61 protein-coding genes (1 of these 61 running past the window's edge) are annotated in these 57,047 nt (G+C 40.7%); 36 read left to right on the top strand and 25 right to left on the bottom strand.

Annotated features, from left to right (window positions below; translation table 11 throughout):
• On the bottom strand, positions 1-65 hold the 5' portion of the coding sequence (locus IQ236_RS10740; protein WP_072718712.1) for a rubredoxin. Its footprint begins 265 nt before the window's first position; only the first 65 of its 330 coding nucleotides appear in the window; its start codon is at positions 63-65; the stop codon falls past the left edge of the window.
• 315 nt (positions 66-380) lie between these two features.
• On the opposite strand from IQ236_RS10740, the gene ndhC reads away from it, so the two are divergent.
• Genes ndhC through IQ236_RS10725 form a run of 3 tightly spaced genes read left to right on the top strand, consistent with a single transcriptional unit; the run spans position 381 to position 1,976 of the window.
• Entirely contained in the window at positions 381-743 is a 363-nt protein-coding gene (gene ndhC, locus IQ236_RS10735; RefSeq protein WP_072718243.1) for a photosynthetic/respiratory NAD(P)H-quinone oxidoreductase subunit C, read from the top strand.
• 14 nt (positions 744-757) lie between these two features.
• Positions 758-1,480, top strand: coding sequence for a photosynthetic/respiratory NAD(P)H-quinone oxidoreductase subunit K (gene ndhK / locus IQ236_RS10730; protein ID WP_193869248.1), 723 nt, complete (start codon positions 758-760; stop codon positions 1,478-1,480).
• Positions 1,473-1,976 (top strand): NAD(P)H-quinone oxidoreductase subunit J, encoded by a 504-nt coding sequence (locus IQ236_RS10725; protein ID WP_190515283.1) that lies wholly within the window; start codon positions 1,473-1,475, stop codon positions 1,974-1,976. The genes ndhK and IQ236_RS10725 overlap by 8 nt, the downstream gene beginning before the upstream one ends.
• Here IQ236_RS10725 and IQ236_RS10720 read toward each other — a convergent pair.
• Positions 1,970-2,158 (bottom strand): hypothetical protein, encoded by a 189-nt coding sequence (locus IQ236_RS10720; protein ID WP_193869247.1) that lies wholly within the window; start codon positions 2,156-2,158, stop codon positions 1,970-1,972. The genes IQ236_RS10725 and IQ236_RS10720 overlap by 7 nt on opposite strands.
• Positions 2,159-2,265: 107 nt before the next feature.
• Here IQ236_RS10720 and IQ236_RS28180 point away from each other — a divergent pair, with 107 nt between their 5' ends.
• Both IQ236_RS28180 and IQ236_RS10710 read left to right on the top strand, forming a co-directional pair.
• A complete protein-coding gene (locus IQ236_RS28180; RefSeq protein WP_193869246.1) occupies positions 2,266-3,825 on the top strand; it encodes an SdrD B-like domain-containing protein in 1,560 nt (519 codons plus the stop codon).
• Between the two features lie 220 nt (positions 3,826-4,045).
• The gene (locus tag IQ236_RS10710) at positions 4,046-5,308 is read left to right on the top strand and encodes a M16 family metallopeptidase (RefSeq protein WP_193869245.1); all 1,263 of its coding nucleotides are present in this window, start codon (positions 4,046-4,048) and stop codon (positions 5,306-5,308) included.
• A gap of 179 nt (positions 5,309-5,487) precedes the next feature.
• Here the strand turns inward: IQ236_RS10710 and IQ236_RS10705 are convergent, their stop codons facing one another.
• A complete protein-coding gene (locus IQ236_RS10705; protein WP_190515288.1) occupies positions 5,488-5,823 on the bottom strand; it encodes a ribbon-helix-helix domain-containing protein in 336 nt (111 codons plus the stop codon).
• Positions 5,824-6,269: 446 nt separating this feature from the next.
• Here IQ236_RS10705 and IQ236_RS10700 point away from each other — a divergent pair, with 446 nt between their 5' ends.
• Both IQ236_RS10700 and IQ236_RS10695 read left to right on the top strand, forming a co-directional pair.
• Entirely contained in the window at positions 6,270-6,776 is a 507-nt protein-coding gene (locus IQ236_RS10700) for an HNH endonuclease (protein ID WP_190515290.1), read from the top strand.
• Between the two features lie 70 nt (positions 6,777-6,846).
• Positions 6,847-7,236 (top strand): alr0857 family protein, encoded by a 390-nt coding sequence (locus tag IQ236_RS10695; RefSeq protein WP_190515291.1) that lies wholly within the window; start codon positions 6,847-6,849, stop codon positions 7,234-7,236.
• A 70-nt stretch (positions 7,237-7,306) separates the two neighbouring features.
• Here the strand turns inward: IQ236_RS10695 and gloA2 are convergent, their stop codons facing one another.
• Complete coding sequence (gloA2, locus tag IQ236_RS10690) at positions 7,307-7,702, bottom strand: SMU1112c/YaeR family gloxylase I-like metalloprotein (RefSeq protein ID WP_193869274.1); 396 nt, start codon at positions 7,700-7,702, stop codon at positions 7,307-7,309.
• Between the two features lie 198 nt (positions 7,703-7,900).
• Between gloA2 and IQ236_RS10685 the strand changes: the two genes are divergently transcribed.
• From IQ236_RS10685 to IQ236_RS10670, 4 genes are all read left to right on the top strand, one after another.
• Complete coding sequence (locus IQ236_RS10685) at positions 7,901-8,584, top strand: hypothetical protein (RefSeq protein WP_228041545.1); 684 nt, start codon at positions 7,901-7,903, stop codon at positions 8,582-8,584.
• A 640-nt stretch (positions 8,585-9,224) separates the two neighbouring features.
• Positions 9,225-9,575: a hypothetical protein gene (locus tag IQ236_RS10680; protein ID WP_190515294.1), complete on the top strand. Its 351-nt coding sequence runs from the start codon at positions 9,225-9,227 to the stop codon at positions 9,573-9,575.
• A 109-nt stretch (positions 9,576-9,684) separates the two neighbouring features.
• Positions 9,685-10,434 carry a pentapeptide repeat-containing protein gene (locus IQ236_RS10675; RefSeq protein ID WP_193869244.1) on the top strand — a complete coding sequence of 250 codons (750 nt, stop codon included), beginning with the start codon at positions 9,685-9,687 and terminating at the stop codon, positions 10,432-10,434.
• Positions 10,435-10,635: 201 nt separating this feature from the next.
• A complete protein-coding gene (locus IQ236_RS10670; protein WP_193869243.1) occupies positions 10,636-11,061 on the top strand; it encodes a DUF1824 family protein in 426 nt (141 codons plus the stop codon).
• A 107-nt stretch (positions 11,062-11,168) separates the two neighbouring features.
• Here the strand turns inward: IQ236_RS10670 and glgA are convergent, their stop codons facing one another.
• Positions 11,169-12,614: a glycogen synthase GlgA gene (gene glgA, locus IQ236_RS10665; RefSeq protein WP_072718063.1), complete on the bottom strand. Its 1,446-nt coding sequence runs from the start codon at positions 12,612-12,614 to the stop codon at positions 11,169-11,171.
• Between the two features lie 234 nt (positions 12,615-12,848).
• Here glgA and IQ236_RS10660 point away from each other — a divergent pair, with 234 nt between their 5' ends.
• Entirely contained in the window at positions 12,849-13,406 is a 558-nt protein-coding gene (locus IQ236_RS10660; protein ID WP_193869242.1) for a hypothetical protein, read from the top strand.
• A gap of 55 nt (positions 13,407-13,461) precedes the next feature.
• On the opposite strand, the gene IQ236_RS10655 is transcribed toward IQ236_RS10660, so the two are convergent.
• Together IQ236_RS10655 and hemC are read right to left on the bottom strand one after the other, a co-directional pair.
• Complete coding sequence (locus IQ236_RS10655; RefSeq protein WP_193869241.1) at positions 13,462-14,139, bottom strand: glycoside hydrolase family 108 protein; 678 nt, start codon at positions 14,137-14,139, stop codon at positions 13,462-13,464.
• Between the two features lie 75 nt (positions 14,140-14,214).
• On the bottom strand, positions 14,215-15,177 hold the full coding sequence (hemC, locus tag IQ236_RS10650) for a hydroxymethylbilane synthase (RefSeq protein ID WP_193869240.1): 963 nt from the start codon (positions 15,175-15,177) through the stop codon (positions 14,215-14,217).
• A 196-nt stretch (positions 15,178-15,373) separates the two neighbouring features.
• On the opposite strand from hemC, the gene IQ236_RS10645 reads away from it, so the two are divergent.
• Positions 15,374-15,619, top strand: a complete 246-nt coding sequence (locus IQ236_RS10645; RefSeq protein WP_193869239.1) for a type II toxin-antitoxin system HicA family toxin — start codon at positions 15,374-15,376, stop codon at positions 15,617-15,619.
• A 156-nt stretch (positions 15,620-15,775) separates the two neighbouring features.
• Positions 15,776-16,021, top strand: coding sequence for a type II toxin-antitoxin system HicB family antitoxin (locus IQ236_RS10640; RefSeq protein WP_193869238.1), 246 nt, complete (start codon positions 15,776-15,778; stop codon positions 16,019-16,021).
• Positions 16,022-16,224: 203 nt separating this feature from the next.
• Here IQ236_RS10640 and IQ236_RS10635 read toward each other — a convergent pair whose 3' ends face one another.
• A complete protein-coding gene (locus IQ236_RS10635) occupies positions 16,225-16,581 on the bottom strand; it encodes a zinc ribbon domain-containing protein (RefSeq protein WP_193869237.1) in 357 nt (118 codons plus the stop codon).
• Positions 16,582-16,715: 134 nt separating this feature from the next.
• Between IQ236_RS10635 and IQ236_RS10630 the strand changes: the two genes are divergently transcribed.
• Positions 16,716-17,042 carry a phasin family protein gene (locus IQ236_RS10630; RefSeq protein WP_193869236.1) on the top strand — a complete coding sequence of 109 codons (327 nt, stop codon included), beginning with the start codon at positions 16,716-16,718 and terminating at the stop codon, positions 17,040-17,042.
• Positions 17,043-17,132: 90 nt separating this feature from the next.
• Entirely contained in the window at positions 17,133-17,714 is a 582-nt protein-coding gene (locus tag IQ236_RS10625) for an FKBP-type peptidyl-prolyl cis-trans isomerase (RefSeq protein WP_193869235.1), read from the top strand.
• Positions 17,715-17,808: 94 nt separating this feature from the next.
• On the opposite strand, the gene IQ236_RS10620 is transcribed toward IQ236_RS10625, so the two are convergent.
• Both IQ236_RS10620 and dnaB read right to left on the bottom strand, forming a co-directional pair.
• Positions 17,809-18,132: a DMT family transporter gene (locus IQ236_RS10620; RefSeq protein WP_228041543.1), complete on the bottom strand. Its 324-nt coding sequence runs from the start codon at positions 18,130-18,132 to the stop codon at positions 17,809-17,811.
• 82 nt (positions 18,133-18,214) lie between these two features.
• Positions 18,215-19,564, bottom strand: a complete 1,350-nt coding sequence (gene dnaB / locus IQ236_RS10615; protein WP_193869234.1) for a replicative DNA helicase — start codon at positions 19,562-19,564, stop codon at positions 18,215-18,217.
• A gap of 135 nt (positions 19,565-19,699) precedes the next feature.
• Here dnaB and IQ236_RS10610 point away from each other — a divergent pair, with 135 nt between their 5' ends.
• A complete protein-coding gene (locus IQ236_RS10610) occupies positions 19,700-21,265 on the top strand; it encodes an AAA family ATPase (protein WP_193869233.1) in 1,566 nt (521 codons plus the stop codon).
• The gene (locus IQ236_RS10605; protein WP_193869232.1) at positions 21,266-22,393 is read left to right on the top strand and encodes a hypothetical protein; all 1,128 of its coding nucleotides are present in this window, start codon (positions 21,266-21,268) and stop codon (positions 22,391-22,393) included.
• Between the two features lie 93 nt (positions 22,394-22,486).
• On the opposite strand, the gene rplI is transcribed toward IQ236_RS10605, so the two are convergent.
• Positions 22,487-22,945 (bottom strand): 50S ribosomal protein L9, encoded by a 459-nt coding sequence (gene rplI, locus IQ236_RS10600; protein ID WP_193869231.1) that lies wholly within the window; start codon positions 22,943-22,945, stop codon positions 22,487-22,489.
• A gap of 157 nt (positions 22,946-23,102) precedes the next feature.
• On the opposite strand from rplI, the gene IQ236_RS10595 reads away from it, so the two are divergent.
• The gene (locus IQ236_RS10595) at positions 23,103-23,342 is read left to right on the top strand and encodes a hypothetical protein (RefSeq protein ID WP_193869230.1); all 240 of its coding nucleotides are present in this window, start codon (positions 23,103-23,105) and stop codon (positions 23,340-23,342) included.
• The gene (locus IQ236_RS28310; RefSeq protein ID WP_407676150.1) at positions 23,332-23,550 is read left to right on the top strand and encodes a PIN domain-containing protein; all 219 of its coding nucleotides are present in this window, start codon (positions 23,332-23,334) and stop codon (positions 23,548-23,550) included. Before IQ236_RS10595 ends, IQ236_RS28310 begins: the two co-directional genes overlap by 11 nt.
• A 7-nt stretch (positions 23,551-23,557) precedes the next feature.
• Here the strand turns inward: IQ236_RS28310 and gloB are convergent, their stop codons facing one another.
• A complete protein-coding gene (gloB, locus tag IQ236_RS10590) occupies positions 23,558-24,331 on the bottom strand; it encodes a hydroxyacylglutathione hydrolase (protein WP_193869229.1) in 774 nt (257 codons plus the stop codon).
• Between the two features lie 131 nt (positions 24,332-24,462).
• On the opposite strand from gloB, the gene IQ236_RS10585 reads away from it, so the two are divergent.
• The gene (locus IQ236_RS10585) at positions 24,463-24,672 is read left to right on the top strand and encodes a hypothetical protein (protein ID WP_072718048.1); all 210 of its coding nucleotides are present in this window, start codon (positions 24,463-24,465) and stop codon (positions 24,670-24,672) included.
• A gap of 141 nt (positions 24,673-24,813) precedes the next feature.
• Positions 24,814-26,019 (top strand): glycosyltransferase, encoded by a 1,206-nt coding sequence (locus IQ236_RS10580; protein ID WP_193869228.1) that lies wholly within the window; start codon positions 24,814-24,816, stop codon positions 26,017-26,019.
• A gap of 335 nt (positions 26,020-26,354) precedes the next feature.
• Here the strand turns inward: IQ236_RS10580 and IQ236_RS10575 are convergent, their stop codons facing one another.
• Entirely contained in the window at positions 26,355-28,049 is a 1,695-nt protein-coding gene (locus tag IQ236_RS10575; protein WP_193869227.1) for a glycosyltransferase family 39 protein, read from the bottom strand.
• 31 nt (positions 28,050-28,080) lie between these two features.
• Here IQ236_RS10575 and IQ236_RS10570 point away from each other — a divergent pair, with 31 nt between their 5' ends.
• The 6 genes from IQ236_RS10570 to IQ236_RS10545 all read left to right on the top strand — a co-directional run bounded on the left by IQ236_RS10570 (position 28,081) and on the right by IQ236_RS10545 (position 35,620).
• Positions 28,081-29,256 carry a glycosyltransferase family 4 protein gene (locus tag IQ236_RS10570; RefSeq protein ID WP_193869226.1) on the top strand — a complete coding sequence of 392 codons (1,176 nt, stop codon included), beginning with the start codon at positions 28,081-28,083 and terminating at the stop codon, positions 29,254-29,256.
• 77 nt (positions 29,257-29,333) lie between these two features.
• Positions 29,334-31,343 carry an ABC transporter ATP-binding protein gene (locus IQ236_RS10565; protein WP_193869225.1) on the top strand — a complete coding sequence of 670 codons (2,010 nt, stop codon included), beginning with the start codon at positions 29,334-29,336 and terminating at the stop codon, positions 31,341-31,343.
• A 31-nt stretch (positions 31,344-31,374) separates the two neighbouring features.
• Complete coding sequence (locus IQ236_RS10560) at positions 31,375-32,583, top strand: glycosyltransferase (protein WP_193869224.1); 1,209 nt, start codon at positions 31,375-31,377, stop codon at positions 32,581-32,583.
• Positions 32,584-32,604: 21 nt separating this feature from the next.
• Positions 32,605-33,570, top strand: coding sequence for a glycosyltransferase family 10 domain-containing protein (locus IQ236_RS10555; protein ID WP_193869223.1), 966 nt, complete (start codon positions 32,605-32,607; stop codon positions 33,568-33,570).
• 69 nt (positions 33,571-33,639) lie between these two features.
• Complete coding sequence (locus IQ236_RS10550; RefSeq protein ID WP_193869222.1) at positions 33,640-34,611, top strand: Npun_R2821/Npun_R2822 family protein; 972 nt, start codon at positions 33,640-33,642, stop codon at positions 34,609-34,611.
• 91 nt (positions 34,612-34,702) lie between these two features.
• Positions 34,703-35,620, top strand: coding sequence for an Npun_R2821/Npun_R2822 family protein (locus IQ236_RS10545; protein ID WP_193869221.1), 918 nt, complete (start codon positions 34,703-34,705; stop codon positions 35,618-35,620).
• On the opposite strand, the gene IQ236_RS10540 is transcribed toward IQ236_RS10545, so the two are convergent.
• The 6 genes from IQ236_RS10540 to tig all read right to left on the bottom strand — a co-directional run bounded on the left by IQ236_RS10540 (position 35,609) and on the right by tig (position 41,971).
• A complete protein-coding gene (locus IQ236_RS10540; RefSeq protein ID WP_322744112.1) occupies positions 35,609-36,244 on the bottom strand; it encodes a YqiA/YcfP family alpha/beta fold hydrolase in 636 nt (211 codons plus the stop codon). The genes IQ236_RS10545 and IQ236_RS10540 overlap by 12 nt on opposite strands.
• 72 nt (positions 36,245-36,316) lie before the next feature.
• Positions 36,317-36,730: a Spy/CpxP family protein refolding chaperone gene (locus tag IQ236_RS10535; protein WP_190515339.1), complete on the bottom strand. Its 414-nt coding sequence runs from the start codon at positions 36,728-36,730 to the stop codon at positions 36,317-36,319.
• Between the two features lie 172 nt (positions 36,731-36,902).
• On the bottom strand, positions 36,903-38,174 hold the full coding sequence (locus tag IQ236_RS10530) for a GH39 family glycosyl hydrolase (protein WP_228041541.1): 1,272 nt from the start codon (positions 38,172-38,174) through the stop codon (positions 36,903-36,905).
• A gap of 158 nt (positions 38,175-38,332) precedes the next feature.
• Positions 38,333-39,679 carry an ATP-dependent protease ATP-binding subunit ClpX gene (gene clpX / locus IQ236_RS10525; RefSeq protein ID WP_193869218.1) on the bottom strand — a complete coding sequence of 449 codons (1,347 nt, stop codon included), beginning with the start codon at positions 39,677-39,679 and terminating at the stop codon, positions 38,333-38,335.
• Positions 39,680-39,691: 12 nt separating this feature from the next.
• On the bottom strand, positions 39,692-40,402 hold the full coding sequence (gene clpP, locus IQ236_RS10520) for an ATP-dependent Clp endopeptidase proteolytic subunit ClpP (protein ID WP_193869217.1): 711 nt from the start codon (positions 40,400-40,402) through the stop codon (positions 39,692-39,694).
• 165 nt (positions 40,403-40,567) lie between these two features.
• A complete protein-coding gene (tig, locus tag IQ236_RS10515) occupies positions 40,568-41,971 on the bottom strand; it encodes a trigger factor (protein ID WP_193869216.1) in 1,404 nt (467 codons plus the stop codon).
• A gap of 511 nt (positions 41,972-42,482) precedes the next feature.
• Here tig and IQ236_RS10510 point away from each other — a divergent pair.
• From IQ236_RS10510 to IQ236_RS10495, 4 genes are all read left to right on the top strand, one after another.
• Positions 42,483-43,520, top strand: a complete 1,038-nt coding sequence (locus IQ236_RS10510; RefSeq protein ID WP_193869215.1) for an aspartate-semialdehyde dehydrogenase — start codon at positions 42,483-42,485, stop codon at positions 43,518-43,520.
• A gap of 226 nt (positions 43,521-43,746) precedes the next feature.
• Positions 43,747-44,631, top strand: coding sequence for a 4-hydroxy-tetrahydrodipicolinate synthase (gene dapA, locus IQ236_RS10505; RefSeq protein WP_193869214.1), 885 nt, complete (start codon positions 43,747-43,749; stop codon positions 44,629-44,631).
• A gap of 564 nt (positions 44,632-45,195) precedes the next feature.
• Positions 45,196-46,986 carry a ribonuclease J gene (locus tag IQ236_RS10500; protein WP_228041539.1) on the top strand — a complete coding sequence of 597 codons (1,791 nt, stop codon included), beginning with the start codon at positions 45,196-45,198 and terminating at the stop codon, positions 46,984-46,986.
• 212 nt (positions 46,987-47,198) lie between these two features.
• Positions 47,199-47,747, top strand: coding sequence for a hypothetical protein (locus tag IQ236_RS10495; protein WP_193869212.1), 549 nt, complete (start codon positions 47,199-47,201; stop codon positions 47,745-47,747).
• Positions 47,748-47,833: 86 nt separating this feature from the next.
• Here IQ236_RS10495 and IQ236_RS10490 read toward each other — a convergent pair whose 3' ends face one another.
• Positions 47,834-48,109: a MoaD/ThiS family protein gene (locus tag IQ236_RS10490; protein ID WP_193869211.1), complete on the bottom strand. Its 276-nt coding sequence runs from the start codon at positions 48,107-48,109 to the stop codon at positions 47,834-47,836.
• 108 nt (positions 48,110-48,217) lie between these two features.
• Positions 48,218-49,522: a threonine synthase gene (thrC, locus tag IQ236_RS10485; protein ID WP_190515356.1), complete on the bottom strand. Its 1,305-nt coding sequence runs from the start codon at positions 49,520-49,522 to the stop codon at positions 48,218-48,220.
• 362 nt (positions 49,523-49,884) lie between these two features.
• Between thrC and murC the strand changes: the two genes are divergently transcribed.
• The 4 genes from murC to IQ236_RS10465 all read left to right on the top strand — a co-directional run bounded on the left by murC (position 49,885) and on the right by IQ236_RS10465 (position 53,643).
• Entirely contained in the window at positions 49,885-51,489 is a 1,605-nt protein-coding gene (gene murC, locus IQ236_RS10480) for a UDP-N-acetylmuramate--L-alanine ligase (RefSeq protein WP_193869210.1), read from the top strand.
• A gap of 52 nt (positions 51,490-51,541) precedes the next feature.
• Positions 51,542-52,504, top strand: coding sequence for a UDP-N-acetylmuramate dehydrogenase (gene murB / locus IQ236_RS10475; protein ID WP_193869209.1), 963 nt, complete (start codon positions 51,542-51,544; stop codon positions 52,502-52,504).
• A gap of 141 nt (positions 52,505-52,645) precedes the next feature.
• Positions 52,646-52,993, top strand: a complete 348-nt coding sequence (locus IQ236_RS10470; RefSeq protein ID WP_193869208.1) for a YbaB/EbfC family nucleoid-associated protein — start codon at positions 52,646-52,648, stop codon at positions 52,991-52,993.
• 155 nt (positions 52,994-53,148) lie between these two features.
• On the top strand, positions 53,149-53,643 hold the full coding sequence (locus IQ236_RS10465; RefSeq protein ID WP_193869207.1) for a low molecular weight protein-tyrosine-phosphatase: 495 nt from the start codon (positions 53,149-53,151) through the stop codon (positions 53,641-53,643).
• Between the two features lie 68 nt (positions 53,644-53,711).
• On the opposite strand, the gene IQ236_RS10460 is transcribed toward IQ236_RS10465, so the two are convergent.
• From IQ236_RS10460 to IQ236_RS10445, 4 genes are all read right to left on the bottom strand, one after another.
• The gene (locus tag IQ236_RS10460; RefSeq protein ID WP_190515365.1) at positions 53,712-53,927 is read right to left on the bottom strand and encodes a FeoA family protein; all 216 of its coding nucleotides are present in this window, start codon (positions 53,925-53,927) and stop codon (positions 53,712-53,714) included.
• Entirely contained in the window at positions 53,928-55,391 is a 1,464-nt protein-coding gene (locus IQ236_RS10455; protein WP_193869206.1) for a ferrous iron transporter B, read from the bottom strand. It lies immediately after the preceding gene.
• Positions 55,321-55,983: a FeoB small GTPase domain-containing protein gene (locus IQ236_RS10450; RefSeq protein WP_193869205.1), complete on the bottom strand. Its 663-nt coding sequence runs from the start codon at positions 55,981-55,983 to the stop codon at positions 55,321-55,323. Before IQ236_RS10450 ends, IQ236_RS10455 begins: the two co-directional genes overlap by 71 nt.
• Before the next feature lie 365 nt (positions 55,984-56,348).
• On the bottom strand, positions 56,349-57,017 hold the full coding sequence (locus IQ236_RS10445; protein ID WP_190515370.1) for a response regulator transcription factor: 669 nt from the start codon (positions 57,015-57,017) through the stop codon (positions 56,349-56,351).
• Positions 57,018-57,047: the final 30 nt, after the last annotated feature.

Genomic DNA, 57,047 nt, shown 5'->3' with positions numbered 1-57,047 from the left:
ACATAGCCACAAGCTTTACACTCATGGCGATCAAGGGCTGTCACTTCAGTGGCTGGTTCACTCATTTGAACAGGGATGAGTTGAGAATTATTAGAATAACTATTAAATAATATTACAAAATTTGAGCAAATCACAACAGACCTTCCCACATCAGGATTAACAACAGATGTACATTTAGACTGTATCCCCCCTACCCTAAAATACAGAAAGCGGACTTTCGTTAAATAGGTACGACCCTGAACGGTAGAAGAATGACGATCAAGCCCTAAAATTTTACAGAGTTGTAAATTTAAGAATTCCCGGTTAGATCGAAGATTAACGGGGGATTATGTCAAAATGTAAAAAATCAGTTACAAACCTAGCGCGATCTGTGATTTATTGTGTTTGTTCTTAGTGGCTACGAATATTTTTTAGGCTTCTTAATCATTTGCAGCCTAGTTCCTATCCTGGCTTTGGGCGCGTCCAAAGTCCTACGACCCAAAAGCCGGAGTGGTGTCCGTCGCACCACCTACGAATCGGGGAACGAACCCATCGGAGGGGCATGGATTCAATTCAACATCCGATACTATATGTTCGCCTTGGTGTTTGTCGTCTTCGACGTTGAAACCGTGTTTCTCTACCCTTGGGCCGTTGCCTTCCACAATTTGGGACTGTTGGCCTTTATTGAAGCCCTGATATTTATTGCAATTCTTGTCATTGCACTGGTTTACGCTTGGCGTAAAGGTGCCTTGGAATGGTCATAAAAGGTGATAAAACCATGACTCAAAGCATTTCACCCGAAATGGAAAAAATTATCAATCCGGTTGGACGTCCCCAAGTCACTCAGGAACTCTCGGAAAACGTGATTCTGACAACGGTGGATGACCTTTACAATTGGGCAAGGCTGTCTAGCTTATGGCCTTTGTTGTACGGGACAGCTTGTTGTTTTATTGAATTTGCTGGTTTAATTGGTTCTCGGTTTGACTTTGACCGTTTTGGTTTGGTTCCTCGGTCTAGTCCTCGACAAGCGGATTTATTGATTACCGCCGGAACCATTACCATGAAATATGCTCCGATTTTGGTGCGTTTGTACGAACAAATGCCCGAACCGAAGTATGTGATTGCTATGGGAGCTTGTACCGTTACTGGGGGAATGTTTAGCATGGACTCCACAACGGCCGTGCGAGGGGTTGATAAATTAATTCCTGTGGATGTCTATATTCCAGGGTGTCCTCCTCGTCCTGAAGCCATTATTGATGCGGTGATCAAACTGCGGAAGAAAATTGCGGATGATTCCTTGCAGGAACGGGCTAATCTTCAACAAACCCATCGCTATTACACCCGACCTCATAATATGAAACCTGTTCCCCCGATTTTAACAGGTGAATATTTAGTCACCGAATCCCGTCAAGTTCCCCCTAAACAGTTAACCGAAGCTATGGGAATGCCGATTCCTCCCGCTTTAATTGCCGAACGGACAAAGGAGGAAAAACGTGGCTAATTCCGAAGCCCCCCTTGTTGAAGCCGGAAAAGTTTCTCAATGGCTCAGTCAAAATGGCTTTGACCATGAATCCCTTGGCCCTAATAAAATGGGCGTGGAAATGATTAAAGTGGATCGAGATTATTTGATCCCCCTGGCGACTGCTTTGTATGCCTATGGATTTAACTACTTGCGTTGTCAATGCGCTTATGATGCTGGCCCTGGGGATGCCTTAGTCAGCGTTTATCACTTAGTTAAAATTGATGACAATGTGGAACAACCCCAGGAAATCTGCGTCAAGGTCTTCGTTCCACGGGATGATCCCAGAGTCCCTTCAGTTTACTGGATCTGGAAAGCGGCCGATTTTCAGGAGCGAGAATCCTACGATATGTATGGTATCGTCTACGAAGGTCATCCCAATCTCAAACGGATTTTAATGCCGGAAGATTGGGTCGGTTGGCCTTTAAGAAAAGATTATATCTCTCCTGATTTCCATGAATTGCAGGATGCCTATTGAGCCCTTAGATATTGATGAGCTTCTAGCACCCCAGAATTAATCGGGGTGCTGGTGTTGCTCAAACCTAAATTTAATTGAAAGATGCAATTCAATCCGGCGATCCAAATTGCCAGATCTCTAGGAAGTCTGATATAGTTGCCTACGATAATGTAGAATTCATATCCGGCTTGGACTTGATACACTCGCTTATTCTAAATTAAGGGGTGTAGTTACAAGGTTAAGCAACGGGTTCTGCCCGCAGCTAAACGGAATCAGTCTTCGCAATTCACTTTGGTGGAGGAGTCAAATCGTGAGCACTCTCAACGGTACAACATTTAATGATATTAATTTCAACGGCATCTTTGATGCTGGAGATCTTGCACTTCCCAATGTCACTGTCTTTTTAGATAGCAATGGCAATGGTTTACCCGAGTCCCTAGAAACAGTTTCGATCACTGATATTAACGGTTTTTATTCGTTTCCTAATCTAGCGGCAGGAAGCTATCAAGTTGGACAAGTCGTTCCTCCAGGTTTTACACGGACAACGATACCCAGCCCTATCACCCTAACAGGAGCCGCAGATACAGCTACATTTAACATCGCCAATACTGGAGCCTTTACTCCTGTTGTTCCGTCTCTAAGTGGCAACATTGCAGGGGCTGTCTTTGTAGATAACAATCTGCTCGGTCTCTACAACTACGTCTACGACGATAACGGCAATATCGTTCCCTATAATTCCAACATCTACGACAGTAACGGCAACCTGATTGTCAATACTAATGGGTTTGCCAATACTCAGATATATGATCCCTTTACGGATGCGACGTTACCGAATATTCCGGTCTACATTGACCTGAACAACGATGGTTTCCTCAACTCCAACGAACCTAGCACGTTTACGAATGAAGCCGGGTTTTATAACTTCAACGTTCTACCCGCCGGTTCCTACCTGTTGAGAATTGCTCAACCTTCTGAGGTAACAGGAGAAAACTCGATTCTGGGTGATCTCTTATCCACAACCAATACTCCGTTAGTAGTTGATGTCTTTGGCGGATCAACCGTCAGAGCCGATCTGGGTGTTGTTGCTCCCAATAGTGTTTACGGTAAAGTCATTAATGACCTGAATGGTAATGGCTTCCCCGAAGCTTCAGAACCTGGAATTCAAGGCGTTACGGTCTTTATTGATTCTAATGGCAATAACGTCTTTGACTTAGGCGAAAAGTCTACAACCAGTGGTGCTGATGGGGCTTACATTATCAAAGGCTTAGATACTAATGTTGGACAACAATCTAACGAAACCTTAGCTCAAAACCCCTACCTGGCTTACCAGCTTTTAGCCGATCCCCTTTCTGTCGCCAACACCTTCCCGGTGACTTCAGTTCCTCCAACCTCATCCTACGTTAGAACTTCACCTCTGCCGGGAGCTACAATTGATGCTCCGGTGATTCCAGCAGGTTCTGCTCAGGCTAACTTCCTCTATACTTTTGCTCCTACAGCAACTGCCGTCTTACCGGACAGCATCACAGGATTTGTTTTCAACGATCTTAATGGTGATGGCATTGTTCAACCGGGTGAACCCAATCTGCCCGGTGCGGAAATCTATCTCGATTTGAACAACAACAACGCACTAGATTCCGGTGAACGCAGTGTGATTACGGATGCGGCGGGTTCCTTCGGGTTCTTGAATCTTCCCACACCAGGTGACTACATCGTTCGGACAACGGATGAGTTCCTTACCACGGCCGTTCCTAATGTCATTTTAGGTGTGAATCAAGCAGCCCAAGTTGCCGTTGGTTTGGCGACCTTTGAACCGAGTCCCGCTATTAACCAAAACGCTTTAATTCCCATTCTGGGAACCACTGTCGTTTAAAACGGACATAGCATCAAATTTGCTATTTATTTAATCTTGTTTCATCCTAGAGCAGCAGTCTGGCTTACACAGCCCCTAGCTTTGCTCTAGGATGATATTTTTTTACCTCACCAGTCAGGATTTTTCCACCCGCAATTTGTATCAAGATACTCAGATTTTTTGGGTTACTCCTGATTAATTTAGAGTAGGCTAGATTAAGTGGAGTTTAATACTTAACAATTTGTCTCAAGTTTTAGCAACTTCAACCTTTCCCGCCAGCACGTTTAAGTTGAACAATGGTTTAACGGTGATTCACCAGCAAATTCCGGCAACCCCAGTTGTCGTTGTTGATGTCTGGGTAAGGGCTGGTGCCATTTATGAGCCGGATATGTGGTCAGGAATGGCCCACTTTTTAGAACACATGATTTTTAAAGGTACAGAGTGGATTGGCCCTGGTGTGTTCGATCAAGTGATTGAAAGTTGTGGGGGTGTGGCGAATGCGGCCACCAGTCACGATTATGCTCATTTTTATATTACAACGGCTGCTCAATATTTGAAGGAAACATTGCAGGCTTTAGGGGATTTATTACTACACGCAACGATTCCCGAAAGCGAGTTTAATCGAGAACGGGATGTGGTTTTAGAAGAAATTCGTCAAGCGCAAGATGATCCTGATTGGCTGAGTTTTCAAGCCTTGATGGAAACGGTGTATGAACGTCACCCCTACAGTCGTTCTGTTTTGGGTACAGAAGCGAAATTAATGGAACACTCGCCCTATGAAATGCGTTGCTTCCATCGATGTCGTTACCAACCGGAAAATATGGCGGTTGTGATTATTGGGGGTGTGGAGGAGCAGCAAGCTTTGGATTTAATTCATGAAGCCTTTGATAATTTTTTCCCCCCTGCTAGTTTCCCCCATCTTTATGAGGTGGTTCGTCCCCAAATTAAAGAAATTCGTCGCCGAGAACTGCGTTTACCTTATATTGAAGAAGCACGATTAACCTTAGCGTGGACAGGGCCAGGAGTTGACCATTTAAGACAAGCTTATGGCTTAGATTTAATTTCTTCCATGATCGCATCGGGACGAACTTCTCGATTAGTCCAAAAACTGCGGGAGAAACTTCAGCTTGTTCATGATATTTGCAGTGATTTTTCTTTACAACAAGAGTCTAGCTTATTTACGATTAGTGCTTTATTAGAACCTCAATATTTAGAGAAAGTAGAAGACTTAATTTGTGAAGAAATTCATGAATTAATGATTGAGCCAATTTCTGAAGCTGAATTGAGGCGAAGTCAACGTTTTCTTTGTAATGACTATGCCTTTTCAACAGAAACCCCAGGACAGTTAGCGGGATTATATGGATATTATTTCACCGTCGCAGAACCTGATTTATCCGTAACTTATCCCCTACAAATTCAATCCTTTCAGCCTTTAGAACTTCAAAATATTGTGACTGAACTCCTGAATTTAAACCATTATGCAGTGATGGTTGTTCAGCCATAAGGGAGGACAATAGGAATATTTATGCTGTTTAGATTAATATTGGATATAACTGATATATAATATTAATTATATCCAATATTAATTCTTCCGAAAATAGCTATCATGTTTGAAAATTATAGCCCAAAAGTAAGCTATAATTTTCAAACATGAAACAGCCCTGTCCCCCATCCTCTGCCTAACTAGCCATCTAAACTCTCCAAACTAAGAGGAACCATATCGCCTTGAAACGTGAGTCCTAAAAACATTTCCTCTTTCGGTCGAATAATTTTTCCTGTTAAGACACAGCGTTCTTCCTGTTCTGCAATGGCGGAAATATGGGCACGGATATCTTCTCTGGTCAACGACGGGCGATAATCGCCTGATTTTTGTTGGACATAATTCCACAGTATGTCTCGAATCAGGGCTTGATAGCCTTTGTTCTTAGCCAGTCCTTTTAATCTTTCTTTGAGTTCCCGTTCTAGGCGAATGCTGGTCACTTCCATATCAGTCGTTGAAGTTCGAGGAAGGGTATACATAATTTTTTCTCCATGAATAGGTAGACATCTCTGTAATATTAGTGTAGTATAAATAACGTAAGATTAAAACTATCTATATCGAGGTTCAGCTTTCAAGTGATCAACTTATCCACATTCAGGCTAAATTCCAATTGTTTCAAGGGTTCAGGCTCATCTGATGCAGCTACCTGGAATCCTGAAACCGGAACCTCTATGGTTGAGGGCCAGTCTAGCAGTGGTTATAGTGATCCATTAGAACCCAATCCATCAAAGATATCCGATCAATTCCACTTTGACCCCTTAACAATTGCATCATTCTTTTTTCATCACCGAAGCGGGAGGTACAAATTGAGATGAACTGTACCCAAACCCAAACCCAAACCGAACTCGGTTGAACCCCCGCTTCCTCATCAGAAAAACAGGCGGGGGTTTGTGTTTGTATCAATAAGTGTAAATGGAGTCAAGCCGTGACCAGCCCAACTGACGTATTAAGGCAATCTGTGGTCGTATTCTCCCCCAATTATTTGCCCATGAACCGAGTCAATATCAAACGGGCAATTGGTTTGTTAGTGACTGGAAAAGCTGAACCTCTGGAACTTAATTCCAATGACTCCGGTTGGTTTGTCCATTCTCCGAGTCTGGTACTTCACGTTCCAGCCCAAATTCGTTTAACGATAGCGGGTCAAGAACGAATTTGGAAGGTTCCCCCGGTCAACCGTCGGGAAATTCTGCGGCGAGATCACCAATGCTGCCAATATTGCGGGAGTACAAAACGATTAACCATTGATCACGTCTTTCCCCGTTCTCGTGGGGGTACTCATACCTGGGATAACGTCGTCACGGCTTGTGAACGTTGCAATACCACTAAAGGCAATCGCACTCCTGAAGAAGCTCGAATGCCCTTACGCACGAAACCCAAAGCCCCCATCCACCCAGTCGTTGCTTTCGCCGAATATTTCTGGCAAGGGTTGTAGGGTGTCGGTGAACAGCTAACCGTCAACTGTCAACCAACCCTTGGCTTTTCTGAAAAGGGATTCAAAATCAATGCTGAAGTTAACTTATACGGAAACAGCGTTTCATATTGAGCGTCTCAGTCAATCTCCAGAACAACTGGTGGCGCTGCGGGTGAAGTTGGCAATGCGAATGGGCCAAACGATGGTTGTTGAACCGAGTTCTGCCTCGTTTCTGTTACCTGTCAATGTCTCCACCTTGTCGATGTTAGAGGCGGCTGTTCGTCAACAACGCTCAGAAGCAATTGCCTTATGTGTGGCGGATACAGAAACCATTGAAGTTAGTTTAACTGGAACTTGGATTACTGTTGATCCAGAGGGTGAAAGTGGAATTTTTCTCACGGTTTTAGGCGATCGCACTGAATCATTACTCTATCACCTCTGGCTACAAGCATCGGGCAATACTTCCGTGATTCGAGATTAATTTGAGGGGGGTTAACACAGTCATAATATTCAAGATTTGTCTTAACTCACCCTCCCCTACTGATTGCTGATTAACCTACATTTTTTTGATAAATTTCTAATGGTAAATTATCAGGATCTTTAAAAAATGTATATCGTTTACCTGTGATTTCATCTCGTTTAATCGGTTCTACACAAATCCCCTTCCCTAATAAATCAGCAACACTTAGGTCAATATTATCAACTTCAAAGGCTAAATGTCTTAAGCCACAGGCTTCCGGTTGATTCGGTCTTTGAGGAGGATTTGGAAATGAAAATAACTCAATCTGATCCTGAGTTCCGACTCGTAAATCTAATTTATAAGAATTTCGTTCTGATCTAAAGGTTTCTGCAATAATTTCAAACCCTAAAAGATTGACATAAAAATTTTTAGATTTTTGATAATTAGAACAAATAATTGCAATGTGATGGATTTTATTGATTTTCATCATTTCTCCTGCTCAAACTTAGAATTATTATCTTGTGTCAACGGTGTCAACTTCTGCTATTCTATAGAATCTATTCTCAACAATACTTTGGCTCACTGTGCTGTATCCCAGCCAACAATCTTGGCCTTCTTCTCCTCCTTGGACACCAGTTTTTCTAACTCAACACCTAGACGAAACGCTACATTTAGGGTATAATTGATGAAATCTCCCAATAGTAACGCTATATCTAGTATTTGGGAAAATGATCGTCCAGAATCTAGGTGTTTGCCCATGTCTCAAAATTTAATCAAGGCTGGAGTTATTGTGCCGAGTCAATGGCCCCTAGCCCGTGTCTGGTTAGAAGTTGCCACCTTACTTAGTATTGCGCCCCGACACATTGAGCGCCTAGAATTCTGGCCCCATCAAATTTGGGTAAAAATTCAACAAAAAAAAGCGGTTTTCGTCAGTTATCGTCGCTTACCCCTGTGGAAAGAAACGGGGTTAGAGTCAATTCAAAATTGTAGCGAACGCTCCAGCTTAGAGCAATTAGGAGAAATGCTCAGTTTAGAAGTCAAACACTATAAAAACCAGTATAGCCCTGTTATTTTAGAAGAATGGCGTTCAGCTTGGGCGAAAAAATCTCAATACTTTAAACTCGAAGCTCAACGACAAGCCCAAGAAGAAGAACAACTCAAACCCATTCGTGAGCGTGAACAGGCTGGTCAACAATGGCACGAAGGCTGGAAAACAATTTTACATTATTGTAATAGCTTTGACTCCTTAGAACGATTAGCTCCTGAACTGCAACAACAAAGCCAAGAATTTGCCGACTTACCCGAAGGCGAAACAGCCATGCAATTGTGGCATCAACGGTGGCAAGAACTTACCCAAGCGACGGCCTAGTCAACCGCTAACCGGAATATTCCCGATAGCACGTCACTGTTAATCCTGAGATTAACAGTTTATTCCCGTTGGTGCTATTAATTGGCAACAGATTAAGATATAATAAAGTCGGTTTGAATTTCCAGAGTGCTGTATTAAACCCAAAAATCAGGGTCGTAATCGAGCTCAAAAGTATCGCACAAGGATACAAAATCAGGGTTAGCGCTGAATCCATTATCGGCGCGATGAAGATAGATATACCCTGTATGGGGGATGACCTTTCAGACTCCCTTGTTAACTTGGGTTAGCAAAAATATATCGCTGACGATTACCTTAAACCCATCGTCAACGGCTATTGAAGACGTAGCAACGTTCAAAACGTCAAATTTTTTTGACTCTCTCCAAAAGTAGGGTAAGACATACCCGAAGTCTAAGTCAAATATTCTCCGTAAATCTTGGGGAGATCAGACCCTCTAGGTGGCTTTTGCTTACCTTTATTTGTTATGTTTTTGCATCATTAAATGTTGTAGAAACACTCAAAAATAAAGGGGTGCTTTTGCTGGGATTTTAATCAACCCAAAACCGCTTTACTTCAGTAAAGGGGAATATCAGACTATTTGCACAAGCAAACGACTGTAAAACATAAAAGGGGGTGACGTCCATGTTCAAGCAAAATCAAAATCAACTCAAAAAAGTGCAATTAGCTGAAGGAGTATTTGTCTATACTCCCCTTGATGATCTGTGCATTCCAGCTTTACGGTCTGGGTATGCGGGATACCCCGTTAACCCTCGATGGAATGCGATCAAGTTCCATGCTTGGAAAATCGGACGACAATGGCGCGAAGCGCTAGGGCGGGGCGAAATGATCATCCGGTCAACGGACTCGATGTTAGTCCCCATTCAGAAGACTGAGGAAAGTAGTGATTCTCCCTTACCTCGATCGTGGAACATTAACCCAATATTAAAATTATCCGACCATTCGTCTCAAAAGGATGTTCTCGCTTTAATTTGAGTTAGAATTTTAAGCAATCTCAAGAGTCAAAGCAGATATTTTCCTGTTTCCTGGCTCCTGAGCTTGCACCTAACCCTCAAACAGCAGATCAACCATGAAGAAACTCACTATGTCATTACTAGCAGCTTGTTTAGTGACTTTACTCTCGCTAACAAGCTTTTCTAGTAATGCTTGGGCTTTTGATCAAACCCAGCTTGACCTTCTCAAAAGCAGCGTTGAACAATGGAATAATTGGAAATTTAGCACGGGTTCACGCCCAGACTTAACGGGAGCCGACTTGAGTGGCTTAAACTTAACGGATGCTTTTTTGCGTTTCTCTGACCTGAGTGGAGCGAATTTAGCGGGTACTAACCTCCATGATGCCGATCTGATCAGTGTCAAGTTAAACAATGCTAATTTAACTGGAGCCGACTTAACTGATACATCCCTTTCTGATACCGACTTTAGTGGTGCGAATCTAACAAATGCTAATCTGAGTGGATACCACTATACAGATGATTTCATTAATTTTCAAGGGGCAAACTTAAGCGATGCTAACTTAAATAGCGACGAGCTAATAGTCTGTAATATAAACACAGATCCCTACGCAGATCGCTACAGAGATCCCTACGCAGACCGCTACAGAGATCCCTACGCAGACCGCTACAGAGATCCCTACGCAGACCGCTATACAGACCCCGAAAATAGCTACAGATACCAGTTCAGATGTGAATCTTCTCGTTCACGAGAATCTAATTTAGTCGTCAATTTTTATCAAGCCACTTACAACGAGAATACTCAATTTCCTCCGGGTTTAGATCCTGAACGTGCTGTTGCCAAAAACAATCAACCGTTTGATCGATATGCACGCTATCGCTAAAACGATTAACACATTACAGACCTCTGAGTTCTTTAAAAATTCAGGGGTCTAATTATAGCAGGACATAGGAGATAAAACAGCCCTCATTAATGTTTTGATGATCTCGGCATTTATTCTATCAATATTCTGATATAATAGATAATAGTCTCAATTGCTAATGATACAATTTTTTTCCTGTTTTTTATCTCCTGACACCTGATTATGCTTTCTCCAGACCCAATGCCATTAACGGTTAAAGATGCTGAAGCCCTTTTAAAAGACTTTATTTGTAACGATGTTATTTCCCCGATCTCGGAGGCAGAAAACGCTAAAATTCAACAAGCATTATTATTGCTAAATCGTGAATCTGAATATCTTATGATTGGGATTTGTGCAGATTCTAAGGAACAAGCCTTAACAGCATTAACCGATTATTTAAAAGCTTTTCAATACTCTATAAATGTTGAAGAAAATGCTTTAGATACCGTTGAAGGAGCCGTTTATTTAAAGTTTAATGGTCGCCATCAAACCTTTTATATTAGCCCATATTTAGAAAAATATCGAGGGGTTTTAATTTCCTTTCAATCAACGGAAGAAGATGGAATTAATGGAGTATATGGGCATTTTCCGTTAGATTTATTTGCTTAAATTGATCAAAAACCCCTAGAGAAACCGGGTTTCTGAAAGATTCATCTTAATGTTATGTCTTAGATTAAGATAACAGCCAGAAACCCGGTTTATTTGAACATTAACCTTTAAACAACAACGCTAGAACTCGGTTGAGGTTGAGGGGGTGGAGCAGGTTCTGATTCATTCGGAACACCTCCATAGTTATCCATCAAATTGCTATAGAGTTGGATATATTCTCTAGCGGAATTTTCCCAACTAAAGTTTTGACTCATGCCACGACGTTGCAATTCTCGCCATTGATCTTTAAACCGGAATGCTTCAGAAGCCCGAACCATTGAGGTATAAAAATCTAAGGGTTCATAACGATCAAAACAGTATCCTGTTCCTTGATAATTAATCGGATCATTATAGGAAACCGTATCCACTAAACCGCCAGTACGTCGGACAATGGGAACACAACCGTAACGCATTGCCAACATTTGACTAATACCACAAGGTTCAAACCGACTCGGCATCACAAACGCATCACAACCTGCATAAATCCGCCGGGATAAGGCATCATTAAACAATAATTGTGTTGTCATCCGACCCGGATAACGAGAGGCCATGTGCCATAATTGGGTTTCATAATAGCGATCGCCTGTTCCCAAAACAATCAATTGACAATCGGTATAAGATAAAAATTGATCCATAATTTGAATTACGAGATCAATTCCTTTCTGTTCGACCAATCGCGTTACCATACCCATTAAGAACGTATTAGAATTAACTTCTAATCCCACTTCTTCTTGAATTGCAACTTTATTGACGCGACGATTTTCTAGGCTATCAGCCGTAAAGCGTTCAGGAATATAAGGGTCAGTGGCTGGGTTATAGGAATTCGTATCAATTCCATTTAAAATCCCTGTCATTTTGCCACTGATATAGGATAGCAACCCTTCTAAATTTTCCCCATAGGCTGCGGTTTGAATTTGTTGAGCGTAAGTTGGAGAAACGGTCGTCACGACATCAGCCGCTTGTACCGCCGCCGCCATCGTATTGTGACCCTGCATATACCAAGGACACCAAGTAATCCGTTCCAAATACCAACGCCAAGGCCCTTGATAAGCTAAATTATGAATAGTGAAGACTGTAGCAATATCTGGCGTTTCGTGCATCCAGACGGGAATCATGCCCGTATGCCAGTCGTGGCAGTGAATAATATGGGGTTTCCAATAGTTCCACGCAAATTCAGCCGCGCCACTGGAAAATAAGGTGAACCGCCAATCCTCATCCTCTCCATAGTACACACGACGAGGCATAAAGGATGGATGTCCAAACAAATATAATGGTACATCAGTTTTTGGAAATACCGTTTCAAATACCGCGAAACGCTGGTACATGGTATTTCCCCACCAGATCGGATCTTTTGGGATTTTGATCTTATCAGGGAGGAAGCCATAATAGGGCATAAAGATGCGAACATCGTGTCCCATTGCTCGCAATACCTGCGGCAATGCACCGACCACATCTCCCATCCCACCAACTTTCGCTAAAGGTGCCGCTTCTGCGGCGACAAATAGAATTCGCATTTTAATTTTGCGTTCCCTTAGTTGCTCCGTAACGTTATCATACCTGTCTCGGTGTCCGATTAAACGCTTTATTCGAGTTCGTTGAATTCGCTATCGAAGTGAGTCCCAAAGGCGATGTCCACTGTACCGAGAATATTGTATGTTGGAATTAGGAATAAATCTCACCGAAATCGAGTCAAGTCATGCTGTAGCTAAATACTCGGTTGTCGATGCCTTTCGCAGGAGATTCAAAAAATGCTTGATCAACTGCTCAATTCTATTGCATCCTGGGGTCGGTTTCACAAGGCATTCACCAGACTTTCCCCTTTTGTTAACACTTTAGCCTGGAGTGTACTCCTGGGTTTTGGGGAAATTCCCGTAGCACAGGCGCTTTTAATTTCACAAAATCCTAACAATACTCCTTTAGAAACGGCTAATGTTCAACATCATTTTTTGGAAGAGGGGGTTTACCTTTATGGTCAGTCTCCCCAACCGGAACAAATTGGACAAGCTTATATGGTGTTTGAGGTAAAGCAAGGTCAAGTGACGGGAGCGTTTTATATGCCTCGCTCGTCTTTTGACTGTTTTACCGGAGTTCCCCAAGGAAATCAACTTAATTTAAACATCATTGAAAGTTACAGTCAAGAAGCTTATTCTTATAATATTGGTTTTAGCAATACTGCTGTTGTCGCGGCGGCTCAAGGTCAAGGAACAGAGAAAAACAATATTGTTTTAGAAGGGTTTCATCGAATTCCAACGGTGAGCGAAAATGACACTCGCCTTTTAAGTCAATGTAAAGCTGATTTTAAGTAGTTAACGGTTAACGGTTAGCTGTTAACCGTTAACTGTTAACACAATACAAGATGAATTAGGGTTTTTTGAGTAAATCAACGGCTTCTTGTAATAACTCGATAGCCTGTTCTATTTTACTCAATATTTCGGCTTGGCTAACAGGTTTAGGTGTTGGTGTTGGTGCTGGTGTTGGTGTTGGCGTAGGTTTGGGTGTCGTTACACCTCCTAACTCATTCACATACCGCAATAAATCTTGATCTCGTCGTAACCATCCATTTAAGAAAACTTCTTGACTGGGGTTTGCTTTTACTCGTTGATATCGATAATCAATTCGATTTTGACAATAGCGTTGGGCGGTTTGTAAATTATTGGCTTTTTCTAATGCTGCTTTTGATTTTGCGCCGAAATTTCCATCAACGGTTAACCCACCAATGGCTTCTTGTAGAAATTCTAAACTACCTTTAACACTAAAATTAACGGCTGTATCAAAATGGGCTACCGCTAACGGTAACACCATTGAATCTGCTAAACAGGGTTTCCAAAATTGTAAATAATATAATTCTTCGACTTCAGGTTGTGTAATTTGGAGAACCGACTTAGACGTTAAATTCTTATTCCGTAAATAAGTATCGTAACTTCCTTGACTAATTCCATAATTAACAGTTCCTGCTAAATCTCTGGGATCGCCTACACCAGCTTCCCATTTTAACGTAAATTTTAAGGCAGTTTTAAAAGCTTCAGGATATTCTGGCATGGTTTGAGTTTGGGGTAAGGGTTAGATATTGATCAAAAAATATCAATGCTTATCAATATCTAACCTATTTGTCAACTAACTACGCTGAATTTCAGCAAAAATTTCGTTTAATATCTCTTGAGCACCTTGGTCTTTGAGTTTATTGGCGAGTTGAATTCCTAACGCTTCCGCATCCGTTGCATTTCCGGTGACGGTATCTTTAATTAAGCGTTTTCCATCCAGACTTGCTACCATTCCCGTTAAGGTGAGTTGGTCGCCATTAATAGCAGTATTTACGCCAATGGGAACTTGACAACCCCCTTCCAACTCCCGCAAAAATGCTCGTTCAGCATAACATCTTTGGGCGGTGGGGGTATGTTCAAGAACTTTAATAATCTCAAGAATATCGCTATCTCCTTCTCGACATTCTATTCCTAATGCGCCTTGTCCGACGGCGTGGAGGGAAATTTCTGGGGCGATAACTTGATGAATGCGATCGCTCATTCCTAAACGAGTTAACCCAGCAACCGCTAGAATAATAGCATCATACTCTCCATCGTCTAATTTTTGCAGACGAGTATTCAGGTTGCCGCGTATATCTTTAAATTCTAAATGAGGATAATGGTGTCTGAGTTGGGCTAGGCGTCGCAGGGAAGAAGTCCCAATAACAGCACCCGCCGGAAGGGTTTCCAGTTGTTTATCTTTATGTTTTTCATGAACCACTAAGGCATCTGCCGGATCTTCCCGTTCCGAGACACAGCCTAACATTAATCCTTCGGGAAGTCGAGTCGGTAAGTCTTTGAGGGAGTGCACCGCAATATCGCTGCTGCGCTCAAGCATCCCTACTTCTAATTCTTTGGTAAACAGTCCCTTATCCCCAATTTTAGCTAGGGCGACATCGAGGATTTTATCGCCTTGGGTGGACATGGTTTGCACTTCAAAGGTGATTTCAGGGAAGTGTTTCTGAAGTTCTTCCTGTACCCAATAGGTTTGTACTAGGGCGAGTTGGCTTTTGCGCGATGCAATGCGGACGGTACGAGTCGGGGCAGATACAGACATACTAAAGCAATAATACAAGCAAATAAAGTCACTTGATCTAGCCTACCGCAAGGAGGGACGTCAATGTTGTTAAGGTGTGTGACGGAGGCGGGTGTTCGGTATCGGCATTTTTTATGAGATGATCTTAAGTCTAATTTCTATATGCTACACTTAAAGTTGTTATTGATTAAATTTATGTAAATATGACTTATAAATCATGCCCCAATTTAAAGTATTATCAGGTAAAGAGGTTATTTCGATCTTGGGTAACTTTGGTTTTGAAATCCATAGTCAAAACGGAAGCCATGTTAAACTACGCCGTTATAATTTAGGTAATAAGGAAACCTTAACAGTCCCTAATCACCGACAGTTAGATCCAGGAACCTGTAAAGCTATTTTCAAACAAGCGGCTAAATATATTCCTGAGTCAGAGCTTGCGGTTTACTTCTATAACAAATATTAATCTTGATAAAGAAATCCACTTATTCACGGTTATGAAAAGTTGAATGGAGAAATATAGATTAAACGTATTGTTGCAGGCGATGTAAATAGAGGCTAGGGTGTGTTAAGTTAAAAGGTAACATACCCTATTTTTTGAGTTGACCGGAAAATTATGTCTATGTCATTAAAAGAAAATATCCAAGCCATTATTCATCGAGGCGAACAACAGGGTTATGTTGCTGAATGCCTTGATATTAATGTAGTCACACAGGGAGAAACCTTAGATGATGTGGTTTATAATTTACAAGAGGCTGTTGCTTTACATTTAGAAGATGAAAATTTAACCGAATTTGGACTCATTGAGCATCCTTCAATCTTGATTAAATTTGAGTTAAAATTTGATTGTGTACCTTTTTTGAAATAAAAAATATGAAATTGGATGTTATTGGAAGTGTTGTAGATTTACCCACCGATTTGAGTACAAATCCTGATTATTTTAATTAATAATGCGATCGCACATCCAATAAACTAAACCCTGTCTCTAAGAATTAATTGTTGTTAAGTTTTAGCCCTTAGATCTTTGAACTAAAGCCCGACAACAAAATTTTTAAGTTAATCAAAAAAGGGTTATAAAAGAGTTATAATAAAACTAATAATTAATAACCCTAAAATAACAACCCAAACAATATTCTGCTGAAGCCAAAATCTGAGCGCAACAGATAGAGTTTGCTGAGGTTTAATCGAAGTAGAAATTAACGGTTCAGAACGATTTTGATAGAGGGTACATTCCTGAGCAAAAGGACGTTGGGGAAAGTTACAGGTATCATCCTCATGATAGAGACAAGTTTCACACAGATATTCCTTCCCCGTAGAACGATAGAGGGGAATACCCGGATGTCCAAACGCTTTAAGCTGATATTGACAATGGGGACAGCTAACCGCTTGGGAGTCAACAGGTTGGTGACAACGGGGACAATGGGACATTTTAAGGGTTCAAACCTTCAAAAAATGAATCTGCGAATTTGGGGAAAATATCACAAAATAGAAAATGTGAGCCAGTCTAAAAATAAAGCAAGGCTTTATATTTGCACTTTAGCAGCCTAATAAGGTCAGAAACAATGGATAATCAAAATAATTTACTGCGACAACTGCTGATGATTGGGATCGGTACAACATCGTTAGTAGCGGAAAAATTGCAGGAAGCAACGGATCAGTGGGTCAAAGACGGAACGATGAATACAGAGCAAGCTAAACGCTTTGTAGACGATATGATGCAGGGTCTGAGATTAGATCATACCAGTTTAGAAGACCTGATGCAGCGACAGTTCCGAAATTTAATGCAGGATGTGGGGGTTCCCCGTCAGTCGGAACTTGATGAGTTACGCGGACGCCTCGACCGCCTAGAACGTCAGATGAGAGACTTAGAAAATCGTCATTGGCGCTAAACAGTTCCCAAATAATGTCAAACTTAAAGATTGGGTTTTCTCTAAGAAAACAATCCTAAAGGTACATGAGTATACGCAGGAGGATGAATTTTGCGAGAAATTCTAATTAGTTTAGGGGTGATTATTGTTTGTACAGTTGTGTTAGTTGTTGCTCAAGTTACAACAGCCGTCCAACAGGCGAAAGCGACGAATCAAAACACTCCTATTGCAGTAGAACAAACGGTTTCCCCGACTTCAACAGTAAAACCATCTAGCAATCCTTTGTTTGCACAAGGTATTGCGTCCAATGCTCAAACTATTATTGCTCAAAACATGACAAATTCAGAAGAAAAAGTAATTACAACTGACTCCGGTTTACAGTATGAGGATTTGAAGGTGGGAGACGGTGTATCTCCTAGCAAAGGTCAAACGGTTACAGTTCATTATACCGGAACTTTAACAAATGGTAAAAAGTTTGATAGTTCTCGCGATCGCGGACAACCGTTTCAATTTAAAATTGGTGTAGGTCAGGTGATTAAAGGTTGGGATGAAGGCGTTATGAGCATGAAAGTAGGCGGACGTCGCAAGTTAATTATCCCACCCGACTTAGGTTATGGTGCTCGCGGTGCTGGGGGTGTCATTCCTCCGAATGCAACGTTAGTTTTTGATGTGGAACTATTGGGCGTGAAGTAATTCTTTGAGCCTCAAAAGTTACCGAATAAACCGGGTTTATAAGCATGATTTCTGGGTTAAAATCCAGGTTTTATGAACCAACCCGGTTTTTGATCTATTTACCTGAATTTAATCCGATTACACCGATGATAATCAATGCAATTGATATAAATTTAATCGGAGTAATTGACTCCCGAAAAAACCCGATTCCAATCAGAGCAATTAGAGTCGTTCCTACACCAGACCAGACCGAGTAAGCAAGGCTGACTTCTATTTTTTTGAGGACTATTGTTAAGCAAGTAAAACTCAGTCCATAGAAAATAAATATTCCTATAGAAGGCCAGATTCGAGTAAAGCCTTGGGATAACTTCATACAGGTTGTCCCCATCACTTCAAACACAATTCCTAAAATTAGATAAATCCCGCTCATGAATTCCATCTTGATTAACCAGTACGTCTTTTTTGATACTCAAATTATTATACTTAAAATTAATATTAAGACTGGGGGAATTGAGGTTAAATTAACTAGACCGAGGATTGGCTAAATTTCTGAATTTAGTAAATTGAGGGTCAAATAAGAGTTTAATCGTTCCTGTGGGGCCATTACGATGTTTAGCAATAATAATTTCTGTAATTCCTCGGTCTGGCGTATCAGGATTATAATAGTCATCTCGATAGATCATCATGACTAAATCAGCATCTTGTTCAATTGAACCCGATTCCCTTAAATCCGATAACATCGGGCGTTTATTTGTTCGAGATTCAACGCTTCGACTTAACTGGGATAACGCAATAACAGGTACACTTAATTCTCTCGCTAATCCTTTTAATGATCGAGTAATTCTTGATAATTCCTGTACTCGATTATCACTTCCTCCCTCCATTAATTGTAAATAATCAATTAAAACTAACCCTAACGCACCTCCATTTTCCGCTTGTAATCTTCGAGTTTTTGAACGCATTTCCGTAACAGTAATATTTGGGGTATCATCAATAAAAATTGGTAATTCCGCTAAGGAACTAATCGCCATTGTTAAGGGTTCCCATTCCGATTGACTAATGCGTCCTGAACGAATGCGGTTACTCTCAATTTTGGCTTCACTCGATAACAGTCTTTGTACTAACTGTCCCTTCGACATCTCTAAACTAAAAATAGCAATCGGTAACTTGTGGCCTTTAGCAATATTATGTCCTAAACCGACAGCAAAACTCGTTTTTCCCATTGATGGCCTACCCGCAATAATAATTAAATCAGACCGTTGGAAACCCCCTGTCATCGCATCTAAATCATAAAATCCGCAGGGAATACCGGGTAAAGAAATGCCCTCATTTCGGTCTTCAATTTCTTGGAAGGTATCAATTAAGGTTTCACCAATGGAAACTAAATCCTGTTGGGGTCGTACCTGAGAAATATTAAAGATTTGTTGTTCGGCTTTATCGAGAACCGTTTCTAAATCTTGGCTAGTATCATAAGCTAATTCAATAATAGTATGTCCGCCAGTAATCAGACTGCGACGGATTTTTTTATCTAAAACTAATAAACCATATTGATCAATATTAACTGCTGAAACTGTCCGATCAACCAGTTGAGTTAATTTTAATTGTCCTCCCACTTGTTCCAGTAAATTTTGATCCGCTAACCAAGTGGCAACGGTCATTAAATCGGTGGGTTTTCCTTGAAAATGTAGGGTTAATGTTGCCCGATAAATAATTTGATGGGATTTAATCGCAAAAGATTCAGGTTGTAATAATTCTGCTACCCGACTAATGGCTTCTGGATCGAGGAGAATTCCCCCTAAAATAGCTTCTTCTGCTTCTATATTTTGCGGGGGAATGCGATCGCTAATATTGGAAAATTGAGGTTCATTCATCGGATGAGTTAGTTAATAAGCCGATTAGACGATTTTATGTTAAACTCTATTATAGAATAGTTAGCGATTTTCAACAATGGTTAGATAGTCCATCTGGTAATGGTTTTGAAAAAGTAATTAGATTAGGTAGGATTTATGGATTCTATTAGAGTTGAAAGATTACGCTGTTTATCTGATACTGGTGATATCAAAATCAAGCCTTTAACAGTTCTTCTGGGACAAAATAGTTCAGGTAAAAGTAGCTTTCTCCGTGTTTTTCCTCTTTTAAAGCAAAGCATAGAGTCGAGAACAACGGGCCCTATATTGTGGTCAGGTGATTTCGTTGATTTTGGAAGTTTTCATGATGCTCACAAGAAGAATTCTGATAATAATATTGCTTTCTCTTTTAAGTTTAAATTAATTAATTTTATTAAAAATTCAATTAATATATACTTAACAATTCAGGTGACAGAATATAAAGAAAAACAGACAACTAGAACGAGCAAAATAGATTTGAAGTTTGAAGATTCACAAATTGAATTAGAGTTTGACGAAAATCAATGTGTCACTAGGTTTTATGTGAATTCCTTGAATATTTTGGATTTTGGCTATAAATATAGTGTTCAAAAAATTTATAGTCATTCATTATTACCAATAATCAATGAAGAAACTGATGAAAATTTATACAATAAATTAAACAATTTGTTTTTGATTTTTTTAAATCCAGAATCATTTAGAGGTTTATTTAATGCTTTAGATAAACATATAAATAAATATCTTCTTCCAACCAATGAACCTGGTATTATATATACATTTTTTCAGTATTTTGCAGGTTTAGACAGTTCAGAAAATTTATTAAAATATATTCAGAACCCTAACTTGTTTGCTAAATATTGGAAACCAGAAACTAGGCAATGGACAATTGAGACTGAAGATTTTAAACAATTAAGAGATCTAATCATTGCTAATGCCCTGCCTATAATTTTTAAAAATTGTGACGACACTTTAACTAACTTATCACAGCAAATGAGTTATATTGGGCCAGTGCGGGCAACGGCAGAACGATCTTATCCACACCAAGATTTAGCAGATGATCAAGTTGATCATCAAGGAAAAAATCTAGCAATTTTTTTACGAAATTTAAGTGATAAACAGAGACAAACTTTTTCAGAATGGACTTTAGAAAACTTTGGTTTTGAACCTTCAATTAAAACTAGCCTTGGAAACATTTCTTTGATGATCAAATATAAGGATTTTAATGAATATCTCAATATTGCTGATACTGGGTTTGGTTTTTCACAAGTTCTTCCAATTATTACTCAATTATGGCTATTAAGTGTATTTCCAAAATCTAAAACTCAATTAATACCTAAGTCTCTTAATGAAGTAACAAAAATAGTAACTTATGCCATTGAACAACCTGAGTTGCATCTACATCCTCGCTTACAGGGAACTTTAACAGATGCCTTCGTTACAGCAATTAACGCAGCGAGAAACAATGATATTGATTTACGTTTAGTGATTGAAACCCACAGTGAAGTATTAGTTAATCGACTGGGACATTTAGTAGCTGAGAAAAAAATCTCTCCTGATGATATTAATATTGTTTTATTTGAACCTTCCGAAGAATCTGGAGAAATACAAGTAAGAACTTCTCAATTTGATGCTGAGGGATATTTAGAAAATTGGCCATTAGGCTTTTTTGAAATGGAGCTTGTATAGATGCTGATTAATATTCATCAATCTGTTTTTGATAACAATAATATTTGGGATGAACCAGAAACTATTCCAGCTTTAGAAAATTTAGCAAATGCGGTTCGAGAAGGTAAACATTTAGTAATTTCAGATAGGAAAACTTTAAAAATAATTACCCAATGTCAAGACTTATCTAAAACGACACGAGCTATTTATACTATCCTCTACAATAAATTTTCTGAGTTGAGATCCTATCTTTCTGTTGTAACAAGATACATTGAAATTACTGATCTTTTAGAACCAGCATTAAGTTCTTTATCCGATCAAGAAGTTATTCAAGTTCCTTTAAAATTTTTTGAAAATACCCAGTCAATACAGAAAACAATACTTCTTTGTGAAAATAGCAGTGATACTTCTTTTTATCAAACTATAGCTAGAGTTTATCTAATATGGAAAAACGCTAATATTAAGTTAGAGTACGAACCTAGAGGTGGTGGGGGTAATACAATTGATACTGAATATGATAATATTCAAAAAACAACAAAGTATTTCTGTCTGTGTATTTTAGATAGTGATCGAATTGCTCCTGAAGGAAAGCTAGGGAGTACCGCAGCACAAATTGATCAAAATAAAAATCAAAGCTCACAGTTTTTCAGGACAAAAGTTTTGATCCTAGATGTACACGAAATTGAAAATTTAATCCCTAATTCAATTTTACTTGGAATTTGCTCAGGTGATAAACAACGAGAAGATGCACTTAAAAGAATTCAGAAACTTCAAGAAATTAGGGGAGATCAGATCAAACATTTTTTAGATATAAAAGAAGGAACGTTAATGTATAAAATATTTGATTCTACTAACTCCAAGGATAAATTATTTTGGGAAAGTCATGTTTTGGAAATCAATAGAATTTTAAAATGTATAGATGATGATTGTCTAGCTGATTGGAAATGTAATAAGACTAAAAGTAATTGTCAATGTCAAATTTCATTAGGATTTGGAAAAAATACGCTTGATAATACTATTAAATATTTGGAAAAAATAGAACCTCATAAAATTGCTAAAGAATTTAACAATGATATGAAGCCAGAATGGGAAAAAATTGGCCAGGTCGTAGTAGATTTTTGTATTGCTCACAGCCCAATCCGTGTTTGAATTTTAGCTGTACAATGAAAATAAGCCCTGAATTGAAGTTAGGGCTTATGGGGGAAACCTGTTAAAATCGGTTAAATTGAGTCCAATAAAAATTTACAGGGAAACAACTTCAACGTCTACATCAGCCGTTACTTCAGAATGTAACTTAATATGAGCTTTGTAGGTTCCTAATTTGCTGATAGTCGGAAGTGTAATTTCCCGACGATCAACTTCTTGACCGATAGTTTGTTGAATTAATTCTGCTAATTCACGGTCAGTAACGGTTCCAAAAATTGCATTTTCTTCCCCAACTTGTTTGGCAATTTTGAATACACCCACCGCTTCCAGGGCTTTTTTCTGAGATTCCGCTTGTTGTTTAAGTTCCAGTTGCCGTTGACGTTCTTCTTCCCGACGACGTTCTACCTGTCTCAGAATGCCGGGGGTCGCCCGAACTGCAATACTCTGAGGTAGTAAATAGTTACGAGCATAACCAGGGGCCACTTCCACGAGATCCCCATTTTTTCCGAGTTTACTGACATCTTTCGTCAGAACCACTTGAACACGCTTCGCCATGATCAGTTCCTATATTTTTTTTAACCCAAACACTCTATATTAACGAAATTAGGGTACGATCGCAAGTCCATGATCAACCTGACCCCGGTTTAGGATACTTGTAATTGCGTAGTACAATACAAACTGAGTTGGAGCCGAATTTACCCTGGAGGCTGCTATGGAAAGTATTCAGTTCAAAGGACACATTGGTCAAGATGGAATATTACGAGTACAAATGCCAGCAGAATTTAAAGATAGAGACTTAGAAGGGATTGTGTGCTTTCAAGTATCTGATGAAACCCTCAAACATGAAGATTGGCAACCTGGGTTTTTTGAGGAGGTAATTGGTGGCTGGGTGGGTGAACCATTAGTTCGAGAAAACCAAGGACAATATGAAATGAGGGAGAATTTGTTTTGAGCTATTTAATAGTTTATCTTTAAATAAAAAATCAGCTAAAATTGCCGGAGAAATTCGCGCCCAATTAGCTGCTTTAGGTACACCCATTGGCCCCTATGATGTGCAAATTGCGGCGATCGCTTTAGCTAAAAATTTAATTCTAGTCACTCACAATACAAGAGAATTGGGGCGAGTCCCCAACTGGCAACTTGAAGATTGGGAACTCTAAAATTACCTTAAAATTGATCCTTCATTCCTCGCAAACGAGCAAAGGTTTGGATCGGATCATGACTTTTGACTGCGGTTTGCAAACTAGGAATATCCCACCGTAAAAACGGGTTAGTTTGTTTTTCTAAACCAATAGTTGAGGGAATGGTCGGTTGATTTTGACTGCGAGCTAACTTGACATTTTGGAAACGATTGTGTAACTCTAAATTGTCAGCATCTACCGTTAAAGCAAATTTTAAATTATTCAGGGTGTATTCGTGGGCGCACCACACTCTGGTAGTATCAGGTAGATTACGGAATTGAGTGAGGGAAGTCACCATTTGTTGAGGAGTTCCTTCAAATAAACGACCACATCCCCCGGCAAATAGAGTATCCCCACAAAATAAATCACCAGGGTCATCAGCATTTTGAGGCGGGAAATAATAGGCAATGTGGGCTTTTGTATGACCCGGAACAAATAAAATCACCCCAACTTGATCGCCAAATTGAACCTGATCCCCTTGTTTTAAAAAGACCTTTTGGCCCGGAATTCTACCTCGATCTTCTGCACCCCCATAAACCGTAAGATTGGGATAGTGTTGGATCAGTTGGGTATTTCCGCCAACGTGATCACTGTGATGGTGGGTGTTAAAAATTGCAACTAATTCGGCTCCTAATGTCTCCAAATGTTGTAAAACAGGATAGGCTTCTGCGGGGTCAACAACGGCGGCAATATTCCGATGGGGATCATGCAGTAAAAATATATAATTATCAGAGAGGGCTGAAATTCGTTCAATTTGCATAAAAACCAATCTCCTGGGATGATTTGATCAGGGTTTAGAAGAGTTAATTTTCTGTGGGGTGTGCGTCAGTAGTTTAGCAAATCTCCTCGCAAAATGAGTTAAGGCTTAAATTAAGAGAGGTAACAATTGAGATGCTCTGGACAATTCAAACTCGCTCTAAAATCTCAATTACTCAAATGACGGATCGGATTATCAATTCTGGTCAACTTAGTCATTCTGACTATTTGAGGTTAACCTCTGCTATTTTATCCGATAAAGATATTACTGAGCCTGAACGCAACCAAATTAATCGAGTTTTTGATTATGTGCAAACAGGTCGGCTCAAATTTAATGATATGTGATTTTTAGTTAAGGGAAAAACAGGGTGCGGGGAACAGTTTGTCAGGAGAATTATGGGATGAGCTTAATGATCATTTAGTTTTCTTCTTAAAGCGAATTAATTATCGATTCGATTAAATCAGACATTAATGAGGTAAGACCCGATGAATTTGCCTGAAATGAATACCCTTCTTCCTGTTCCAACAGAGCCGTTACAAATTCCGACACAAGCCACTATTCCGACGGAATTAGGTGAATTTGCGATTCGATTATCCTTGGTGATTCCTACTTATAAAGAAAGCGAAAATGTTCGGGCTATTGTTCAACAATTAACTCAGTTATTAGAATCAACAATTCCGAATCAATATGAGTTAATTATTGTTGATGATGATAGCCCGGATTTAACGTGGAAAGTGGCAGCAGAGTTAATGCCAGAATTTCCTCAACTGCGGGTAATGCGACGTCAAGAAGAACGGGGATTATCAACAGCCGTTATCCGAGGTTGGCAAGCAGCCAGAGGGGAAATTTTAGGGGTTATTGATGCCGATTTACAACATCCTCCCGAAAGTTTATTACAACTTTTAGGAGAAATAGAAAAGGGTGCAGATTTAGCCGTTGCCAGCCGCCATGTTGAAGGGGGAGGCGTTAGTGATTGGAGTGTAATTCGGCGGTTTTTATCGAGAGGCGCACAGGTTTTAGGATTAATTATTTTACCCGGTGTCATTGGTCGAGTCTCTGATCCAATGAGTGGGTATTTTATGGTCAGACGGGAAGCAATTGCTGGAAAAACCCTTGATCCGGTGGGCTATAAAATCCTGATTGAAGTGTTAGGTCGGGGTCAAATTCGTTGGGTGGGAGAAGTGGGTTATGTTTTCCAAGAACGCTTAGAAGGGGAAAGCAAAGTGACTTGGAAACAATATATTGAATATTTACAACATTTAGTGAAATTACGGTTAGCCCGATGGCCTGTAATGCGGTTTTTGCGATTTGGAATTGTGGGGTTTAGTGGGGTTTTTGTCGATATGGGAGTGTTTTATCTCCTTTATACTGTTATCGGTTTAGCCTTAACCCGAAGTGCAATTTTATCCGCAGAAGTGGCAATTTTGAATAATTTCCTTTGGAATGATATTTGGACATTTGGAGATATTTCTAGCCATCAGAAAGGCATGGGAAAACGGGTTAAACGCTTTGTAAAGTTTAACTTAATTTGTTTATCGGGGTTAATTTTAAACGTCTTAATTGTCAATCTCCTGTTTAATGTATTTGGAATGAATGCCTATATATCCAAAATTATTGCGATCGCACTGGTGACGTTTTGGAATTTCTGGCTGAATTTAAAATTGAGTTGGCGGGTAACGGAAGTGAAATGATGGCGAGTTTGGCGATTCTGTTTAAAATCATGATCAAATTAAGAATGGAAAAATAAAATAAAGTTGAACGATTAATCCTACATACCACCAAGCCCCATTTAAGAACGTATAAAAGGACATGATAAAATTTCTCAAGGTCGTTAAACTGGCGAAAATTGCTTTTGACAGACATTAATTCACCTATTTTACACGATTAATTTATGATGTCTGATAAAATTCATATTTCTAAAATAACTCGCTTAAAACCATTAGATGCGTTAAGAGCGATCGCTATTTTTTAAGAGAACATAGCCAGAAAATGAAGTGTAAATTTTTCCCATATTTAACTTAAAACATTAAGAGCGTTGATAGACATTAACAGTAAATTCGTCAAGATCCATCGTTCCTTGAAGTAACTGATTATTTTTAAGTTTATATTGAGATTGTAAAATCTTTTGAAGGGTTTCTCGTTCTGTTTCTGTTGTCGGTTCAGACCAAACAGGTTCAGCAACTTCTAACTCAATAATTCTTCCATAGGGTAAGGTTTGAGAAGTTAACAATTTTTCCAAAGCTGGAGTAAGTTTAGCAGACTCTTGAGCCAATAAAGACACAGGATATTGAGGAGAAATATAATAAGCTAAACGGTTAACATAACCCCAAGCTTTAGAATTCATGACAATTAAGGTCGGGGTGGTTGGTTCTTGGGCAATAATATCAGAAATTTGATGAAACATTTGCCGAGGTCTTAAACTATAGTCGCCAATACTAATCGTTAAATAAACCAGAATTAAACCCGTTGCTGTCAGACGATATAACGGTTCTTTTTTGATGCCTTGAATTAATAACGTAATCAATAATAAGCAACCCGGAAGAATAATCATCAAACTTCTTCCCCAACCAAAACCGATTGTAAATTTTTTACCAACAATATCCGCTAGTAAAGCTAAGAACAGAGGGAAGATTCCTAAAATTAATACCGTCCCTAACCGTCGATGTTCTCCCAGTTTCCACAGACGAATACTGCCAATTGTAAAAACAATAATCCAGAAAATACCCGTACTTACTGCAACCCAAACCGGAATACTGGTAATCCAATCTCCTACCCCTAATTGCACCCCTAAAAGATAAGCAACATCTTGTAAATGCTGTACCATTGTGGCAAAAAAACCGGGAGGAGTGCTAAATCGTCCTAAGTCAGCATTCCGTAATTGTTGACGAGTTCCCCATAACACCCAAGGAACTGTAATTAATACTCCAGTTCCTAAACGTAAAGCGTGTTGCCACCAGTGATGTCGATCTAAGTATAAGACTAAAGCGGCTAAAGTTATGACCCAATAAGCAAATAAATAAAACGTTAAACATCCCGCCACAACAGAAGCGATTAATACCCCAGTCCAAAACAGTTGTTGTTTCAATTTTAGGGGTGTTTTATGTTCAATTAGAGTGTTTTGAGGTTGAATTTGATCAACACCCATTAACTGAATTAAAGCCCAAGCACTTAAAATTGTCCATAACACTAACGGAGCATACATTCGGACATTCAGGGAGTGGAATAAAAAGAAAGGATTAGTCGCTAATAAAGCTGCAAATAATAAACCGCCTCGATATCCGAACAAAGTTCGTCCGAAACCATAACCACAACCAATACTGAATAGACTCAGTAATGTGTTAAGACTGCGTTGGGCAATTTCGCTATTGCCAAATAACCGTAACCAAAAATGCTGACTGATATAAAATAAAAAGGGATGAGGTTCTGCAACAATTCCTTTGAGCAGACTGACTAGAGTTCTTAAAATATCACTAAAACTAGACTCCGGTGGTAAATTCAGGAGTAGAGTATAATTAGCTAAAACAACAGGGACATCCTTGGGAGTAACATAAGCAGTTTTCTGTCCGGTCGATAAGAGGAGGGATAATACTTCGTCGTACCAAAACTCACGGGTTCCTAAGTTGAGAACTCTAATAAAAATGCTAATGATAATTGCTGCAATTAGTAAGGTTTCGAGGGATAAAGATTTGGGAAAAAAACCTAATTTATTACCTTCTTTCATAAAAAGTTAACCAAGGATAGCCCGTTTTACTATGAAAATTTCAATCGTGGTTGGTGATTTATCCAGTAGTGGAGCCGGAAGGTGGGGAGGAGCCGTTCGCCCCTTTTTACTAGCTCAAGCGCTGAAAAAAATCAACTGTGAAATCGAAATTGTCGGCTTCACTCAAGCAACAGATGAAACGTTAACCCTGAGCGAGGATATTCCAATTGTTTCTATCATCAAAGAAACTTATTATCCTCAATTTTTTAAATCTGCTCAACAACTGTTACAGCAGATTACCGGGGACATCATCTATGCTTATAAACTCAAACCCACCAGCTTTGGTTTATCTTTATTCAAAAGATGGCAAACCCATCGTCCTGTGATTTTAGATATTGATGATTGGGAATTAAGCTGGCATGGGGGAGAACAATACCAATATAAACCTTCCCTCAAACAACTGGGAAGAGATCTGCTTAAACCTGATGGCTCTTTAAGACAACCCGATTATCCCCTTTATTTAAAATGGATTGAACGGTTGGTTTCTCAAGCCGATTGTATCACCCTTCATACCGAATTTTTAAAGCAACGCTTTGGCGGCATTTATTTACCCAATGGAAAAGACACCACCTTATTTGATCCCCAGCGTTATGATCCAGAAGCCAGTCGCCTCCAGTATGGATTGAAGGACTACCGAATTTTAATGTTTCCGGGAGCGCCTAGACCCTATAAAGGATTAGAAGATGTTCTGATTGCCTTGGAACAACTCAATCAAAAAGATATTAAATTGGTGATTGTGGGAGGAAGCCCTTATGATGAGTATGACGAACAATTAATGCAACGATGGGGACAATGGATCATTAAGTTACCAAAAACTCCAGCTATAATGATGCCTGAAGTGGTTGCCGCTGCCCATGTTGTTGTGGTTCCTCAACGAGATGTTCCCGCAGCGCAAGCTCAATTTCCATTAAAGCTAACCGATGGAATGGCCATGGCAAAACCGATTCTAGCAACCCAAGTTGGAGATATTCCTGAAATTTTGGGGGAAACTGGATATTTAGTCAAGTCAGGTTCACCTGAACAAATTGCTCAAACCCTTGGGAGGATTTTTGATCATTTTGAAGAAGCCCAAGCGAGAGGTTGGAAAGCTCGGCAGCGATGTCTTGAGAACTACAGTATCGATGCAATGGCTGTTATTTTACAGGAGGTTATTGATAAACTGCATTAGAATTTGAGTTTGAAGCTAGGTGCGGTACAGTGCCATCAATTTCCTAGCTAGGATGGGATTAATTATAAAACTTTAGTATGCTTAATAAAAACTATTTAGTTCAATATGCACGACAATATCCGACTAGGATTATCTTGACAATCTTATTAGGATTTTCTGGAGCTATTTTTAGTGGCGTTAGTACCACCTTAATTGTTCCGGTTGTCTTAAATCTCCTCGGTCAACAAATGGAAATGAAAGGTGCTCCGCCTTTAATACAAAAGATCCTGGCTCCTTTTGGTGATGTTCCAGAACCTTATCGCTTGGGATTAATGGCCGGGGCAATTTTAGTGGCGTTAATTTTAAAAAATTTAACCACCTATTGGAGTAGCTTAGTTTCTAGTTCCCTCGGTCGTGCCTTAACTTGTGATATGCGCGAAGCGGGATTAAAGTTACTGTTAGATGTGGATTTAGATTTCTATGCAAAAACAAAAGTCGGAGATTTAATTAACCAATTAGGGGGAGAAATTGCCCGAGCTTCCAGTGCGATTGGGATTTATATTGGGATGTTTACCACATCGATCACGATTTTTGTTTTTGTACTCATTCTTCTCTCGATTTCTTGGCAACTCACCTTAGCAACAGGTTTATTGCTATTTATTGTCACTATTTTAAATCAATATATTATTCATAACTCCAAACAATCAGGAAATTTGCTATCAAAAGTATCGCGAAATTATTCAATTAAGCAGATGGAAGTTCTGAATGGAATTCGCTTAGTGAAAGCCACTGCTAATGAAAACCCAGAATATAAACAGCTTAAAAAGTTAATTCGGGAACGAGAAAAAGCCGATTATAAAGCACAAATGGCGTCAGCAGCGATTGCCCCCATCAATGAAGTGGTGAATATGCTGGTTTTGTTAGTGCTAATTGTGATTGGGAAATTCTTTTTATCCCAAGATCAAATTACAGCCTTATCCACAATTTTACTCACCTATTTGTTTATCCTATTTCGTACCTTACCTCTGATTTCTCAACTCAATAATGCTCGGAGTAACTTAGCTCAACGGGTGGCAGCAATTAACATTATTGGCGAGTTTTTAAGACGGGATAATAAACCGATTATGAAATTCGGTTCCATTTCCTTTACAGGACTTCAAGAAGGGATTCATTTTAATAATATTTCTTTTACCTATCCCGGTCATGACAAAATCGCGCTTCAGAATATTGACCTGTATATTCCGCGTGGTACAACTTTAGCTTTAGTTGGGGGTTCTGGTGCGGGAAAATCCACCTTGGCAGATCTTCTTCCCCGATTTTATGATCCAACGGTCGGCTCTATAGTAATTGATGGTCAAGATTTACGAGATTTTGACTTACAAAGTCTAAGAAAATCAATGGGAATTGTCAGTCAAGATACCTTCCTATTTAATGCCTCCGTTCGAGATAATATCGCCTATGCTAAACCTGATGTTACCGATGAAGAAATTATTTTTGCGGCTCAACAAGCCAATGCAGAGGAATTTATTACTAAGTTACCCCAAGGGTTTCTGACCCCCATTGGCGATCGCGGGGTTTTACTTTCCGGTGGCCAACGTCAACGAATTTCTATCGCCAGAGCCATCTTACAAAATCCCGATATCCTAATTTTAGATGAAGCTACCAGTGCCTTAGATACGGTTTCTGAACGTTTAGTTCAAGAAGCGATCGATAAACTCAGTCATGATCGGACAACGGTTGTCATTGCTCACCGTTTATCCACCATTCAAAAAGCGGATCAAATTGCTGTTTTAGATCAAGGGTGTTTGGCAGAGGTGGGAACCCATGATCAACTCCTGGCAAAAGGCGGAAAATATGCTCAACTTTATACCATGCAATTTGCTGATGAAGCCACTCGCGATCGCGCCATTATTCGCAGTTCCTATGAGGTACGCAGCCGCCTGAACCCCATGATTGGTTTCCTACAATTACTCGCTGATGAGTTAGTGGATGATCCAGAAGAACGGCAGGAACTTCTGAATGAATCCTACCGTTCAGCAACGTTTATTCTAGATAGCCTAGAATTTATTGAACAAAGTGTAAAAATTCGCTTGAATAATAGAATCTAAAGCTACCCTAAAACTGAGAGGTATTCATCTTATGTCACCCCCAAAACATTATATTTTTTACACTAGAAATGTTCTGCCACAAACCAATGTTGCCAGCTTGGTACAAGTTGTTAATTCTGCTAATGCCGCTGCGAATTTAGGCTACTCAACGGTATTAACTTACCTTCACAAAGCAATGACTCCATTTAATCCCCAGGAATTGCTGCATCCTTTCTTACCCCAAACCCCAGAAGCCGAACTTGTTCAAGCTTATAATATTCAAAACAAATTAAAAGTGGCTCCTCTACCTCGACCTTGGCCTGTTGATCGCAGTTGGGGCGGAAAATGGACGCACTCGAATACGATTGTTTCCAAATATTATTTTCCTACTTTTATCAAGCCTGCTGCCCAAATTGTTCATACTCGCCATTGGGGATTTGCCAAATTAGCGATTCGTTCCGGCGTTCCCGCCATTTTTGAACAGCATCATCATGAAAAATGGAAATTTGAACCCGAAATCGTCAATAGTCCTTTGTTACCCATTACTGTTACCGTAGCTGATACTGTTAGAGACAGCATGATTCAGAATGGAATGCCTCCCGAAAAAGTTATTACTCTTCATAACGGTTGTAATGATTTTTTTCTATTTCGGCAACCGCAAGAGGCTCAACAATGGCGAAACAAACTTCTTAAAAATCAACGCCAGTATTTAGTGGTTTATTCAGGAGGATTATATTCATTTAAAGGGATTGATTTATTGATTGATGTGGCTAAAACCTTACCCCACATTCAGTTTGTATTTGCAGGAGGTGATGTATCCCACGTCAACGCTTATCAAACCCAAGCCCAAGAAAAACAAGTAGATAACGTTGAATTTTTAGGGTTTCTTCCTCAAAATCAACTGGCGAGTTTATTACAAGCGGCTGATATCCTGGCTCATCCCCATCTGTTGACTCAAGCGGCTACGTTTACTTCTCCCCTAAAATATTTTGATTATCTAGCATCAGGAACCCCCATTGCATCTACAGAAATTCCACCTCTAATGGAGTTTAAGTCTGCTAATATCATATCGGGTTGGTGTGAACCGGATCAACCTCATCTATTTTCTCAATGTCTGGAGCAAGTTTTAGAACAATATCCGCGCAAACCACAGGGATATTCAGAAAATATAAAATTTGCTCGTCAGTTTTCCTGGGAAAATCGGATTGCTAAAATTTTATCACAGATTCCAGAACCGATGCGTCCCTCCGTTGCCGTATAAATCATTCAATTAGAATAAACCATGACTGAAAAAATTGTTGGCATGATTACCAGCTATCCCGGCTTAAACCAAAGTGATTGGCTTTGGCAACAAACACCTTATAGTTTTGGCACCTGGAGGAATATTAGCATTCAAGCCAATCATCCTCAGCCAGATTTTTTGTTACTTTATCAATTTGATTTTTGGAAACCCGTTAAAAAATTATCGTGGAAAGAACGCTTAAAACAAACCCTGAAACCTCAACCACCTCAACCTGATATTCGAGAAAAGTTTAGAGGCGTTCCTAAAGAGCGGATGATTTATTTATTACGAGAACCTCCTTTAGAAGAAGTGGTGGAAACGAATAAAAGCAATTATGAAACAGCCAAACAGTATTGCGGTTACATTTCTGGCCCCGATGATTTAGCTCCCACTCCCGATTATATGCCTGCCATTTGGTATCATTCCAACTCGTTTCGCGAGTTAAATGAAATGAATCCACCTGAAAAAGTCAAAGCTTGTAGCTGGATTACATCGGGAATTAATCGCACCGCTAATCATCGGAAACGATTAGATTTTTTGAAAGCCTTACAAGCTCAAAATCGGGAAATTGATTTTTATGGTCGGGGATTACCTGCTTGGGTGAAAGCATCTGGAGAATTAAAAAATAAATGGTACGGAATGGCCCCTTATTATTACAACTTGGCAATTGAAAATTATGCTGATAATGATTGGTATGTGACGGAAAAACTGTGGGATTCTTTACTGGCTTGGTGTCTCCCCATTTATTATGGAGGGCCAGCAGCCGATCGCTTACTGCCTCCAGGGAGTTTCTTAAGATTATCCAATTTAGATGAAAAGGGATTATACTATATTCGAGATGTTATTAGTAGTCCTGACGCTTGGTTAGAAGCAAAATCGGCGATCGCAGAAGCTCGACAGATTGTTTTACACAAACTGAATTTATTGAATTGGTTATCCGAGTTTACAGAAGCGTTTAACCTCTAATTTATTCTATATTTAATGCTCGGCTAACATCATCTCAACAATTTATAAAAAGAAAAGGGAGGAATTAGTATGCAGGGAATTTGTACCCTTGGGAATGATGTAGTTTACGATCAAATCGTAGCACTACTCAACAGTATTGATGCAAATTCAGGCTCAGAAATCCCCGTTTGTGTGTTTCCCTTTGATGATCGGTTAGAACGATTAAGCGCGGAAATTGCACGACGTCCGAATGTCAGTTTATATAATAATCAAGAAATTATTAATCACTGGGATCAATTTATGGCTGGAGCCAGTCCCGCCAGTACCAATAAAAAATATAGGCTTTATGGAGCTCATCGTCGCTTTTGTGGCTTTAATGGCCCTTTTGAACGGTTTGTTTACATGGATGCTGATACTTTATTAATGAGTCCGCTTGATTTTATTTTTAATAAATTAGATGAATATGATTGTGTTGTTTATGATTTTCAGCATTTTGAACCGGAGAGAATTTATAATCTTAAATCTTCTAAATTAACCCAGGTTTTTCCGCAAGAGTTAATTGATTGTCAAATTTTTTGTTCTGGGTTTTATGCAACGAAAAGAGGATTATTTGAACAAGAAAAATGTAAATGGTTACTATCCAATTTGCAAGAGGGAGGAGAATTAGAAATTCTATATCCCAAAGGAGATCAACCTGTTTTGAATTATATGTTCATGCGTTCAGGAATCCCCATTTATAACTTTGCCTATTACTTACCGAACAGCATTAGAACGGGGAACAGCGTTACCTCTAGTCATTTTAAAGAAAAAGATCATATTCTTTATGATAAAGGCAATCCCTTAACGTACTTTCATTACATTGGAATTATGCCAAGTGTGATGGAAGCGGTCTGTAAAGGTAAAAACGTTGAATTTCCCTACCGAGATGTGTTTTTACATTATCGCTATTTACATGAACCCGAAAAACGCCCTGTCTTTACAACTCCAGGCGTTCCCTATAATGCAAGTTCCAAACCGAGTCTTGTTAAGCGCATTTTGAGAAAATTAAACTTAAGTCGTTAAGGATAAGTGATTAAAAATTCTCTTCCTAACTCCTAGTATCCATTAGAGGCATCTTTTTCTGGTTTCTTTTTATGAAATTGAGGGCATTTTTATGACTCGTGGGATTTATATTACGGCTAACGATAAATTTACAGATCAAGCGATCGCTTTACTGAATAGTATCCGCGCTTACGATAACGAAACCCCTGTTGTTTTGATTCCCTATGATAACAATTACCATCAAGTTGCTGAACGTTTACAACGAGATTATGGTGTACAAGTGTATGAAGATTTAGACTTTATTGAACGACTCTCCATCAAACTTCAACAAATTTTTGGAGAAAAATTCTTTGCCCGTCCTAATCAATTTCGCAAGCAAGCTTGCTGGTTTGGGCCGTTTGATGAATTCTTATATATTGATACCGATATTGTTGTTTTTGAAAAAATAATTGACAATCTTAATTATTTTTCAAACTATGATTTTCTCTGTTGTGATTATCAACACGCTGGCGGATTAACCAACGTTTTTACACCCGAAATTTACAATGTATTTAGCCCAGAAGAATTAAAAGATATGTTTAATGGAGGCTGGTGGGCTTCTAAGAAAAACCTAATTTCAGAACAGGATTTATATGAAACCTTTGCCGAATGTGCAGCCCACCCAGAATATTTTGATTTTTCTCAAAAAACGTCAGACCAACCTATCATTAATTATATGATTTTGAAGCGGGTTAAACGGCGATTTAATTTAGTCTTAGGAGAAAATAAAGGCCCCGGAAATTGGGCAGGAAGCAAACATTTTCAACAGGATGGCTATCGATTAATTGATACCAAAGTTAATCAACCTCTGCAATATCTTCATTGGGCTGGAATTCGGATTGAACCGGGATGTCCTTATTGGGATATTTGGGAACATTATCGCTATTTACACGAACCCAAACCTGATACTTTACCTCAATCTCAACCGAGTCAAAATCCTTTTCAAAAAACCATCCTAAAACTTAAAAATAAATTTCAATCATTCTTTTAAAAATCTCTGAATTTCATGCCAAATTTTCTCTAATACATTTTCTAAACTATGATCACTCTCCATTTCCACTAATTTTACCCAAGGACGTTGGGCTGAATAATTCCGACTGGCTTGAATTGAAATAACATCATCATGAATTCCATGTATTATTAAGGTCGGAATTTCGCACTGTAACTGTTGATCCGAATATTGAGATAAATCCTCAATAAATTGATAATGCAAGGGTAAATTTCGTTTTTCTGCATAATGATAAATGGATAAATCCCCTTGGTTTTTCCATTGCTTTAATTTTTCTGTTCCTAATTTCAGAACCCATTCTGATAAAAAATTAAAAGCAGGAGCGAGTAAAATTAATTGTTCAACCGATAAATTTTTTTCCGCTAACCAAGCTGCTGTTAATCCCCCAAAACTTGATCCGATCACCACACAGGGAGAAGCAGATGGAAAAAGTTCTGATTCAATCTGTTGGAGTTGTCGAGTTAAAGTTAAATGGGAAAAATCCCCTTGATTCAAATCAGGAATGTTTAAATTAATATCAACAGATACAAAGCGATCGCGCAAATATTGAGCTTTTGTGGAAAAAGGGCTAGATGCAAACCCATGTAAATAGATGTAAGTTGCCATCTTCATTCCATCCCTATCAGTGATTGGATTTCTGATTTTATCCCTTAGAAGTTTAGCCCCTTTTTCCAAATTTTAGCGATCGCGACGAGAATTTTGACGACGTTCTTGCATCAAATCCGCTAGTTGACTGCGTTGTTCTGGGGTTAAAACTTCTCGCATTTTCAACATCATATCAAACTGAAGTTGTCCCATTTGTTGTTTCAAAACCATTAGCTGATCATGCTTTTGACGGATTTGACTTTCTGAGGCATTTCCTGACATCAACTCATTTAATTCTTTTTGAATCTGACGCATTTGTTGTTGCTGTTGCTGCATTTTTCCCTGATATTCCTGGCGAATCCCTTGGAGTTGCTGCTGTTGTTCAGGGGTAGGATTCAGCGCATTCATAAGTTGGCCTGAACGCTGATTCATGGGGGGTTGATTTCCTTGGCCTTGCGCTAACGCTTCAGCCATCCCAGGAGTTGAACCGGCGAACAGAGTAGTCATTGACAACCCCAAGATTGTGCCTAGAGTAAGTGAAATCGGATGACGGAGGAACATAATAGTACCTGAAAAAAAGTTATATCTGATTGTAATCGGTTCTTCAATTAATGACTGATAGCTTGCTAAAAAGTTCTCAGGCTAGACCCCTCGACTACGCCGAAATCCATAATCTGAGTTAGCTAATCGTGAGTAAGTAAGCTTCGTGAAGCTGAAGATTAGGAATCGTTAGTCTTACCACTTGATTGCTGACTGCAACATTATCCTGTCGGAGTGTGACTAATTCTTTAATGACTTGTTCCCCAGAGTCAGGAATTCGTTGTACTCTCAGCGTTAAATTTCCACTGGAGTTCGCTAAATTCAATTGTTGTAAATTTTTCAGAACTAAGGTGACTCCAGCCGTCGGTGCAGAAAAGGCTTGTTCAAAATAACCAAACACAATTTGAGCTTTTTTTTCACTATTAGAACGACTCGCTAAGGCAACAATTTTAGGGTTATCTGCCTGACTCAGAACCCGTGAGTTAAAACCATCTGCATAGGCTTTATACACCCACCAAGCGGCTCTGGGTAAGGACTGATCGGGTGTTACCAAACCATCTAAACTATTATTAAAACAATTGTTTGTTCCACTGGTATTGTTGACTGGCTCCCAGCAAGCTTTTGCTGCTCCATCAGCCCGTCCCAATTCCGTATAGTAAAGATATCCTAAAATTTCCGCAGGTCGATATTGGGCTGTAGGGCCAATAATTTCATTGACATAAATTTTTTGGATTTTTAAACTTTGATATTGGGGATTTTGTTGTAAACTTCGACGAGCGTTATTGATTCGAGCCGCAATCGAGGTAATATCTTGATCATTAAGTTCATGCCACGATAAAAAATTGACTTCTAAATTATTAGCTTTGCAATAATTTAAAAAAGCTGTGAGGAAATTTTGATCATATTTAGCGATACTAGGGCCACCAATCATCACATTGGGGCCTAATTCTTGACGTAATACTTGGTAAGCTCGTTTATAGGTTTGAAAAAATTGTTCTCTTGTACCTTTCCAAAAGGGATCTCTTAAGTCGGGTTCGTTCCAAACATCCCATAATATAACTTTATCTTTATGTTGTCGGGCAATTTGTCGAACGTGTTCTTCCCATTTCGCATAATTATCATAGGGCCATCCTCTCGGTGCGCCATAGCCCCAGGTATCACTTAAAATTAATTGAAATTGAGCCCCCAAGGCAATGACTCGCGGATACAAATCGAGTTGTGATGTCCTCCACAATTTAGGTTGTAAGGGCTTAATCATATTATCTGGCGGTTGAGTGGCATTTTTTCCATATAAAAAGCCACTGGCGGAACTAATTCCGGTTCTTGGGGCTGCAAAATCAATCGTAATATTATTTTGTTGTTGTCCTAAAACCTGAAACTGTCCTATTCCTAAAACACTGAACAATGCCAATAGACCAATAAAAACCGGGATAATTTTTTTGAGTTTGAATTGAGGTTTTCTGATCCTGAGATGCAATGAATTTAATCGGTTTAATGGCATGATAAACTATGACTTAAAAACTCTTAACTGATCACTGATAACTGATGATGCGGATACTTGATAACTGATTAAGCTGATTCCGGTTTAGGTAAAGAAGAAGGATGTAATAATAACTCCGCGGTTGATCGTTTTTCTACCATTTCCCGTGTAACTCGACAGCGTTTTAAATCTTTACGCGAGGGAATTTCATACATCACATCTAACATTAATTCTTCAACAATTCCCCGTAACGCTCTCGCGCCTGTTTTGCGACGATAGGCTTCCTGAGCGATCGCTCTTAAGGCATCTTCATCAAATTCTAACTGCACATTATCCATCCGCAGTAATTTTTGATATTGTTTGACTAATGCACTGCGAGGTTCCGTTAAAATAGCCACCAACGCATCTTCATCTAAGGGTTCTAAGACAGCTACCATCGGTATCCGACCAATCAATTCAGGAATTAACCCAAATTTGACTAAATCATCCGGTTCCATGCGTTTGAGGGCATCAACAGTGCGTTTGTCTTTCCCTTGCCCTTCTCCGGGCTGGACAAACCCCATTGACTTTTTACCCGTTCTCTGATCCACCAGTTTATCTAACCCCACAAAGGCGCCACCACAGATAAACAGGATATTACTGGTATCAATTTGAATACAATCTTGATAAGGATGTTTGCGTCCACCTTGGGGGGGGACATTGGCAATGGTTCCCTCTAACATTTTTAACAGGGCTTGTTGTACCCCTTCCCCGGATACATCCCGTGTTATCGAGGGATTTTCACTCTTCCGGGCGATTTTATCAATTTCATCAATATAAACAATTCCCCGTTGCGCTTCTTCCACATCAAAATCGGCAACCTGTAACAACCGCAACAGAATATTTTCTACATCTTCCCCCACATAGCCCGCTTCCGTTAACGTTGTCGCATCAGCAACCGCAAACGGTACATCAAGCATTTTGGCCAAGGTTTCCGCCAATAGGGTTTTCCCACATCCGGTGGGGCCAATTAAGAGAATATTTGATTTTTGTAACTCCACATTATCTTCGGTTGGTCGTCCGGCGGCTTTCGTTTGCACAAATCCCAAACGTTTATAGTGGTTATAAACAGCAACCGAGAGAACTTTTTTTGCCTCATCTTGACCAATAACGTGTGAGTCCAGATAGGATTTAATTTCTCTCGGTTTAGGAATTTGATTTAAGGCCACTCGTCCCGTCCGTTGCCGTCTTTGGGGAGGTGGGGCCGATTGGGGGCGAGCCGAAGGAGAGGGTGCTGCTGCCGAACTACTGTCAAATAACTCCTCATCTAAAATTTCATTACATAGCTCCACACATTCATCGCAGATATAGACACCTGGCCCTGCAATTAACTTGCGAACTTGCTCCTGGGATTTGCCACAGAAAGAACATTTTAGATGGGAGTCGTACTTAGACATAGTTGCCTCATCTTAGGTTGCGGGAACAGACTCTCCGGGAATCGGAAGACTTTGGGTGCTGGAGATCACCTTATCTATTAGACCATATTCTTTCGCATCTTCAGCAGACATATAGAAGTCCCGTTCGGTATCTTCCTGAATGCGTTCAATGGGTTGACCTGTATGTTCAGCCAGTAACTCATTGAGAATACGCTTATGATACAGAATTTCTTTGGCTTGAATTTCAATGTCTACTGCTTGCCCTTGTGCTCCCCCTAAAGGTTGGTGAATCATAATTCGAGAACTGGGCAGAGACATCCGTTTACCAGGGGTTCCTGCTGCTAACAGAAAAGCCCCCATACTTGCCGCGAGTCCATAACAGATGGTGACAATATCCGGGCGGATTTGCTGCATGGTATCAAAAATCGCCATCCCTGCGGTGACAGAACCCCCCGGAGAGTTAATGTAAATTTGGATATCTTTTTCTGGGTCTTCGGCTTCCAAGAACAACATCTGGGCCGTGAGGGCATTCGCCACATCATCATCAATGGGTGTTCCCAGAAAAATAATCCGTTCTCTCAACAGACGGGAATAAAGGTCAAAAGCCCGTTCCCCCATGCCAGACTGTTCAATCACAATCGGGACAATATTACTCGGAGACTGGGTTTCCAAATGGGTATCGCTTATGACCCCGTGATGGGAATAGTTATGAATGCGGTATTGGGAAGACTCAGAAAATATCATTGCTTTTTTCTAAACCTTAATTGTTTTCGGGGATCAAAAGAATACTCGTTTTGATCTATTATGCCTTAACTTGAGGTCTGTGGAACAGGCATCTTGCCTGTTAAGTAGGGTGTCAGGTGTCAGTAGAGGGCTGGGAAACCCAGCCCCTACTCCCCCTGTTCAATACTATTCTTCCTCTTTAGTGTCGAGTTCTTCGTCCTCTTCTTCCTCTTCGTCTTCGAGTTCCTCTTCGTCTTCTAAAGGTGTTAACGTTCCTTCAGGAACTAACTCAATGGTGGCGTGTTCTTCCAGCAAAGTGTAGGTTTTGTTCTGAAGTAAATCTTCAGTGACAAAGGCGCGTAACCGTTTGGGGTCAACATCTTGACCTTCTAGTTCTTTGAGAACCTTAGCTTCTTCGGCTTGAATTTCTTCATCCGTAACGGTTAAAGATTCCTGTTCAGCAATAGCTTTTAAAGCTAAGGAACGCTTCAACGCATCAATTGCTTCTGGACGAGCTTGTTCTCGTAAACGAGGCACCATTTCACCAGTGAATAACCGTTTCACATCCAACCCCATATTGCTCAACTGCATCACCTGTTGAGTAATCAGTCGGTCAACTTCTTGACGAATCAGGGTTTCGGGTAAATCAACTTCCAGGGTTTCCACCAACGCATCGACTAACGCTTTGCGTTTATTGGCTTTGGTTTTCTCATCTTTTTCCCCTTGAAATCGTTTTTCTAAAGATTCTCGCAGTTCCGCTAAAGTCGAAAATTCGCTGACTTCTTCAGCAAACTCATCATCTAATTCGGGCAGTTCTCTTTCTTTGAGTTCATTCAACGTAATGGTAAAGGTCGCATCCTTTCCAGCAACGTCTTCATCCCCATATTCATCAGGAAATCTCAGATTTAAGGTTTTGGTTTCTCCAGGGTTCATGCCAAAAATCCCCTCGACAAAACCCGGTATAAACCGCCCTTCCTGTAATTCCACCTGAAAATTATCGCCTTTAGCGCCCGGAATTTCTTTGGGTTCCGCTTCTTCAGACTCTTGGGCAAAGTACCCTTGAAAATCGACAAACGCCACATCTCCCTCTTGGGCAGGTCTACCTTCAACCGGAATTAACGTTGCTCTTTTTTCCTGTTCCCGTTTTAAGACCTGTTCCACCTGTTCGGGGTCATACTTAGCTTCTTCTGCTTGCACGCTTAAGCCTTTGTATTGACCCAGTTTGACTTCGGGTTCGACATCCACAGCTACTTGAATGGTCAGGGTTTTTCCGGGTTCAAATTGCTGGAGCAGGTCATCAATCTCGCCCCGGGGTTCAAAGCTGCCAATCGCTTGAATGTTCTCTTGTTCAACAGCTTTAGGTAAATACTGGTTCATTAAATCATCCAAGGCGGCAGCCTTAATGCGTTCCTGGCCCAAGCGCTGGATGAGAATGTGGCGAGGCACTTTGCCTTTGCGGAACCCAGGAATATTCACCGAACGGCTCATACGCTGAACCACTTGTTCATAGGCGTTTTTAGACATTTCCGGTGTAATCTCAATGTCCAATCCAATTTGACTTGCGGGAAGTTTTTCCTGGGTTACTTTCATCAGAAACATGGGTAGAAACCCCGTCCTTCTAGGACGGCTTTACATTTCCCCTTTCGGGGTAGAGGGGTATGGTTGCCCCTCGGTGGAGATCTGGTTGTCTCCTAACACCTATTTCTAGGGTCAACTATCACTGAAGGTGAGGCACGTTGGCGCGTAGCCTGCGCTCCGCGTGTAGCCCCGTCGCTTCAGCGCAGGGTGCTGACAATCGTGATATTCTGAATTAAATACCCCCACACATTTCACTCGCGGGGGAACTATAATCTGGGGTTAGCAAGTTAAGATTGCTAGAAATCCAGTTGTGTACTTAAAGAGTGATCGTAACTGATTATGCGCCCTTGTGTACCCGTTCGTTAGATTCTGTTCCGTTTTGGGAAGAATGAGAACGGCTAAACTACAATGAAGAAGGGAGGTTAAGCCTCCCCATAAATGAATCGATACCCTAAACATTTTGTTGGCTATAAAAATTTCAATTTATTAAAATTGCGAGTTTTTGATTACGGAGGTTAAAATTTTGTCAAATTCATATCGAGTTGCCATTTTAGGGGCGACGGGTGCTGTGGGGACGGAGTTAATGGAACTCCTGGAAAGTCGGAATTTTCCAGTAGCCGAGTTAAAATTATTAGCTTCGCCTCGTTCAGCAGGAACCTCATTACCTTTTAAAGGGGAAACTTTACCCGTTGAAGTTGTATCGGAGGAGTCGTTTCACAATGTTGATATTGTGTTAGCCTCCGCCGGAGGATCTACTTCTAAGCTATGGGCCTCAAAGATAGTGGCAGCCGGAGCGGTGATGGTCGATAACTCCAGTGCCTTCCGCATGAACCCAGATGTGCCCTTAATTGTCCCTGAAGTCAACCCAGAGGCGATTAACAACCACAAAGGGATTATTGCTAACCCCAACTGCACGACGATTTTAATGACGGTAGCGATTTGGCCGTTATATCAGGCACAACCGATTCGTCGGATGGTGATTTCCACCTATCAATCTGCCAGTGGGGCCGGGGCCAGAGCTATGGAGGAAGTGAAGCAACAAGCGTCCGCTATTTTAGCCGGAGAAACACCGAAAACGGAAATTTTTCCCTATCCGTTAGCATTTAATCTCTTCCCCCACAACACCCCCATTAATGAGTTAGGGTATTGTGAAGAGGAAATGAAAATGATCAACGAAACCCGGAAAATTTTTGGGGTGAATGATCTGAGGATTTCGGCAACTTGTGTGCGGGTTCCCGTATTACGCGCCCATTCCGAAGCGGTTAACTTAGAATTTGAGCAGCCCTTCAGTGTGGAAAAAGCACGGGATATTCTCAGCACAGCGCCGGGAGTGCAACTGGTGGAAGACTGGACGGCAAACTATTTCCCTATGCCCATTGATGCCAGTGGCCGTGATCCGGTATTAGTGGGTCGCATTCGTCAGGATTTGTCTCATCCCTGTGGTTTAGAATTGTGGCTTTGTGGCGACCAAATCCGCAAGGGTGCAGCGTTAAACGCCGTGCAAATTGCTGAATTATTAGTGGAAAAACAACTCCCGTGGAACAGGCATCTTGCCTGTTAAGTAGGCATCTTGCCTGTTAAGTAGGCATCTTGCCTGTTAATTAGGGTGTCAGGAAGAGGATAAGGGTACAGGGGGAGTAGGGGGTGAACCGGGAGCGATCCCGAAGCACGGCAGGAGGAGGAGATAGGGTCAGGACAGACACTTCTTCGGGTGAAACCTAGAACCTGAAACCTGAGACCTGAGAGAGATGACTCATGTAGGATACAAGATAACTGATAGAAGACAAATGGTAAGTTTTGGAAGAGTTATAACGGCAATGGTTACGCCGTTTCATGAAGACGGTAGTGTGAATTACACAGTGGCGGAACAGTTAGCCGCCCATCTAGTAGAGCAAGGAACGGATGCTGTTGTTGTGTGCGGAACAACGGGAGAATCTCCGACCTTGACTTGGGATGAAGAACACGAGTTGTTTCAAGTCGTGCAGAAGGCTGTGTTCGGAAAAGCCAAGGTGATCGCGGGAACGGGATCAAACTGCACCCAAGAGGCAATTCATGCGACTCAAAAGGCGGCTAAACTGGGATTAGATGGCAGTTTACAGGTTGTCCCCTATTACAATAAACCTCCCCAAGAGGGTTTGTATCGTCATTTCCAAGCGATCGCTCAATCGAGTCCCGATTTGCCGATAATGCTTTACAATATACCGGGACGCACTGGACAGAATCTCCTGCCGGAAACAGTGGCACGTTTAGCGGAGATTCCGAATATTGTGGCGATTAAGGAAGCGAGTGGCAATTTAGAACAAGTGAGCCAGGTGCGACGGTTGACACCTTCTGAATTTAAGATCTACTCTGGGGATGATTCGTTAACTTTACCGATGTTAGCCGTTGGCAGTTCGGGGGTGGTCAGTGTTGCTAGTCATTTGGTGGGAAGGCAACTCCAAGAAATGATACAAGCCTTTGAAGCAGGCCAAGTGCAAGTGGCAACCGAGATCCATATCCGGTTATTTGGGTTGTTTAAAGCCTTGTTTCTAACAGCAAACCCGATCCCCGTGAAAATAGCACTCAATTTGCAAGGCTGGAACGTGGGATCAACCCGTTTACCTTTGTATGATCCAAGCGTGGAAGTCACCAACACATTAAAGGACGTGCTGAGTCAGTTAAATCTTATCTGATAGTTTCGATCAGTTTGTAGCGATGGGTTCTGTAAGGAGGGTTTAACGATCTACGGCTGAAAAAACCAGATCAATCTGTAGAAACGTTTGATACATAGAGACGCGCCAAAAGCCTTACGGCATGGCTCCGCCCAGGCACGTCTGTACAGGGAACAGGGAACCCGAAGGAATAGAAAAACAGTCCCCTGATCCGACCGTAGGAGCAGCACAGAATTTTGGATTTCCGATTTTCTATTCTTGATCGCTCTGATTTTCAATTCCCTTTCGTCCCATAACCCCCCTACAAAAAATGAGCAGGATTTATAGAATGAATAACGATGATCAGCGATGTTTTGTCCCCATCCTAAACGGTCCTTAAATCCTGGCAAAGTTTTCTAGGTTTCTGACAACTAAATACTGAACAGAATTGACAGAATTTATCAAGTAATCACGAGGGATCCTGTAAATTCTGGAAATTCTTAAATTCAGCCCTTATTTCATTGGTAAACCATTAACAAAAAAAAGGAAAGAATCAGCATGATGAGAACCGGTAACACCCCAATTATTAGAAAAAGAACCTCTGCTATGACTTCAGAACCTTCCACTCCTGTGTTTAACTCCGGGGCTCTGAGAATTATTCCTTTAGGGGGATTACATGAAATTGGAAAAAACACCTGTGTGTTTGAATATGAAGATGAAATTGTGATTTTAGATGCCGGGTTAGCGTTTCCAACGGATGGAATGCACGGCGTTAATATTGTTTTACCGGATGTGACCTATCTACGGGAAAACCGGGAAAAAATTAAAGGCATGATTGTCACTCACGGCCATGAAGATCATATTGGTGGTATTCCCTTTCACCTCAAACAATTTGAAGTTCCGGTGATTTATGGCCCTCGATTAGCGATGGCATTGTTACAAGGAAAATTAGAAGAAGCCGGAGTTGCAGAACGCACAGAATTAAGATCCGTTCGTCCCCGTGAAATGGTGAGAATTGGAAAATATTTCTTGGTCGAATATATTCGGAATACCCACTCCATTGCTGATAGTTTTACTGTTGCGATTACGACCCCTGTTGGTGTGGTGATTCATACGGGAGATTTTAAAATTGATCATACTCCGGTAGATGGAGAATTTTTTGATTTCCAACGGTTAGCCGAATATGGAGAAAAAGGCGTTCACTGTTTATTAAGTGACTCCACAAACGCTGAAATCCCAGGCTTTACGCCTTCTGAAAGTTCCGTTTATCCCAATTTAGAACGAATTTTTGCCCAAGCTCAGGGTCGAATTTTAGTCACTACTTTTGCTTCTTCGGTTCACCGTCTGAATATCATTTTAAATATTGCCCAAAAGCAAGGTCGATTAGTGTCGGTGGTGGGTCGATCTATGTTAAACGTAATTGCTCACGCTCGGACGTTAGGCTATGTCAAATGTGAAGATCGGTTGTTTGTCCCTTTGAATTCAATTAATGGCATTCCCGATGATAAATTGCTGATTTTAACAACCGGATCTCAAGGGGAACCGTTATCTGCATTAACCCGAATTGCTGAAGGTGCCCACCGTCAAATTGGGATTAAAAAAGGCGATACCGTTGTCTTCTCAGCGAACCCAATTCCCGGTAATACGATTGCAGTCGTCAATACCATTGATAAATTGATGATGCAGGGGGCAAATGTGATTTATGGTCGGGAGAAAGGAATTCATGTTTCCGGTCATGGATGCCAAGAAGATCAGAAATTAATGTTAGCCTTAACTCGTCCGAAATTCTTTGTTCCGGTTCATGGAGAACACCGGATGTTAGTTCAACACCAAAAGACGGCTCAAAGTATGGGAATTCCCCCCGAAAATATGGTGTTAATTGATAACGGTTTTGTGGTAGAATTAACCAAAGAATCGATTCGGATTGCCGATAAAGTTCAAGCCGGAATTGAACCCGTAGACTCCTCTCGCTCTGGCGTTGTTAAAGATGAAACCATGAAAGAACGACGTCAATTAGCAGAAGAAGGAGTTGTTACTGTAGCGGCGGCGGTTGGAACTGATGGTAAGTTATTAGCAAGACCTGAAATTCATTTGAAAGGGGTCGTGAATAGTGTTGACCAAGGTTCTATTCAACAACAATTAAGCCAAACTATTGAGAATGTTTTAACGGAACGTTGGACAGAATTCGCCCGTACATTTGGTACGGAAACGAAGGAAATTGATTGGGAAGGGTTAAAGACTCAAATTGAACGTTCTATTCAGCGTGTTTTGCGTCGAGAAATTCCCAGTAACCCTTTGTTAGTGTTATTAGTACAAACCCCTGAAGGAGAACAAGAAACTTCAGCAAAAGTAACGGGTCGTCGTCGTCCTCGCAGTACCGCACGAGTCGCGTCTTAGACTTAGAAATTCTTCAGAAACTGGGTTTGTGACCTCTCCCCCTAACCCCCTCTCCTCCAAGGCGAGGGGAAATTTTTCTTAAATCCTAAGTAAATGTACTGATACCCCAGGACATTGTGATCAAAATCATGGAAATTGAGAGATTTATTTCACTGGGTTTTTCGGGTTAATCACTGATGATGGTATTCAGTTAATTCAGGAGAACCCAACTTATGCTACCGTTAAATCTAGTGTTAAATTTGGATAGGGATTTTACCACAGTTCAGGATATTACAACAGAAATTCATCATTATTTAAGAACTTCCGCCTCTATTATTGCTTCCTCATCTTATTTGCTCCAAGTCGCTTTGACCCAAGAAAAGAAAGTTGCTAAGTCCCCGGTAGAATATATCACACTGATTCAAGATGCAGCCCACTGTTTAGAAAACAATTGTTATCGGGTGATAGAAACAATTAATCAAACCAATTCTAATAGTTTGGCTCTTAACCGCATTCGGTTATATTTAGATAAAATGATCTGTTTTTGCCAAAAAATTTTACTAGATTTAGAGACGCTTTTAAATTCTAAGTATCTCGGTGAACTCAATTCTGTAAACGAAAAGTCGGAACTGATCAATTTAGTAGCGGGTTTAAATCAATGGGCGATGCAGATGACGGATGTGTTAAGTTCTCAGCGATTTAATGATTATGTTCAACAGTTTGCTCAAGGTTTGTTAATGCAGTCTAGCGACAATGGCTTTGGGGAGTATCAATCTGCATGATCATATTAATCCTCAATTTTTATAGTATAAAACAAGGACATGGTGTGAATCATGTCCTAAAAAATATCTATTAATATTAAACCCAATTAACCTCCCGCCACCGCCGGAACAATACTGACTTCATCTCCTGTTTTAAGTTCAGTGTTTGCCCCTTCTAAAAAGCGAATATCTTCACTATTGACATAAAAATTCAAAAATTTACGGGGTTTTCCCTCATCATCACAGAGACTTTTCTTAATCCCTGGACATTGGGTTTCTAAGGAATTAATTAATTCCGAAATATTAGAAGCTTCACACTCAATTACGGCTTCATTGTTGGTGAATTTTTGCAGGGGTGTGGGAATTAAAACTTTAACAGTCATAGGTTCAATCAAACTACAAATGAATGGTTTTAGGTCAGTAGAAACGTTTCCAAGAACGCCTCTACTGCTTGGATATTGTAGGCAAGTTTGGGTCTAACACCTTAAAGGCTAAACTAACACTTGTTGCCATTCCAGACGATCTAAAGTGCGAGCCCGTTCAATCGCCCGTTCAAAACTTTCTAATTTCGGTTCAATGGTTAAGGGTTCACCGACATCCCCTTGCACGGCTTCTTGGGTTTTTAAGCCATTGCCTGTAATATAAACAACGGTGGTTTCTTCAGGGTCAATTTTACCCGCTTCTACCAATTTTTTCAAGACGGCAATCGTGGTTCCCCCTGCGGTTTCGGTAAAAATTCCTTCCGTTTCCGCTAATAATTTAATCCCTTGAATGACTTCTTCATCGTTGACGCATTCAATATTTCCGTTGGTTTTGTTCGCTAATTCAACCGCATAAACTCCATCAGCAGGATTGCCAATGGCAATGGATTTAGCAATGGTATTGGGTTTAACCGGAGTAATAAAATCTCGTCCTTCTTTAAAAGCAGAAGCCACTGGAGAACAACCTTCTGCTTGTGCTCCACTGAAACGCACGGGTTTGTCATCCACTAAACCGACTTTGACGAATTCTTGAAAACCTTTATGAATTTTGGTAAACAGGGAACCGGAAGCAATAGGAGCGACAACATGGTCGGGTAATTTCCAGCCCAGTTGTTCAATCACTTCATAGCCAAGGGTTTTTGATCCTTCAGAATAGTAGGGACGCAGGTTAATATTCACAAAGCCCCAACCATGAGTATTCGCCACTTCTGAACACAGGCGATTAACTTGATCATAATTGCCTTTAACGGCCATTAAAATCGGATTGTAGATTAAGGTTCCTAAAATTTTACCCGCTTCTAAGTCTGCCGGGACAAACACACAACAGTCCAGACCCGCTCTTGCAGCAATGGCGGCGGTGGAGTTGGCTAAATTTCCGGTACTGGCGCAGGAAACGGTCGAAAAGCCTAATTCTCTAGCCCGACTCAGAGCAACGGACACCACCCGATCTTTAAAACTCAGGGTGGGCATATTCACAGCATCGTTTTTAATATAAAGATTTTTCAAACCCAGGCGACGGGCTAACCGTTCTGACTTAATCAGGGGGGTCATTCCGGTTCCAACATCAATCACATTCTCAGTAGCGACAGGAAGAAACTTGCGATAACGCCAAATGGAGTTAGGGCCAGCTTCAATGGTAGCGCGAGTCACGGTTTGGCGGAGCAGGTCATAGTTATATTGAACTTCTAGGGGGCCAAAACACACTTCACAAACGTGCTTGGCTTCGGGGGCGTATTCTTCGCCACACTCTTTACATTTGAGTTTGTCAAAAGTCGCCCCGGTTAAGTTTAAGTTGTTGGTGGTTGCCTGAGTCATGACCTGTCCTCCACTGAAAATCCGATACTGGAATGTTGAAAACAAAGTATCACAGTCTACAAATAGCCGTCAATCATACCCGACTATTTTTGTCGGGATTAAAATCGAGTTGAACAATTTCTGGTCAAGATTCACCGCTCCGTCTCCTGAATCCCTTCATTGATTTAGTGAGACTCCGGTGATTTCTGAACTCAGGGGGTATATAGTATACAACTACTGAGAGAACTCAATTAACCTAAAATCTAAAGATGTTAACCTAAAACACCATCTAAGAAATGTTGGCTGAGGAGTATCGGTAAAAAACAATTCTTGATATGATATCGCGTGTTATTGGTGTGGTGTGGTGTGATAAGGAGTGATCGATGCCGAGTTCTGTTGATTTCACTGGCAGGCCATTTCACTTCATCGGGATTGGTGGGATTGGAATGTCAGCCCTCGCCTACATCCTAGCGAAGCGAAAGCTACCCATTTATGGCTCCGATATTCAACGTAGCCATATTACTCAACGCTTACAAGCGTTAGGCGCTCAAATCTTTTGTCATCAAGATGCAAGCAACTTTGAGTACATTAAACAATCCCTAGATGAAGGGAATCCCAAACCCAGTTCCCCAAGGTCACGAGGAGTAGAGTTATCAGTCTGTGAAAATGGATTGAACTCCCGGTCTGCTTCCGTCATTCAAGCGGAAACTTTGAATTCTAATGGCCAGACCAAACGGTCGCTAGAATTACCCCAGGTGATTTGTTCTACTGCCATCCATGCGGGGAACTCCGAATATCAAGCGGCTTTAGAGTTAGGTTGTCCGATTTTCCATCGTTCCGATTTACTAGCCGCACTGATTCAAGATTACCAAAGTATTGCTGTGGCTGGAACCCATGGAAAAACCACCACCAGCAGTATGATTGCCTTCATGTTGCTCAACGCAGGTCTTGATCCCACAATTCTAGTTGGGGGAGAAGTGGATGCGTGGGAAGGGAATGCTCGTATGGGTCAGGGGCCTTATATGGTAGCTGAAGCCGATGAATCCGATGGTTCCCTGGTCAAAATTACGGCTCAAATCGGCGTAATTACCAATATTGAGTTAGACCATCCCGATCACTATGAAACCCTAGACCAAGTAATCAATACTTTTAAAGTTTTTGATACAAACTGTAAAACCCTAGTGGGTTGTATCGATTGTGCAATCGTACGGGATCAAATTCAACCCAGTATTACCTACAGCCTGAATCCTCACACAGAAGCTGATTACACCGCCAAAGCCATCCAATATAGACCCAATGGTATCTATGCTCAAATTGTGGAAAAAGGCAGTTTCTTGGGAGAGCTAGAGTTAAAATTGCTAGGGCAGCATAATCTCAGCAATGCCTTAGCTGCGATTGCGGTAGGACGCCAGTTAGGAATGGAGTTTTCCGTCATAGCCAAGGCATTAGCGGAATTTGAAGGAGCCAAACGTCGTTTTGAGTACCGAGGGTGTCATAACAACATCTTGTTTGTAGACGATTATGCCCATCATCCCAGCGAAATCCGCGTCACCCTCGCCGCTGCCCGGCTTCGGATGCAAGAAAGCACCTTAAACACTCAACCTCACCTTCAGCGTATTGTTGCGATTTTTCAACCCCATCGGTATAGTCGAACTCATGCCTTTCTGCAAGATTTTGCTCAGTGTTTTAGTGACGCTGATGTTGTTGTTCTCACCGAGATTTATAGTGCTGGGGAACCTAATCTTTGGGAAATTGACGGGCTCATCGTAGCAGACTTGATTGCCAATTACCATCCTCAAGTGTTATATCAACCGTCGATGGAAGCCCTGAAGATCGGTTTAGCACAACTATTGCAACCGGGTGATTTAGTTCTGTTTCTCGGTGCGGGCAACCTCAACAAAATTATTCCAGAAGTCATGGCATTTTATCAGACTTCCCCAAATACTGGTGGGATAGAGCCAGAGTGCCAACACGCCCTTTTGGATTGAGTTGATAGTCAATCGGTGATTTACATCCAAGTTCTAAGGTATTCATTTCGATATGGTCATGACACTTTCTTATGACTCTCCCGGTCAAACGAATTGCAAAGTTCCACGCTGCATAGTCTTACCGGAAACAGACTGTTTGATTCAATCTTTAGTTCCTTTAACCACCTTGACATCCTTTCGGGTTGGAGGGCCCGCCGAGTGGTATGTCGCACCTAAAGGGGTAGAACAACTCCAAGAAACCCTGAGTTGGGCCAATACTGAAGGATTGCCCATCACCCTACTCGGCGCCGGATCAAATTTACTGATTAGTGATCAAGGGTTGTCGGGATTAGTGATTGCAACTCGCCATTTACGTCATGCCCAGTTTGATGTAGAAGCTGGGTTACTCACGGCTGGGGCTGGCAGTTCCCTGCCTCGTTTGGCTTGGAAAGCGGCTCGTTTGGGATGGCGAGGGTTGGAGTGGGCTGTGGGTATCCCTGGAACCATCGGTGGTGCGGTGGTTATGAACGCAGGTGCTCATAAATCCTGTACCGCAGATATTTTAGTTAATACTCACGTTCTATCGAGGGCTGGAGACTTACAACTCCTCACCCCTAAAGATCTAGCCTATCGTTATCGAACCTCGATTTTACAAGGAGGTGATCGGTTTGTGACTCAAGCCACCTTCCAGTTAGAACCGGGTCATGATCCCCAGAAGGTTCTAGCGGATACAACGGCTCATTTTAATCACCGTCGCGATAATCAACCTTATCATCTACCGAGTTGTGGCAGTGTTTTTCGCAATCCTGGCCCGAAAGCGGCGGGTTGGCTGATTGAACAAACAGGTTTAAAAGGCTATACCATTGGCCAAGCTCAAGTTGCTGAACGCCACGCCAATTTTATTCTCAATTGTGGGGGAGCAACGGCGAACGATATCTTTTCGTTAATTCGTCATATTCAAGAACAAGTTGAACGGCAGTGGTCGTTTTTATTAGAACCGGAGGTTAAAATTATGGGTGAATTTCAAGTTTGTTAATCTTTATGTTTGATCCGGTTGGGGGTAATTTCTTCCCCCAGGATGCAGTTAATCAGCCCCAAAAAATGCTACTATAGCTTACCTGTCTGCGGTTCACTTTAATCAATATTCAAGGCGTTCTCGGCGCTACAGGAACAAACTATGACACAAGATAAAGGATTTGGTTTTGGTCTAGGCAAAATGAAAGAACTCGCTGATGCCTTCAAAAAGGCGCAGCAGGTTCAAGAGGGAGCGAAAAAGCTTCAAGAAGAGCTTGATGAGTTGGAAATTCTTGGGGAAGCTGGAGGAGGCTTGGTCAAGGTTTACTTAAGTGGAAACCAAGAACCCCGTCGGGTCGAAATTTCACCGGATGTCTTAGGAGAAGGTGCTGATGTCCTTTCTGATCTGGTTCTCGTTGCCATGCAAGAAGCCTATGTAAACTCTACGAAGACGATGCGGGAACGGATGGAAGAACTGACAGGAGGTTTGAATTTACCTGGATTAGGTTAAAGTCTCAAGGACAAGGGAGAAAGAATCGAGGGGGAGAAGACGCGGAGAACAGTTAAAAACCTGCCTTTTGACTAAGCTACAAATCTCACAGGTGGCTTCTCTACGGCTTCTAACTCCTCATTTTTTAACTTTATTTTTAACTTTATTTTTAACTTATGCCTTACAAACTCCTCTTTGTTTGCCTGGGTAATATTTGCCGTTCTCCGTCGGCTGAGAATATTATGAATCATTTAATTGATCAGGCAAATTTGAGCGATCGCATTATTTGTGATTCCGCCGGAACCTCAAGTTATCATATTGGCAATCCCCCAGATCGACGCATGACCCAAGCGGCAAACCAACGGGGAATTAAAATGACCGGAAAAGCGCGTCAATTTAAACGAGATGATTTTGAACACTTTGATTTAATCTTAGCAATGGATCAAGACAATTATCAAAATATTCTCTATCTTGATCCATCAGGGAAATATCGCCATAAAGTTAAATTAATGTGTGAGTTTTGTCGTCATCACACCCTAAAAGAGGTTCCAGATCCCTATTATGGGGGAGCAGAAGGATTTAATCAGGTGATTGATTTATTATTAGATTCTTGTGCTGGATTGTTAGAATTTGTGATTCAAGAGCAAGGATTAAAAGATTTCACCGCCTAGGTTTGCTGCCTCAGTCTTTGTCCTAACTATTCTGACAAATACTGATAGAAAGGCGGTAAAAAATTCTTCTACTGAATATAAATTCGTTCTGCCGTCTCTTGGTCTAAGGTCGCACGAGTTCTACCAATTTTAATAATATAGGAAGGGAACTTCTGCTCTAATTGAATATTAATTCCGGGCATAATTCCCAAGGCCATTAACTTTCTCATTAAGGCTTCATCCTCTGTTTTTAAGCAAGAAATGATTCCTGTTTTTCCCGTTTTAACCGATGATAATGCCATCATTTAAAAACTTACTCCTAAAATATTTAACGCTAAGTTAGTGCAGTACCCAACAAGAAATGCAAAGGGAAAGATGAAGGAAGTCATTAATATTGTTGTTAGGGTTCCTCGTTCTTTCAACATCATTTGTAATTGAGCAATACAAGGTAAAAACAACGTCAACACAATGGCGGCAATAAACAGTTGATTTCCATTAAAAATCCCCTGTTGCTGCATATCAAATAATCCCGCCGCCCCATAATCTCGTCTGAAAAAGCCATATAAGAAAATTGGTGCTGCTTCCGAGGGAAGTCCTAAACTTAAGCTAATCGGTTCTAACCCGCGAACTAAGATATCAAATAACCCCGTTAATCGTCCCAACCAGATTAACACGGATGCAAAAATAAATAAAGGTAAAATTTCATAAAAATACCACTTCATTCGCACCCAAGTTTTGATCACAATATTTCTAAATTTAGGAATTCTTAACGGCGGAATTTCCATATAAAATCCCGCCGGTTTTCCAGGGAGGAGTTTTGAAGTTAAAAACCCCATCACCAAGAAAATAACCGTTAAAAATACAGCCCAAGCGATTAATGCCATTGGTTTTTGGGATAATAATCCCACAATTACGCCCCATTGTGCCGCACAGGGAATCGCTAAGGACAGTAAAAAAGTCGCAATTAATCGTTCTCGATTAGTTTCTAAGGTGCGCGTTACCATCGTTGCCATCGTATCACACCCAAACCCTAAAACAATTGGAATTACAGACCGTCCTGATAATCCAATGGATTTGAATACCCGGTCTAACATCAGAGATAATCGGGGTAAATAACCGCTATCTTCTAACAGGGAAAACATTAAAAAGAACGTAGCAACAACGGGTAAAACGATTGCGGTCGCATAGCGAATTCCCAAGGTAATAATCCCATAGTCATTTCCGATTAAATCCTGTATCGGTTCCCAAGGAAAAATTAAGGCTGTTATCTGATTAACAACGGGATTAATCTGTTGTTCAAAGAAGGTTTCAATCAGATCAACTAAGGTTCCCGCCCCAAATTCTCCAACAAATTTATAAACTCCATAATACAAAATAATCAATAAAATTGGAAATCCAGTAATCGGATTAACGGTAATTTGATGGAGTTTTTCAGTGAATAGAGTTTTTTCCTGGGAAGGTTCAGAAACAACGTCTTTTTCTAGGTTCCAGGCTTGTTCTTGGCGAGTGTGGGCGATGGCGGTAGAAACAGGTTCTTTTAATTGATTTTGGGTTGTTGTCAGAATTATTTCTACCTCTTGATATCGTTGTTGATCCTGTTGAAGCAATTGCCAAAGGTTGGGATCTTTTTGCAGCAGTAATAACGCTAAACTTCGCCGAGAAATGGCATAATTATCAACCCAATTGGGGAGAGAATCTTCAGAAAATAGAGACTCGATTTGCGTGATAGCGCTCTCGATGGGTTGCGGATAAATCACGGGACTCAACATGGTCTACAATCCTTTGTTTTAACTGGCGTAATCCTTGGTTTAAAGCGGCGGCCATTGTGACAATGGGGATACCTAATTTTCTTTCTAAATCTTCAGTTTCAATCCCTAACCCTAATTGTTTGGCTTCATCCATCATATTGATAGCGAGTAACACAGGTAAACCGGTTTCCATCAGTTGAAAGGTTAGGGGTAACATTCGACTTAAATTTTTAGCATCCACAACATGAACGACTAAATCAAACCATTCGTTCATTAATAAATCTCTGGATACTTTTTCTTCTTCAGTAATTGGAATTAAAGAATACATTCCAGGGGTATCCACAACGGTAATCGGGGTATTACCCAATTTAATTTCTCCCCGTGAGACTTCTACCGTTGTCCCTGGATAGTTAGAAACGGTAACATAAGTCCCCGTTAAGCCGTTAAAGACAACGCTTTTACCGACATTTGGCATTCCAACTAAGGCAATTTTGGGGATTTTGTGGGGTTCTGTCAATTTTTCCGGTTGTTTCTTGAGATATTTTCTCAAGAATTTAGGCAAAAACTGGGGAGAGTGACTTGAACAGTGGGCGGAACATTTGTGACATTCCATAATATTGAGTTCCAAATGAATAAATATTTAGCTTACACCCGATTTCGTTGATTTCGCTTATTTTGCTTTCGGCATTGAAGCTCAACAGTGGGAGCGTCCTCCCTCGCAAGCGAAGAGAGATCTTGCTGCGTGTATAAGTTCTATAGGTGAATTATAGAACCAATCTCGAACAAAACGAGTGAAGAACTGTAAATATTTTTAAGAATCCTAGAGAATTGTTATAATAATTCCCGAAAATTGTGATTTTGTGATAGTGGAACAGGCATCTTGCCTGTCAACCTGTCAACCTGTCAACCTGTCAACCTGTCAACCTGTCAACCTCTGTAAACGCTAGGCAGTCTATCATTACTTATCACTATAAAATGTCAAGAAATCAAGTTGTGTTTTAGAGCAAACCGGATCAACTCAGCCCGATTATTACTATCGGTCTTTCTGAATAAACTACTAACATACTTTTCTACAGTTCTGGGACTAAGGTGTAAATGATCACCAATGGCAATATTAGACAGCCCTTCTGCTAATAAATCCAGCACTTGCTGTTCTCGTTGGGTTAGACTAATCTCCAAGGTTGGCTGTGACTTCACCGCTACAGGTTCTAAAGCCATATCGGGGACATCAATCACCGTATCGGCCAAACGGACTCGCCATTCAGACTCAATTAATTGCGATCGCTCTAATAAAGAACGAATCACCACCCCCAACTCTTCCAACTCAAAGGGTTTGGGTAAATAATTATCACATCCTAATTGATACCCTCGGATGCGTTCTTTCGTGCTGGTATGAGCGGTTAAAAAAATCACCGGAAGCAGACGAAAGACAGGACGAGCGCGGACTCGCTTGATTAGTTCATAGCCATCCATCTCAGGCATCGCAATATCTGTGACGATGAGGTGGGGCTGATATTGCTCCACCAGGCGCAGTGCCTCCTGACCATTCTCTGCGGCAATCACTGAATAACCGGAAATGTCCAGGTAATCACTAATCGAGAGACGAGTCCCTAAATCATCATCAACAACTAAGATTGTTAAGGGCATAGGGACGCTGAAGAGATGGGGGGACAGGGG

Origin of the sequence: Planktothrix mougeotii LEGE 06226, from assembly GCF_015207485.1 — a bacterium.
GTDB lineage: Bacteria > Cyanobacteriota > Cyanobacteriia > Cyanobacteriales > Microcoleaceae > Planktothrix.
Note: the sequence above shows the minus strand (reverse complement) of the source record. Positions and strands in the feature narration are given on the sequence as shown.

Excerpts from the sequence above, each read along its gene's own strand:
- ndhK (WP_193869248.1), top strand. The coding sequence starts at position 758 with ATGACTCAAAGCATTTCACCCGAAATGGAAAAAATTATCAATCCGGTT.
- IQ236_RS10705 (WP_190515288.1), bottom strand. The coding sequence starts at position 5,823 with ATGTATACCCTTCCTCGAACTTCAACGACTGATATGGAAGTGACCAGC.
- IQ236_RS10695 (WP_190515291.1), top strand. The coding sequence starts at position 6,847 with ATGCTGAAGTTAACTTATACGGAAACAGCGTTTCATATTGAGCGTCTC.
- gloA2 (WP_193869274.1), bottom strand. The coding sequence starts at position 7,702 with ATGAAAATCAATAAAATCCATCACATTGCAATTATTTGTTCTAATTAT.
- IQ236_RS10685 (WP_228041545.1), top strand. The coding sequence starts at position 7,901 with ATGAAATCTCCCAATAGTAACGCTATATCTAGTATTTGGGAAAATGAT.
- IQ236_RS10680 (WP_190515294.1), top strand. The coding sequence starts at position 9,225 with ATGTTCAAGCAAAATCAAAATCAACTCAAAAAAGTGCAATTAGCTGAA.
- IQ236_RS10675 (WP_193869244.1), top strand. The coding sequence starts at position 9,685 with ATGTCATTACTAGCAGCTTGTTTAGTGACTTTACTCTCGCTAACAAGC.
- IQ236_RS10670 (WP_193869243.1), top strand. The coding sequence starts at position 10,636 with ATGCTTTCTCCAGACCCAATGCCATTAACGGTTAAAGATGCTGAAGCC.
- glgA (WP_072718063.1), bottom strand. The coding sequence starts at position 12,614 with ATGCGAATTCTATTTGTCGCCGCAGAAGCGGCACCTTTAGCGAAAGTT.
- IQ236_RS10660 (WP_193869242.1), top strand. The coding sequence starts at position 12,849 with ATGCTTGATCAACTGCTCAATTCTATTGCATCCTGGGGTCGGTTTCAC.
- IQ236_RS10655 (WP_193869241.1), bottom strand. The coding sequence starts at position 14,139 with ATGCCAGAATATCCTGAAGCTTTTAAAACTGCCTTAAAATTTACGTTA.
- hemC (WP_193869240.1), bottom strand. The coding sequence starts at position 15,177 with ATGTCTGTATCTGCCCCGACTCGTACCGTCCGCATTGCATCGCGCAAA.
- IQ236_RS10645 (WP_193869239.1), top strand. The coding sequence starts at position 15,374 with ATGCCCCAATTTAAAGTATTATCAGGTAAAGAGGTTATTTCGATCTTG.
- IQ236_RS10640 (WP_193869238.1), top strand. The coding sequence starts at position 15,776 with ATGTCATTAAAAGAAAATATCCAAGCCATTATTCATCGAGGCGAACAA.
- IQ236_RS10635 (WP_193869237.1), bottom strand. The coding sequence starts at position 16,581 with ATGTCCCATTGTCCCCGTTGTCACCAACCTGTTGACTCCCAAGCGGTT.
- IQ236_RS10630 (WP_193869236.1), top strand. The coding sequence starts at position 16,716 with ATGGATAATCAAAATAATTTACTGCGACAACTGCTGATGATTGGGATC.
- IQ236_RS10620 (WP_228041543.1), bottom strand. The coding sequence starts at position 18,132 with ATGGAATTCATGAGCGGGATTTATCTAATTTTAGGAATTGTGTTTGAA.
- dnaB (WP_193869234.1), bottom strand. The coding sequence starts at position 19,564 with ATGAATGAACCTCAATTTTCCAATATTAGCGATCGCATTCCCCCGCAA.
- IQ236_RS10610 (WP_193869233.1), top strand. The coding sequence starts at position 19,700 with ATGGATTCTATTAGAGTTGAAAGATTACGCTGTTTATCTGATACTGGT.
- IQ236_RS10605 (WP_193869232.1), top strand. The coding sequence starts at position 21,266 with ATGCTGATTAATATTCATCAATCTGTTTTTGATAACAATAATATTTGG.
- rplI (WP_193869231.1), bottom strand. The coding sequence starts at position 22,945 with ATGGCGAAGCGTGTTCAAGTGGTTCTGACGAAAGATGTCAGTAAACTC.
- IQ236_RS10595 (WP_193869230.1), top strand. The coding sequence starts at position 23,103 with ATGGAAAGTATTCAGTTCAAAGGACACATTGGTCAAGATGGAATATTA.
- gloB (WP_193869229.1), bottom strand. The coding sequence starts at position 24,331 with ATGCAAATTGAACGAATTTCAGCCCTCTCTGATAATTATATATTTTTA.
- IQ236_RS10585 (WP_072718048.1), top strand. The coding sequence starts at position 24,463 with ATGCTCTGGACAATTCAAACTCGCTCTAAAATCTCAATTACTCAAATG.
- IQ236_RS10580 (WP_193869228.1), top strand. The coding sequence starts at position 24,814 with ATGAATTTGCCTGAAATGAATACCCTTCTTCCTGTTCCAACAGAGCCG.
- IQ236_RS10575 (WP_193869227.1), bottom strand. The coding sequence starts at position 28,049 with ATGAAAGAAGGTAATAAATTAGGTTTTTTTCCCAAATCTTTATCCCTC.
- IQ236_RS10570 (WP_193869226.1), top strand. The coding sequence starts at position 28,081 with ATGAAAATTTCAATCGTGGTTGGTGATTTATCCAGTAGTGGAGCCGGA.
- IQ236_RS10565 (WP_193869225.1), top strand. The coding sequence starts at position 29,334 with ATGCTTAATAAAAACTATTTAGTTCAATATGCACGACAATATCCGACT.
- IQ236_RS10560 (WP_193869224.1), top strand. The coding sequence starts at position 31,375 with ATGTCACCCCCAAAACATTATATTTTTTACACTAGAAATGTTCTGCCA.
- IQ236_RS10555 (WP_193869223.1), top strand. The coding sequence starts at position 32,605 with ATGACTGAAAAAATTGTTGGCATGATTACCAGCTATCCCGGCTTAAAC.
- IQ236_RS10550 (WP_193869222.1), top strand. The coding sequence starts at position 33,640 with ATGCAGGGAATTTGTACCCTTGGGAATGATGTAGTTTACGATCAAATC.
- IQ236_RS10545 (WP_193869221.1), top strand. The coding sequence starts at position 34,703 with ATGACTCGTGGGATTTATATTACGGCTAACGATAAATTTACAGATCAA.
- IQ236_RS10540 (WP_322744112.1), bottom strand. The coding sequence starts at position 36,244 with ATGGCAACTTACATCTATTTACATGGGTTTGCATCTAGCCCTTTTTCC.
- IQ236_RS10535 (WP_190515339.1), bottom strand. The coding sequence starts at position 36,730 with ATGACTACTCTGTTCGCCGGTTCAACTCCTGGGATGGCTGAAGCGTTA.
- clpX (WP_193869218.1), bottom strand. The coding sequence starts at position 39,679 with ATGTCTAAGTACGACTCCCATCTAAAATGTTCTTTCTGTGGCAAATCC.
- clpP (WP_193869217.1), bottom strand. The coding sequence starts at position 40,402 with ATGATATTTTCTGAGTCTTCCCAATACCGCATTCATAACTATTCCCAT.
- tig (WP_193869216.1), bottom strand. The coding sequence starts at position 41,971 with ATGAAAGTAACCCAGGAAAAACTTCCCGCAAGTCAAATTGGATTGGAC.
- dapA (WP_193869214.1), top strand. The coding sequence starts at position 43,747 with ATGGTAAGTTTTGGAAGAGTTATAACGGCAATGGTTACGCCGTTTCAT.
- IQ236_RS10500 (WP_228041539.1), top strand. The coding sequence starts at position 45,196 with ATGACTTCAGAACCTTCCACTCCTGTGTTTAACTCCGGGGCTCTGAGA.
- IQ236_RS10495 (WP_193869212.1), top strand. The coding sequence starts at position 47,199 with ATGCTACCGTTAAATCTAGTGTTAAATTTGGATAGGGATTTTACCACA.
- IQ236_RS10490 (WP_193869211.1), bottom strand. The coding sequence starts at position 48,109 with ATGACTGTTAAAGTTTTAATTCCCACACCCCTGCAAAAATTCACCAAC.
- thrC (WP_190515356.1), bottom strand. The coding sequence starts at position 49,522 with ATGACTCAGGCAACCACCAACAACTTAAACTTAACCGGGGCGACTTTT.
- murC (WP_193869210.1), top strand. The coding sequence starts at position 49,885 with ATGCCGAGTTCTGTTGATTTCACTGGCAGGCCATTTCACTTCATCGGG.
- murB (WP_193869209.1), top strand. The coding sequence starts at position 51,542 with ATGGTCATGACACTTTCTTATGACTCTCCCGGTCAAACGAATTGCAAA.
- IQ236_RS10470 (WP_193869208.1), top strand. The coding sequence starts at position 52,646 with ATGACACAAGATAAAGGATTTGGTTTTGGTCTAGGCAAAATGAAAGAA.
- IQ236_RS10465 (WP_193869207.1), top strand. The coding sequence starts at position 53,149 with ATGCCTTACAAACTCCTCTTTGTTTGCCTGGGTAATATTTGCCGTTCT.
- IQ236_RS10460 (WP_190515365.1), bottom strand. The coding sequence starts at position 53,927 with ATGATGGCATTATCATCGGTTAAAACGGGAAAAACAGGAATCATTTCT.
- IQ236_RS10455 (WP_193869206.1), bottom strand. The coding sequence starts at position 55,391 with ATGTTGAGTCCCGTGATTTATCCGCAACCCATCGAGAGCGCTATCACG.
- IQ236_RS10450 (WP_193869205.1), bottom strand. The coding sequence starts at position 55,983 with ATGGAATGTCACAAATGTTCCGCCCACTGTTCAAGTCACTCTCCCCAG.
- IQ236_RS10445 (WP_190515370.1), bottom strand. The coding sequence starts at position 57,017 with ATGCCCTTAACAATCTTAGTTGTTGATGATGATTTAGGGACTCGTCTC.